57 protein-coding genes (1 of these 57 only partly in view) are annotated in these 56160 nt (G+C 71.4%); 20 read left to right on the top strand and 37 right to left on the bottom strand.

What is annotated here, in order from left to right:
* Positions 1-228: 228 nt before the first annotated feature.
* The 6 genes from OQ02_RS33095 to OQ02_RS33120 form a co-directional block, all read right to left on the bottom strand.
* On the bottom strand, positions 229-1497 hold the full coding sequence (locus tag OQ02_RS33095; RefSeq protein WP_033442597.1) for a formimidoylglutamate deiminase: 1269 nt from the start codon (positions 1495-1497) through the stop codon (positions 229-231).
* Positions 1494-2672, bottom strand: coding sequence for an allantoate amidohydrolase (locus tag OQ02_RS33100; protein ID WP_033442598.1), 1179 nt, complete (start codon positions 2670-2672; stop codon positions 1494-1496). Before OQ02_RS33100 ends, OQ02_RS33095 begins: the two co-directional genes overlap by 4 nt.
* Positions 2665-4308 carry a urocanate hydratase gene (gene hutU, locus OQ02_RS33105; protein ID WP_033442599.1) on the bottom strand — a complete coding sequence of 548 codons (1644 nt, stop codon included), beginning with the start codon at positions 4306-4308 and terminating at the stop codon, positions 2665-2667. Before hutU ends, OQ02_RS33100 begins: the two co-directional genes overlap by 8 nt.
* Positions 4308-5810, bottom strand: a complete 1503-nt coding sequence (hutH, locus tag OQ02_RS33110) for a histidine ammonia-lyase (protein ID WP_033442600.1) — start codon at positions 5808-5810, stop codon at positions 4308-4310. Before hutH ends, hutU begins: the two co-directional genes overlap by 1 nt.
* Before the next feature lie 120 nt (positions 5811-5930).
* Entirely contained in the window at positions 5931-6947 is a 1017-nt protein-coding gene (locus tag OQ02_RS33115) for a hypothetical protein (protein WP_033442601.1), read from the bottom strand.
* Positions 6944-7420: a SigE family RNA polymerase sigma factor gene (locus tag OQ02_RS33120; protein WP_033442602.1), complete on the bottom strand. Its 477-nt coding sequence runs from the start codon at positions 7418-7420 to the stop codon at positions 6944-6946. Before OQ02_RS33120 ends, OQ02_RS33115 begins: the two co-directional genes overlap by 4 nt.
* A 45-nt stretch (positions 7421-7465) precedes the next feature.
* Here OQ02_RS33120 and OQ02_RS33125 point away from each other — a divergent pair, with 45 nt between their 5' ends.
* The gene (locus tag OQ02_RS33125) at positions 7466-8239 is read left to right on the top strand and encodes an IclR family transcriptional regulator (protein ID WP_033442650.1); all 774 of its coding nucleotides are present in this window, start codon (positions 7466-7468) and stop codon (positions 8237-8239) included.
* Between the two features lie 196 nt (positions 8240-8435).
* Here the strand turns inward: OQ02_RS33125 and OQ02_RS33130 are convergent, their stop codons facing one another.
* Genes OQ02_RS33130 through OQ02_RS33145 form a run of 4 tightly spaced genes read right to left on the bottom strand, consistent with a single transcriptional unit; the run spans position 8436 to position 11764 of the window.
* The gene (locus OQ02_RS33130; RefSeq protein WP_033442603.1) at positions 8436-9320 is read right to left on the bottom strand and encodes an ABC transporter substrate-binding protein; all 885 of its coding nucleotides are present in this window, start codon (positions 9318-9320) and stop codon (positions 8436-8438) included.
* Entirely contained in the window at positions 9317-10066 is a 750-nt protein-coding gene (locus tag OQ02_RS33135) for an ABC transporter permease (protein ID WP_051773094.1), read from the bottom strand. Before OQ02_RS33135 ends, OQ02_RS33130 begins: the two co-directional genes overlap by 4 nt.
* Positions 10063-10722, bottom strand: a complete 660-nt coding sequence (locus OQ02_RS33140) for an ABC transporter permease subunit (RefSeq protein ID WP_033442604.1) — start codon at positions 10720-10722, stop codon at positions 10063-10065. Before OQ02_RS33140 ends, OQ02_RS33135 begins: the two co-directional genes overlap by 4 nt.
* A complete protein-coding gene (locus OQ02_RS33145; protein ID WP_033442605.1) occupies positions 10715-11764 on the bottom strand; it encodes an ABC transporter ATP-binding protein in 1050 nt (349 codons plus the stop codon). Before OQ02_RS33145 ends, OQ02_RS33140 begins: the two co-directional genes overlap by 8 nt.
* Positions 11765-11867: 103 nt before the next feature.
* On the opposite strand from OQ02_RS33145, the gene OQ02_RS33150 reads away from it, so the two are divergent.
* On the top strand, positions 11868-13418 hold the full coding sequence (locus OQ02_RS33150) for a bis-aminopropyl spermidine synthase family protein (RefSeq protein WP_033442606.1): 1551 nt from the start codon (positions 11868-11870) through the stop codon (positions 13416-13418).
* 150 nt (positions 13419-13568) lie between these two features.
* Positions 13569-14450 (top strand): hypothetical protein, encoded by an 882-nt coding sequence (locus OQ02_RS45170; RefSeq protein WP_051773095.1) that lies wholly within the window; start codon positions 13569-13571, stop codon positions 14448-14450.
* 1 nt (position 14451) lies between these two features.
* On the opposite strand, the gene OQ02_RS33160 is transcribed toward OQ02_RS45170, so the two are convergent.
* From OQ02_RS33160 to OQ02_RS33175, 4 genes are all read right to left on the bottom strand, one after another.
* A complete protein-coding gene (locus OQ02_RS33160) occupies positions 14452-15234 on the bottom strand; it encodes a hypothetical protein (protein ID WP_033442607.1) in 783 nt (260 codons plus the stop codon).
* Entirely contained in the window at positions 15231-15695 is a 465-nt protein-coding gene (locus tag OQ02_RS41565) for a YbaB/EbfC family nucleoid-associated protein (protein ID WP_051773096.1), read from the bottom strand. Before OQ02_RS41565 ends, OQ02_RS33160 begins: the two co-directional genes overlap by 4 nt.
* Before the next feature lie 52 nt (positions 15696-15747).
* Positions 15748-18936, bottom strand: coding sequence for a sensor domain-containing protein (locus OQ02_RS33170; protein WP_081916117.1), 3189 nt, complete (start codon positions 18934-18936; stop codon positions 15748-15750).
* Between the two features lie 235 nt (positions 18937-19171).
* Positions 19172-20362: an NAD(P)-dependent malic enzyme gene (locus OQ02_RS33175; protein WP_051773097.1), complete on the bottom strand. Its 1191-nt coding sequence runs from the start codon at positions 20360-20362 to the stop codon at positions 19172-19174.
* A 313-nt stretch (positions 20363-20675) separates the two neighbouring features.
* On the opposite strand from OQ02_RS33175, the gene OQ02_RS33180 reads away from it, so the two are divergent.
* Positions 20676-21269: a dTDP-4-dehydrorhamnose 3,5-epimerase family protein gene (locus tag OQ02_RS33180; RefSeq protein WP_033442656.1), complete on the top strand. Its 594-nt coding sequence runs from the start codon at positions 20676-20678 to the stop codon at positions 21267-21269.
* A gap of 4 nt (positions 21270-21273) precedes the next feature.
* Here the strand turns inward: OQ02_RS33180 and OQ02_RS33185 are convergent, their stop codons facing one another.
* Positions 21274-21588, bottom strand: a complete 315-nt coding sequence (locus tag OQ02_RS33185) for a S24/S26 family peptidase (RefSeq protein WP_269321656.1) — start codon at positions 21586-21588, stop codon at positions 21274-21276.
* 78 nt (positions 21589-21666) lie between these two features.
* On the opposite strand from OQ02_RS33185, the gene sodN reads away from it, so the two are divergent.
* The 4 genes from sodN to OQ02_RS33210 all read left to right on the top strand — a co-directional run bounded on the left by sodN (position 21667) and on the right by OQ02_RS33210 (position 23876).
* A complete protein-coding gene (gene sodN, locus OQ02_RS33190; RefSeq protein WP_033442608.1) occupies positions 21667-22086 on the top strand; it encodes a superoxide dismutase, Ni in 420 nt (139 codons plus the stop codon).
* Positions 22087-22225: 139 nt separating this feature from the next.
* Positions 22226-22651, top strand: a complete 426-nt coding sequence (locus tag OQ02_RS33195; protein ID WP_051773098.1) for a DUF6941 family protein — start codon at positions 22226-22228, stop codon at positions 22649-22651.
* A gap of 141 nt (positions 22652-22792) precedes the next feature.
* Complete coding sequence (locus OQ02_RS33205; protein WP_033442610.1) at positions 22793-23398, top strand: histidine phosphatase family protein; 606 nt, start codon at positions 22793-22795, stop codon at positions 23396-23398.
* Entirely contained in the window at positions 23391-23876 is a 486-nt protein-coding gene (locus tag OQ02_RS33210; protein WP_033442611.1) for a GNAT family N-acetyltransferase, read from the top strand. The genes OQ02_RS33205 and OQ02_RS33210 overlap by 8 nt, the downstream gene beginning before the upstream one ends.
* On the opposite strand, the gene OQ02_RS33215 is transcribed toward OQ02_RS33210, so the two are convergent.
* Positions 23851-24348 carry a hypothetical protein gene (locus tag OQ02_RS33215; RefSeq protein WP_156077466.1) on the bottom strand — a complete coding sequence of 166 codons (498 nt, stop codon included), beginning with the start codon at positions 24346-24348 and terminating at the stop codon, positions 23851-23853. The two genes, OQ02_RS33210 and OQ02_RS33215, sit on opposite strands and share 26 nt — an antisense overlap.
* Before the next feature lie 74 nt (positions 24349-24422).
* On the opposite strand from OQ02_RS33215, the gene OQ02_RS33220 reads away from it, so the two are divergent.
* The gene (locus tag OQ02_RS33220) at positions 24423-24884 is read left to right on the top strand and encodes a MarR family winged helix-turn-helix transcriptional regulator (protein WP_033442660.1); all 462 of its coding nucleotides are present in this window, start codon (positions 24423-24425) and stop codon (positions 24882-24884) included.
* A gap of 39 nt (positions 24885-24923) precedes the next feature.
* Here OQ02_RS33220 and OQ02_RS33225 read toward each other — a convergent pair whose 3' ends face one another.
* The 3 genes from OQ02_RS33225 to OQ02_RS33235 all read right to left on the bottom strand — a co-directional run bounded on the left by OQ02_RS33225 (position 24924) and on the right by OQ02_RS33235 (position 27287).
* Entirely contained in the window at positions 24924-25730 is an 807-nt protein-coding gene (locus tag OQ02_RS33225; protein WP_033442612.1) for an SAM-dependent methyltransferase, read from the bottom strand.
* Between the two features lie 202 nt (positions 25731-25932).
* Positions 25933-26679 carry a S1 family peptidase gene (locus OQ02_RS33230; protein WP_033442613.1) on the bottom strand — a complete coding sequence of 249 codons (747 nt, stop codon included), beginning with the start codon at positions 26677-26679 and terminating at the stop codon, positions 25933-25935.
* A 176-nt stretch (positions 26680-26855) separates the two neighbouring features.
* Complete coding sequence (locus tag OQ02_RS33235) at positions 26856-27287, bottom strand: hypothetical protein (RefSeq protein WP_081916118.1); 432 nt, start codon at positions 27285-27287, stop codon at positions 26856-26858.
* 220 nt (positions 27288-27507) lie between these two features.
* On the opposite strand from OQ02_RS33235, the gene OQ02_RS33240 reads away from it, so the two are divergent.
* Together OQ02_RS33240 and OQ02_RS33245 are read left to right on the top strand one after the other, a co-directional pair.
* Entirely contained in the window at positions 27508-28452 is a 945-nt protein-coding gene (locus tag OQ02_RS33240; RefSeq protein ID WP_033442615.1) for a diacylglycerol/lipid kinase family protein, read from the top strand.
* Between the two features lie 226 nt (positions 28453-28678).
* Positions 28679-28933 (top strand): WhiB family transcriptional regulator, encoded by a 255-nt coding sequence (locus OQ02_RS33245; RefSeq protein WP_015104912.1) that lies wholly within the window; start codon positions 28679-28681, stop codon positions 28931-28933.
* Positions 28934-29064: 131 nt separating this feature from the next.
* Here OQ02_RS33245 and OQ02_RS33250 read toward each other — a convergent pair whose 3' ends face one another.
* Both OQ02_RS33250 and OQ02_RS33255 read right to left on the bottom strand, forming a co-directional pair.
* Positions 29065-30543, bottom strand: a complete 1479-nt coding sequence (locus OQ02_RS33250; RefSeq protein WP_033442616.1) for a PAS domain-containing sensor histidine kinase — start codon at positions 30541-30543, stop codon at positions 29065-29067.
* Positions 30544-30759 carry a biotin/lipoyl-binding carrier protein gene (locus tag OQ02_RS33255; protein ID WP_156077467.1) on the bottom strand — a complete coding sequence of 72 codons (216 nt, stop codon included), beginning with the start codon at positions 30757-30759 and terminating at the stop codon, positions 30544-30546.
* Between the two features lie 108 nt (positions 30760-30867).
* On the opposite strand from OQ02_RS33255, the gene OQ02_RS47300 reads away from it, so the two are divergent.
* A complete protein-coding gene (locus OQ02_RS47300) occupies positions 30868-30942 on the top strand; it encodes a 50S ribosomal protein bL37 (protein ID WP_096498094.1) in 75 nt (24 codons plus the stop codon).
* A gap of 122 nt (positions 30943-31064) precedes the next feature.
* On the opposite strand, the gene rsrA is transcribed toward OQ02_RS47300, so the two are convergent.
* A complete protein-coding gene (rsrA, locus tag OQ02_RS33260) occupies positions 31065-31391 on the bottom strand; it encodes a mycothiol system anti-sigma-R factor (RefSeq protein ID WP_033442618.1) in 327 nt (108 codons plus the stop codon).
* Positions 31391-32014 (bottom strand): sigma-70 family RNA polymerase sigma factor, encoded by a 624-nt coding sequence (locus OQ02_RS33265; protein WP_033442619.1) that lies wholly within the window; start codon positions 32012-32014, stop codon positions 31391-31393. The genes rsrA and OQ02_RS33265 overlap by 1 nt, the downstream gene beginning before the upstream one ends.
* Before the next feature lie 226 nt (positions 32015-32240).
* On the opposite strand from OQ02_RS33265, the gene ybaK reads away from it, so the two are divergent.
* Positions 32241-32717 carry a Cys-tRNA(Pro) deacylase gene (gene ybaK / locus OQ02_RS33270; protein WP_033442620.1) on the top strand — a complete coding sequence of 159 codons (477 nt, stop codon included), beginning with the start codon at positions 32241-32243 and terminating at the stop codon, positions 32715-32717.
* A gap of 30 nt (positions 32718-32747) precedes the next feature.
* Here ybaK and OQ02_RS33275 read toward each other — a convergent pair whose 3' ends face one another.
* Both OQ02_RS33275 and OQ02_RS33280 read right to left on the bottom strand, forming a co-directional pair.
* Complete coding sequence (locus OQ02_RS33275; RefSeq protein WP_033442621.1) at positions 32748-33362, bottom strand: alpha/beta hydrolase family protein; 615 nt, start codon at positions 33360-33362, stop codon at positions 32748-32750.
* The gene (locus tag OQ02_RS33280) at positions 33359-34120 is read right to left on the bottom strand and encodes an SOS response-associated peptidase (RefSeq protein ID WP_033442622.1); all 762 of its coding nucleotides are present in this window, start codon (positions 34118-34120) and stop codon (positions 33359-33361) included. Before OQ02_RS33280 ends, OQ02_RS33275 begins: the two co-directional genes overlap by 4 nt.
* Before the next feature lie 98 nt (positions 34121-34218).
* Here OQ02_RS33280 and aroA point away from each other — a divergent pair, with 98 nt between their 5' ends.
* The 3 genes from aroA to OQ02_RS33295 all read left to right on the top strand — a co-directional run bounded on the left by aroA (position 34219) and on the right by OQ02_RS33295 (position 37024).
* The gene (aroA, locus tag OQ02_RS33285) at positions 34219-35505 is read left to right on the top strand and encodes a 3-phosphoshikimate 1-carboxyvinyltransferase (protein WP_033442623.1); all 1287 of its coding nucleotides are present in this window, start codon (positions 34219-34221) and stop codon (positions 35503-35505) included.
* A gap of 1 nt (position 35506) precedes the next feature.
* Positions 35507-36517, top strand: coding sequence for a ribosome small subunit-dependent GTPase A (gene rsgA / locus OQ02_RS33290; protein ID WP_033442624.1), 1011 nt, complete (start codon positions 35507-35509; stop codon positions 36515-36517).
* A 138-nt stretch (positions 36518-36655) separates the two neighbouring features.
* The gene (locus tag OQ02_RS33295) at positions 36656-37024 is read left to right on the top strand and encodes a VOC family protein (protein ID WP_033442625.1); all 369 of its coding nucleotides are present in this window, start codon (positions 36656-36658) and stop codon (positions 37022-37024) included.
* Positions 37025-37099: 75 nt separating this feature from the next.
* On the opposite strand, the gene OQ02_RS33300 is transcribed toward OQ02_RS33295, so the two are convergent.
* From OQ02_RS33300 to OQ02_RS33310, 3 genes are read right to left on the bottom strand one after another with little or no spacing between them, the layout of a single operon-like run.
* Positions 37100-37591: a DUF6912 family protein gene (locus OQ02_RS33300; RefSeq protein ID WP_033442626.1), complete on the bottom strand. Its 492-nt coding sequence runs from the start codon at positions 37589-37591 to the stop codon at positions 37100-37102.
* Entirely contained in the window at positions 37588-38964 is a 1377-nt protein-coding gene (locus OQ02_RS33305; RefSeq protein WP_033442627.1) for a WS/DGAT/MGAT family O-acyltransferase, read from the bottom strand. Before OQ02_RS33305 ends, OQ02_RS33300 begins: the two co-directional genes overlap by 4 nt.
* A 10-nt stretch (positions 38965-38974) precedes the next feature.
* Entirely contained in the window at positions 38975-39652 is a 678-nt protein-coding gene (locus OQ02_RS33310) for a phosphotransferase (protein WP_033442628.1), read from the bottom strand.
* A gap of 64 nt (positions 39653-39716) precedes the next feature.
* Between OQ02_RS33310 and OQ02_RS33315 the strand changes: the two genes are divergently transcribed.
* Positions 39717-40466 (top strand): TrmH family RNA methyltransferase, encoded by a 750-nt coding sequence (locus OQ02_RS33315; RefSeq protein ID WP_033442629.1) that lies wholly within the window; start codon positions 39717-39719, stop codon positions 40464-40466.
* A gap of 305 nt (positions 40467-40771) precedes the next feature.
* Here the strand turns inward: OQ02_RS33315 and OQ02_RS33320 are convergent, their stop codons facing one another.
* The gene (locus tag OQ02_RS33320; protein WP_033442630.1) at positions 40772-41185 is read right to left on the bottom strand and encodes an HAD-IA family hydrolase; all 414 of its coding nucleotides are present in this window, start codon (positions 41183-41185) and stop codon (positions 40772-40774) included.
* A gap of 54 nt (positions 41186-41239) precedes the next feature.
* On the opposite strand from OQ02_RS33320, the gene OQ02_RS33325 reads away from it, so the two are divergent.
* Positions 41240-41632 carry an Rv3235 family protein gene (locus OQ02_RS33325; RefSeq protein ID WP_033442631.1) on the top strand — a complete coding sequence of 131 codons (393 nt, stop codon included), beginning with the start codon at positions 41240-41242 and terminating at the stop codon, positions 41630-41632.
* Between the two features lie 72 nt (positions 41633-41704).
* Here the strand turns inward: OQ02_RS33325 and secA are convergent, their stop codons facing one another.
* The 7 genes from secA to OQ02_RS33360 all read right to left on the bottom strand — a co-directional run bounded on the left by secA (position 41705) and on the right by OQ02_RS33360 (position 52230).
* Positions 41705-44581 carry a preprotein translocase subunit SecA gene (gene secA / locus OQ02_RS33330; protein WP_033442632.1) on the bottom strand — a complete coding sequence of 959 codons (2877 nt, stop codon included), beginning with the start codon at positions 44579-44581 and terminating at the stop codon, positions 41705-41707.
* Positions 44582-45339: 758 nt separating this feature from the next.
* Positions 45340-46029, bottom strand: a complete 690-nt coding sequence (gene hpf, locus OQ02_RS33335; RefSeq protein ID WP_033442633.1) for a ribosome hibernation-promoting factor, HPF/YfiA family — start codon at positions 46027-46029, stop codon at positions 45340-45342.
* 432 nt (positions 46030-46461) lie between these two features.
* The gene (locus OQ02_RS33340; RefSeq protein ID WP_033442661.1) at positions 46462-47082 is read right to left on the bottom strand and encodes a ComF family protein; all 621 of its coding nucleotides are present in this window, start codon (positions 47080-47082) and stop codon (positions 46462-46464) included.
* A gap of 91 nt (positions 47083-47173) precedes the next feature.
* Positions 47174-48907, bottom strand: coding sequence for an LpqB family beta-propeller domain-containing protein (locus tag OQ02_RS33345; RefSeq protein ID WP_033442634.1), 1734 nt, complete (start codon positions 48905-48907; stop codon positions 47174-47176).
* Positions 48904-50646: an MtrAB system histidine kinase MtrB gene (gene mtrB, locus OQ02_RS33350; RefSeq protein WP_033442635.1), complete on the bottom strand. Its 1743-nt coding sequence runs from the start codon at positions 50644-50646 to the stop codon at positions 48904-48906. The genes OQ02_RS33345 and mtrB overlap by 4 nt, the downstream gene beginning before the upstream one ends.
* 79 nt (positions 50647-50725) lie before the next feature.
* Positions 50726-51403, bottom strand: a complete 678-nt coding sequence (gene mtrA / locus OQ02_RS33355; protein WP_015104936.1) for an MtrAB system response regulator MtrA — start codon at positions 51401-51403, stop codon at positions 50726-50728.
* 185 nt (positions 51404-51588) lie between these two features.
* On the bottom strand, positions 51589-52230 hold the full coding sequence (locus OQ02_RS33360; RefSeq protein ID WP_033442636.1) for a dTMP kinase: 642 nt from the start codon (positions 52228-52230) through the stop codon (positions 51589-51591).
* A gap of 140 nt (positions 52231-52370) precedes the next feature.
* Between OQ02_RS33360 and OQ02_RS33365 the strand changes: the two genes are divergently transcribed.
* Positions 52371-53330, top strand: coding sequence for a hypothetical protein (locus OQ02_RS33365; protein WP_033442637.1), 960 nt, complete (start codon positions 52371-52373; stop codon positions 53328-53330).
* A 45-nt stretch (positions 53331-53375) separates the two neighbouring features.
* Here the strand turns inward: OQ02_RS33365 and ahcY are convergent, their stop codons facing one another.
* The gene (ahcY, locus tag OQ02_RS33370) at positions 53376-54839 is read right to left on the bottom strand and encodes an adenosylhomocysteinase (RefSeq protein WP_156077468.1); all 1464 of its coding nucleotides are present in this window, start codon (positions 54837-54839) and stop codon (positions 53376-53378) included.
* Between the two features lie 140 nt (positions 54840-54979).
* Here ahcY and OQ02_RS33375 point away from each other — a divergent pair, with 140 nt between their 5' ends.
* Positions 54980-56160, top strand: the 5' portion of a protein-coding gene (locus OQ02_RS33375) for a hypothetical protein (RefSeq protein ID WP_033442639.1). 1198 nt of this gene lie beyond the right edge of the window; only the first 1181 of its 2379 coding nucleotides appear in the window; its start codon is at positions 54980-54982; its stop codon lies off the right edge, out of view.

The raw sequence follows: 56160 nt of genomic DNA on the forward strand, positions 1-56160 counted from the left end.
CTCCGCAATGGCGGCGAACACGTCGTCCTCGGTCAACAACACCGGCGAAACATCCATACCCGAACAATAGTCGAACAGACATTCGCACGTCATCACCCGGCCAGGCAAGGAAACCGCTCGGAAATGGCACGGTCCGTCACCGGGCTCCCACGGACGCGTGAATTCACCTCCAAGGCGAAGGAATCGTGCCTGTCATCCCAACGAGACCGCCGGAATCCCGTCACCTACTCAGGCGAGTACATCCGTCAGGAGGCGCGCCACGTCGCCCAACTGCTCGTGCACACCATCGCGGGCCACGACCTTTCCCCCGACCACTACCACCGCGACGTCCGACGCGGTCGCGGCGAGGATCAACTGCTCGGGCTCGGCACCGGCGGTCCGGACGGAATTCATCCGAACGGCGGTGAAGTCGGCCGGGGCTCCCACCTCGATCCGACCGGCCTCCGGCCAGCCGATCGACGCGTGGTTCGTCAGCGCCCCGACGAGTTCCGCCGGGGTGAACCGGCCACGTTCGCCCGTCCGCAACCGCTCGTTGTGCTCCAACGCCCGCGCCTCCGCCAACGGGTCGATCACCGCGTGCTGGTCACTCCCCAACGACAACGCCACCCCGGCGTCCGCCAACTCGCGCGCCGGTCCGATGCCGTCCGCCAAGTCGGCCTCCGTCGTCGGGCAGAAGCACACCCCGGACCGCGTCGCACCCAGCAGGCCTATGTCCTTCGTGGACAGGTGCGTCCCGTGGACGGCCGTCGTCCGCGGCGTCAGGGCACCGGCCTCGGCCAGCAGCTCCGTCGGCGTCACCCCGTACGCCTCCAGGCAGGCCTCGTTCTCGGCCGGCTGCTCCGACAGGTGCACGTGCAGCGGCCGGTCGGGGAACGCCCGCGCCACCAGCGACAACGCCTCGCGCGGCACGGCGCGGACCGAGTGGATCGCCGCGCCGATCCGGGTGTTCTCGTCACCGCGGAGTTCCGCGACCCGGTCGAGCCACCGGTCCGCGGTCCCGTCCGAGAACCGCTCCTGCACCCCCCGCACCGGCTGGCCGATCCCACCGGCCAGGTAGCAGGCGTCCAACAGGGTCAGCCGGATTCCCGCGTCCCGAGCGGCCTGGCGCAGGGCCTCGGCCATCTCGTTCCCACCGCTGTGCAGGTAGTGGAACTCCCCCACCGCCGTCACCCCGGCCACGGCCATCTCCGCGTACACGGCCGTGGCCAGCTCGAGGTACGAGTCGGGCGTCAGCCGTTCCGCCACCGCGTACATCCGGTCGCGCCACGTCCAGAACGTGCCGCCACCCGAATGCGTGCGCCCGCGCAACGCCCGGTGGAACGCGTGCGAGTGCGCGTTGGCGAAACCGGGGAACACCATGCCGTGCAGGCGTTCCGCGCCGAGCGGGATGGTGTCCACTGTAGACACCGATGCGATCGCACCCTTGTCCACCCGCACGAGCACCCGCGACGCGATGCCGTCCGGCAGCCACGCGCGTTCGCACCAGAAGCTCTTCATCGCGTCAGGTGCTCCAACGTCGTCGCCAACGCCACCACGCCCGCCGCGCAGTCGTCCGCCTCGGCGAACTCGTCCGGCGCGTGGCTGATCCCGGTCGGGTTGCGCACGAACAACATCGCGGTCGGCACGTGCGCGGCCAGGATGCCGGCGTCGTGACCGGCACCGGTGGGCAGATCAGGGGTGCCCTCACCGAGAGCACCCCGGATGTCGGACATGAGACCGGCGTCGAAGTGCACCGTCCCGCCCCAGCTCTCCTCCGTCACCCGCACCGAGCACCCCTCCTCCTCGGCCGCCGCCCGTGCCGCCGCCGTGATCCGGTCGACCACCTCGCGGGTGCGCGGCTCGTCGCCGGCACGGGCGTCCAGCCAGACGTCCACCGACGACGGGATGACGTTGGTGCCACCGGGGTTCGGCACCAGGCGGCCGACCGTCGCACGGGCGCCGGAAGTGGCCGCGCGCCGTGCCGCCAGCACCATCTGCGCCGCCGGCAGCATCGGGTCGCGACGGTCCTCGATCAACGTCGCACCGGCGTGGTTGCCCTCACCGGTGAACGTGTACCGCCACCGGCCGTGGGCCAGGATCGAACTCGCCAGGCCAACCGGGACGTCCAGGCCGCGCCCCTGCTCGACGTGCAGCTCCACGAACGCGCTGAGGTACGACAGCGCGCGGTCGTCCCGGCCCATCCGCAGCGGGTCGAAGCCGGAGGCGTGCGCCGCCTCGCCGAACGTGACGCCGTCGGCATCGGTCAGCTTGGCGGCGACCTCCGGTGCGATCGCGCCGGTCATCAGGCGTGATCCGAGGCAGGCGACGCCGAAGCGCCCACCCTCCTCCTCCACGAACACCACGATCGCCAACGGCCGCGACGGCGTGAAACCGCGCGCCCGCAACAAGTCCACCGCTTGCAGGGCCGACACCACGCCCAACGGCCCGTCGAACGCACCGCCACCCGGCACCGAGTCCAGGTGGCTGCCGGTGATCACCGCGTCGGGCCCCGGCTTGCCCCACCACGCCCAGATGTTGCCGTTGCGGTCGGGCCGGACGTCGATCCCCCGACGCGTCGCCTCCTCGGCGAACCAGGCGCGGAGTTCGAGCTCGACCTTGTCGAAACCGTGCCGCGAGTAGCCGCCGCGCCGGCGGTCGCGCCCGACGTCGGAGATGTCCTGGAGGTCAGTCATCGCTGCTCATCGGGATCGGGACGTGCTTCTCGGCGGCGACGTCGACGGCCCGCTGGTACCCGGCGTCGACGTGCCGGATCACGCCCATCGCGGGGTCGTTGGTCAGCACCCGCTCGATCTTCTGCGCCGCCAGCGCGGTCCCGTCCGCGACCGTCACCTGACCGGCGTGGATGGACCGGCCGATGCCGACGCCGCCGCCGTGGTGCAGGGACACCCAGGTGGCCCCGGAAGCGGTGTTGACCAGGGCGTTCAGCAGCGGCCAGTCGGCGATGGCGTCGGAGCCGTCGGCCATCGCCTCGGTCTCCCGGTACGGGGACGCCACCGAGCCGCAGTCGAGGTGGTCCCGGCCGATGACGATCGGCGCGGACAGCTCGCCCGACGCCACCATCTCGTTGAACTTGAGCCCGGCGAGGTGGCGCTCGCCGTAGCCGAGCCAGCAGATGCGGGCGGGCAGGCCCTGGAACTCGACGCGCTCACCGGCCATCTTGATCCAGCGGGCCAGCCGCTCGTTCTCCGGGAACAGCTCCAGGATCGCCCGGTCGGTCGCCGCGATGTCGGCCGGGTCGCCGGAGAGCGCCGCCCAGCGGAACGGGCCCTTGCCCTCGCAGAACAGGGGCCGGATGTAGGCGGGGACGAAGCCCGGGAAGTCGAACGCCCGGTCGTAGCCGCCGGCCTTGGCCTCACCGCGGATCGAGTTGCCGTAGTCGAACACCTCCGCGCCGCGGTCCATGAAGCCGACCATGGCCTCGACGTGGTCGGCCATCGACTCGCGGGCCCGGTCGGTGAACTCGTCCGGCTTGGCGGCGGCGTAGTCGGGCCAGTCCTCCACCGCGACGCCCTTCGGGCAGTACGCCAGCGGGTCGTGCGCGGAGGTCTGGTCGGTGACGATGTCCACCGGCACGTCGCGGCGCAGCAGCTCGGGCAGCACCTCGGCGGCGTTGCCGATCAGCCCGACGGACAGCGCCCGGCCCTCGGCCTTCGCCTTCAGCACCCGCGCGATCGCGTCGTCGACGTCGTCCGCGATCTCGTCCAGGTAGCGGGTCTCCACGCGGCGGCGGGCGCGCTGCGGGTCGATCTCGATGCAGAGCGCCACGCCCTCGTTCATGGTGACCGCAAGCGGTTGCGCGCCGCCCATGCCGCCCAGGCCCGCGGTGACGGTGAGCGTGCCGCGGAGGGTGCCGTCGAAACGCTTGTCGGCGACGGCGGCGAACGTCTCGTAGGTGCCCTGGAGGATGCCCTGGGTGCCGATGTAGATCCACGACCCGGCCGTCATCTGGCCGTACATGGTCAGGCCCTCGGCTTCGAGACGGCGGAACTCGGGCCAGTTCGCCCAGTCCGGCACGAGGTTGGAGTTCGCGATCAGCACGCGCGGCGCCCACTCGTGGGTGCGCATGACGCCGACCGGGCGGCCGGACTGGACGAGCAGGGTCTCGTCGTCCTCGAGGTTCGTGAGCTCGCGGGTGATGGCGTGGAAGCTCGGCCAGTCGCGGGCGGCCTTGCCGGTGCCGCCGTAGACGACCAGGTCGTCGGGGCGTTCGGCGACGTCCGGGTCGAGGTTGTTGTGGAACATCCGCAGGGCGGCTTCGGTCGGCCAGCTGCGGGCGGTGAGGTCGGTTCCCCGGGCAGCGCGCACCATCAGAGGACTCCCTTCCGGATCAGGTCTTCGGCGGCGGCGATCTCGGGCGCGAGGTGGCGGTCCGGGCCGGGGCCCTCGACGTGCTCGCGGAGCTTCGCGACGGCCGCCGCGGTGGCGGGGGCGGGCTTGAGCGGCTTGCGCAGGTCCAGGGCACGGCCTGCGGTCAGCAGCTCGATCGCGAGGACGCGGCGCAGGCCGTCGACGGACTGGCGCAGCTTGCGCGCGGCGGACCAGCCCATGGAGACGTGGTCCTCCTGCATGGCGCTGCTCGGGATCGAGTCGACCGAGGCGGGCACGGCCAGGCGCTTGAGCTCGCTGACGATCGCGGCCTGGGTGTACTGGGCGATCATGTGGCCGGAGTCGACGCCCGGGTCGTGCGCCAGGAACGGCGGCAGGCCGTGCGAGCGGTTCACGTCGAGCATCCGGTCCGTGCGTCGCTCGGCGATGCTCGCCACGTCGGCGGTCGGGATGGCCAGGAAGTCCAGCACGTAGGCGATCGGCGCGCCGTGGAAGTTGCCGTTCGACTCGACCCGGCCGTCGGCCAGCACCACCGGGTTGTCGATGGACGAGGCCAGTTCCCGGTCGGCCACGGTCTCGGCGTAGGCGACGGTGTCGCGGGCCGCGCCGTGCACCTGCGGCGAGCAGCGCAACGAGTAGGCGTCCTGCACCCTGGTGCAGTCCGGGCCGCGGTGGCTCTCCATGATCTCGGAGTCGCGCAGGATCTCCGCCATCCGCTGCGCGGAACGACCCTGACCGGGGTGCGGGCGCAGGGCGTGGAGGTCGGCGGCGAACACGCGGTCCGTGCCGAGGAGGGCTTCGACGCTCATCGCGGCGGTCAGGTCCGCGACGTCCAGCAGGTAGTGCAGGTCCTTGACGGCCAGGATGAGCATGCCGAGCATGCCGTCCGTGCCGTTGATCAGCGCCAGGCCCTCCTTCTCGGCCAGGCGGACGGGCTGGATGCCCGCCTTGGCGAGGGCTTCGGCGGCCGGGAGCAGGGTGCCGTCCGCGTCGTGCACGTCGCCCTCGCCGGTCAGGGCCAGGGCGGCGGCGGACAGCGGTGCCAGGTCACCGGAGCAGCCGAGCGAGCCGAACTCGTGCACGACCGGGGTGATGCCCGCGTTCAGCATCGCGGCCATCGCCTCGGCCGTCTCCAGCCGGATGCCCGTGTGACCGCTGGTGAGGGTCTTGAGGCGGAGCAGCACGAGGGCGCGGACCACCTCGCGCTCGACCATGGGGCCCGAGCCCGCCGCGTGCGAGCGGACGAGGGACTGCTGGAGGGCCGCTCGGCGGTCCGGCGGGATGTGCCGGACCGCGAGCGCGCCGAACCCCGTGGAGACGCCGTAGGTCGGCTGCTCGGCGGTGGCCAGGCGTTCGATGTGCGCACGGGCGGTGGTGACCGCCTCGCGCGACGCCTCCGTGATCTCCACGCGCGCGTCGCCTCGCGCCACGGCGTGGACGTCATCGCGGGTCAGGGGTTTCGGACCCAGCTGCACGGGTTGCATGGACCCATCTCAACCCGGCGGCCGGGTCCGCACGACCCGACGTCCGCCGATCGTGTCTGGTATCCCAGACTCGTGGTCAGGGACAGGCGGCGGCCCTGCCCGGGTGGGCTCCCAAGCCGATCACCGGACCGCCCAGGCGACGTCCGGGTCCGGGTCGACCACCACCGCCTCGGCCACGGCGATCATCTCCTCCGCGGACGCCACGCCCTGATCGAGCGCCTCCACCGTGAGGTACAGGTCCGGGCTCAACCGGACGGTCAGCGACCCGTGGGACGAGACCAGGTACTCGGCGGGCAGACCTCGGGCCGTCACGGCGCGCGGCTGCTCCTGGAAGCCGGTCTTCGACTGCCTGCGGGGAGCGGTACCCAGCGCGGCCACGTAGCCGGCGCCGTCGATCTGCCCCATGGCCTGCGCCATCCAGCCCTCGTCGGTCACCTCGACCAGGTAGGGGGCCGATCCGCCGACGGACAGCGGCGGACGCACCACGGTCGGGTCGGGCCGGACGGATATGGCGATCCGCCACAGGGTCGTGCGGACGTCGAGCGTGGCGTAAACGGACAGGACGGCGTAGACGCCCGGCGCCGGGGTGAAGGACAGCGTCCCGTTCGACTCGTTCGGGCCCGACGTGTCGTTCGAGAACAGGCCCGGCGCATCGTTGACCATCACCCGGTCGACGGCAGGCCCGGTGGCGATCCGCTGTTCGACGTCCCGCTCCTGCGCCTCCGCGTGCTTGATCACCAGCTGCACCCGGGGCGGCGGGAGCCCGGTGGACGCGGGCCGGCCCGTCCAGTCGCGTTGGACGGACACGTCATCCCCGAACCACCTCTTGGTCTCGACGAAGCCGTCGGGCAGCCACGTCGGGCTGTGCCCCAGGCCGATCGGGGTGACCGTCGTGGGTGTCGTGGCCGTCGTCAGCACGGTGGTGCTGTGGCCGCCCGGCGGTGACTCGGCCACGGGTCGCCCGATCATCGTGGTGACGATGGCGACGGCGGCGGCCGTTGCCGCCGTGACGGCCAGGAACACCGGCTTGCGGCTGCGCTTGGGACGGCGCAGGGCGGCCAGCACCGCGCCCTCCGGCGGGGCCTGGTCGGCGCGCAGTCGCAGGGCGTCCCTGATCAGGCTCTCGGTGTCGGTCACAGCTCCTCCTTCACCCGGACGTTCGTGCGCAGCGTGGCCAGTGCGCGGGAGATGTGGCTGCGGACCGTGACCCGGGAGCAGCCCAGCACCCCCGCGATCTCGGCGTCGTCGTAGCCCTCGTAGAAGCGGAGCACGACGGCCGCCTTCTGCTTGCGCGGGAGCCGGTCGATGCGCTGGAGCATCGCTTGGCGTTCGTCGTAGTCGCCGAACCGGTCCTGGTCCGGCGGGTCGACGTCCGGCAGCGGGGCGTGCGCCCGGCGGCGTCGCCAACCCAGGTACTCGTTGGTGACCATCCGCTTGACGTACGCGGCGGGCGCGTCCAGCTTCGCTATGCGTGACCAGCGCTGTTGGGCCCTGAGCAGGCACTCCTGGACGACGTCCTGCGCCAGGTGCGGGTCACCCGTCAGCACGGTGGCGTAGCGCAGCAGCGGGGTGACCTGCCCGGTGGCGAAGTCCTCGAAGCTGGTCGTCATAACCCTCCAATGCGCCGCACCCCGGTTTTGTTGAGAATGGGTTTCGTGGGAGGCAGCAGCGAGGTGCCGGCGTTGCGCCGTGGGCTCGCGGTGCTGCGCCTGCTGGCCGGCAGGCCCGGTCCGCTGTCGGCGGCGGCGGTGGCGCGTGAGCTGTCCCTGCCCAGGTCCACGACGTACCACCTGCTGGCGGAGCTGACGGCGGCCGGGTTCGCGACCCACTTCCCCGAGGAGCGACGCTACGGGCTGGGCGTGGCGGCGTTCGAGCTCGGCTCGGCGTACCTCAGGCACGACCCGCTGGAACGGCTGGCGCGTCCGGTGCTGCGGCGGTTGGTCGACTCGGTGGGGCGCACTGCCCACCTCGGCGTGCTGCACGGTGCGGAGGCGCTCTACCTCGTGCGGGAGCAGCCCCGGCAGCCGACCACGATCGTGTCGGACGTGGGCGTGCGACTGCCGGCGCACCTGACCGCTTCGGGGCGGGCCATGCTGGCGCGGTTGCCCGCGGCGCAGGTGCGGGCGTTGTTCCCGGGCGGCCCGTTCGTGGACCGGACCGGCAGGGGTCCGCGGAACCTGCCCGCGTTGCGGCGGTTGCTGTCGGTGGAACGGCGGCGCGGGTGGGCGGTGGAGGACGGGTACGTGACGGCCGGGTTCGCCTCGGTGGCGGCGCCCGTCTTCGACCACGGCGAGCGGCCGATCGCGGCGATCACGGTGACGTTCCGGCACGTCTGCGAGGTGGAGTGCGGCGAGACGTGGCCGGAGCTGGCGGTGGAGATCCGACGTGCGGCGGACGAGCTGACCGGGCGGATCGGCGGCCGGGGCTGAGCCCGGTCCGGTCGAGCGGGTGGGAACCCGCGGACGTGCCGCGGGTTCCCACCCCGGACGGTCAGCGGGACCGCGTACGTGACGGAACACCCGGTGGTGGCGGCTCGCGCCACGACCACGACGATTCTCGGAAGGTCGCGAAAACGCTCGTGGGCCGGGGGTGGTCGCCCACCCCCGGCCCACGAAATCGGGAGGATCAGAGGCTGACGGTCTTCAGGAACTCCGCCGCCACGTTCGCCACGGTCTTCTTGTCGACGTCCACCTGCTTGACCAGATCGGCCAGGTTCTCGGTGGTGAGCGCCGCGGAGACCTTGTCCAGCGCCTCCTTGCCCTTCGCGTCGACCGCGTCCGAGCGGAGCAGCGGCACGATGTTCTGGGCCGGGTACATCGTCTTCGGGTCTTCCAGCTCCACGAAGCCGTTCGCCTTGATGTCGGCGGACGTGGTGTAGAGGTTGATCACCTGGACGGTGCCGTTCTTCAACGCGTCCACGGTGATCGGGCCGCCCGCGTCGGTCGTCTTGATCTCGGTGAACGTCACCCCGTACAAATCCTTGATCTTCGCTTCCCAGCGCTGCTGCCACTCGCCGGCCGCGCCGAGCACGTACTTGCCGGACCCGAGGTCGGCGATCGACTTCACGCCACCGTCCGCAGTGGCCTTCGTGACCACCAGGACGTCCTTGTCCTCCGCGTCCGACTTCTCCAGCACCTCCAGGCCTTGCGGTGTCTTGGACTTCAACGCCGCGTAGACGGCCTCCGCCTCGGTCGTGGTGTTGGTCTTGTCGAAGTAGTTCAGCAGGTTGCCGGTGTACTCCGGCACCACGCCGAGCGACTTGTCCTGCAACGCCTTCACGACCAGTTCGCGGGCACCGATACCGGCGCGGACCGACACCTTCGCGCCGGTCGCCTTCAGCGCGCCGGCGTAGATCTCGGCCAGGATCTTGTTCTCGGTGAAGTCGGCCGAACCGACCACGACCTCACCCGACGCGGCTTCCTGACCGGTCCCGCCCAAGTCCTCTTTGGACCCGCAGGCGGAGACGACCAGGGTGGCCGCGGCGACGATGACGGCCAACGTGCGCTTCATGCCGGACTTCCTCCAGATTCGACGGGCACCGGACTCTTCCGGCGCCTCGACTGCATCCTGCTCGACCGCGTCCTCCCCGCTCGGGCGGACAGCCGCACGCCCGCGGGCACGACGAGCCTGCCCACGCCCGCGAGCACCGCGTCCAGCGCGACCGCGAGCAGCGCGATGAGGATCGCGCCGCCGACGAACTGCGCGTAGTCCAGGACCCGCACGCCGTCCAGGAGTGGACGTCCCAACGTCTCGATCCCGACGTACGCCGCCACCGACGCGGTGGCCACGACTTGCAGCATCGCGTTGCGCAGGCCGCCGATGAGCAGCGGCAGCGCGTTCGGCACCTCGACCCGCCACAACCGCTGCGTCCCGGTCATCCCCATGCCACGCGCCGCGTCCACGACACCGCGGTCGACGTCCTGGATGCCCGCGTAGGTGCCGGCCAGGATCGGCGGCACGGCGAGCACGATCAACGCGATCAGCACACCGACCGTGCCGCCGCCCGTGATCAGGTACAGGAACGTCACCAGACCCAGCGTCGGCAACGCGCGCAACGCGTTGCTGCCGCCGACCAGCACCACAGAGCCGCGCCCGGTGTGGCCGACGAACAGGCCAAGCGGCACGGCGACCAGCGCCGCGCCGAGCACCGCCCCGACGCAGAACAGCAGGTGGACGCCGACCCGCACCGGGATCGACTTGCCGCCCGACCAGTTGGCCGGGTCGACCAGCCACGCGAACGCCTCGGCGAAGATCATGGCTTACCCACCAGCACCCACGGGGTCAGTCGGTTGCGGAGCAGCACCAGCAGCAGGTCGACCACGAGCGCCAGCACCAGGGTCAGCACGATGCCGACGATGATCGGCGCGAGGTAGCGCTGCTGGAAGCCGTCGGTGAACAGCGTGCCGAGGCCGCCGGTGCCGATCAGCGCGCCGACGCTGACCAGGCTGATGTTGCTCACCGACCCGACCCGCACGCCCGCCGCGAGCACCGGCACGGCCAGCGGCAGCTCCACCGTGAGGAACCGGCGCCACGGCCGGAAGCCCATCGCGGTGGCCGCGGCGGTGACGTGCGACGGCACCGCGTCCAGCGCCTCGGCGACCGGTCGGACCAGCAGCGCGGTGGTGTAGAGGGTCAGCGCGCTGATCACGTTGACCGGGTCGAGCACCCTGGTGCCGATCAACGCGGGGATGATCGCGAACAGGGCCAGCGACGGGATCGTGTAGAGGACGTTCGACAACGCGATCAGCGTCGCGTTGACCGGGCGGAACCGGTGGCACAGCAGGCCGAGGACGATCGCCAGCACCACCGACACGACCAGCGGCACCAGCGACAGGTAGACGTGTTCGAGCAGCCTGTCCAGCAGCGCCGCCCTCGTACCGGCGTCGCTGAGGTAGGTCACCATGTCACCCACGGCGGCTCTCGATCACGTCCAGCACCTGCCGGGCCGTGACGACACCGGCCAACCGGCCCTCCGCGTCCACCGCGACCCCGAGCCCGGACGGCGAGGACAACGCCGAGTCCAGCGCGCCCCGGATCGACGCGCCCACCTCGTACAGCGAGCCGCCCGGCACGACCGAGGCGTCCGGCGCGACCCAGCCCTGCGGGCGCTTGTCCGCGTCCACCACCAGTCGCCAGTCCGGAGAGGACTCGAACGCGGAACCGTCGGCGACGGTGGCGACCTCGGCCACCTCGACACCCGACGAGTCCACAAAGGACAGACTGCGGTAGCCGCGGTCCTTGCCGACGAAGTTCGCCACGAAGTCGTCCGCGGGTCTGGTCAGCAGGACGGCCGGCGGCGCGTACTGGGCGAGGAAGCCGCCGGTGCGCATCACCGCGACCTTGTCGCCGATGCGGATGGCCTCGTCGATGTCGTGCGTCACGAAGACGATGGTCTTGTCCAGCTCCGCCTGCAGCCGCAGCAGCTCGTCCTGGAGCCCTTCGCGCACCACCGGGTCGACCGCGCTGAACGGCTCGTCCATCAGCAGCACCGGCGGGTCCGCGGCCAGCGCCCGCGCCACGCCCACGCGCTGCTGCTGGCCGCCGGACAGCTGCACCGGGTACCGGCGGCCCAGCTCGGCGGGCAGGCCGACCAGCTCCAGCAGCTCGGCGGCACGCGCACGGGCCTTGCGCCTGGTCCAGCCGGTGAGCAGCGGCACGGTGGCCACGTTGTCCAGCACGGTCCGGTGCGGGAACAGCCCCGCCTGCTGGATGACGTACCCGATGCCGCGCCGGAGCGTCGGCGGGTCGACGCCGAGCACGTCCTTGCCGTCCACGAGGATCGTGCCGGACGTCGGGTCGAGCATCCGGTTCACCATGCGCAGGGACGTGGTCTTGCCGCACCCGGACGGCCCGACGAAAACGGTGATCGTGCCGGCCTCGACCACCAGGTCCAGGCCGTTCACCGCGGTGGTCCCGTCGTCGAACCGCTTGGTCACGTCGCGGAACTCGATCACCCGTGGTCCTCCTGCCGATGGGTATCAAGCGTCGTCCGACCCTAGCCCGTTGGTCCGACCGTGGCACGGCGTTCCACACTTCGGTCAGTAGGCTGCGTCGTTTGTGGCCACTGAACCCGTACGCGCCCTCCTGACCGAACGCGGTGCGCACGCCCGCAAGCTGCGGCGCGTGCTCGACCTGCTCGCCGGCGACTGGCACACGCTGGCCGAACTCGTCCGCCTCCCCGCCGTGCCGCGGCGCAGCGTGCAGGAGCTGCTGACCGCCATCGGCGACGACCTGGAGACCAGCGGCGACCGGTTCCGGCTGGCGCCCGCGAAGGCCGCCGACTACGCGGCGTTCGGCGCCGGTGAGGACCTGGTCGACCCGGTGGACGCGCTGGTCTCCCGGAACACCGCGCAGCTGCGGTCGATCCTCGCGGACATCGCGGACGTGCCGCCACCGCTGTCCGCTCTGGACCACGTGCAGGCGACGGCGGAAACGGCGTTGAAGCGCGCGCTGTGGTTGGACGCGACGTACGACCTGGCCGGGCGGACGTTGCTGTGCCTGGGCGACCACGACCTGACGTCGCTCGCGGTGTGCGCGGTGAACCCGGACGTCGAGGTCGTCGTGGTGGACGTGGACGACCGGCTGCTGGAGTACATCTCGACGCGCGCCGAAGCACGCGGGTGGTCGGTGCGGACGGTGCACGCGGACTTCCGGTTCGGCTTGCCGCCCGCGCTGCTGGAGTCGGCGGACCTCGTGTTCAGCGACCCGCCGTACACGCCGGAGGGCATCGGGCTGTTCGCTTCGCGGGCGATCGAGTGCCTGGCGGATTTGTCACTCGGGCGGGTGCTGCTCGCTTACGGGTTCAGCGACCGGACGCCCGCGCTGGGGTTGAAGGTGCAGCAGGAGTTGCAGCGGCTCGGGTTGGTGTTCGAGGCGATCCTGCCCGCGTTCCACCGGTTCGACGGTGCGCAGGCGATCGGCAGCGCGGCCGACCTGTACGTCTGCCGCCCCACGTCCCGCCGTTCGGCATCGGCGTCCTCGAAGACCGCGATCTACACGCACGGGCCGCAGTCGCTGGAGTCGTCCGGGCCGGGATCGACGGCGTTGGCGGCGTTGGTGGACCTCGCGCCCCGACCGGAGTCGTCACCGCCGCCGAAGCCACGTGCGCCGGGGTGGTCGGACCCGATCGGCAAGGGCGCCGCGTCGTTGGCGGTGGACCTGTCGGGAGATCCGGGGCCGTGGCTGCTGCGGACCCTGCTGGCGTGCTCACCCGGTCGGATGGCGGCGCTGGTGCCCAACAACCACCCGGACGTGGCGTCGGCGGCCGGTCAGCGGGCGCTGACGTCGTTGGTGGACACCAGGTTCGCGCTGCGGTTCCTCCGGTCCACTCCGGACGGGAAGCACTGCGTGGTGGTGGCGGACCAGGTGTTGGCGGGGACGTTGGACGTCGGCGGGCTGGCCGTGCGGGAGGTGCTGATGCGGGCGCACGGGAAGTTGGGGAACGTGTGGCGGGAGGCGCTGGTGACCGTGACGCGCGGTGCGTTGACCAAGCGGGAGGCGCGGGAGCGGATCGGGGACGGCGAGGACCTGGAGTCGAGGCTGATCGACCTGCCCCGGCACCGGATCACCGCCCTGCTGCCCGCGATCCGAGCGTCCGCGGCCCAGTAGTTCGGACGTCCCAGCAGTTCGGTGTCCAGCAGTTAGGTGTCCCAGCAGTTCGGAGTCCCAGCAGTGGGGAAGGCCGCCGGGAATCGGGCGAAATCCCGGCGTCCGGGCTGCCGACGGCGGTAACTTGCGGTCGAACCTGGAGGCACGCGCATGAACCAACCCCACGGCGGCTGGCCGCAGCAGCCACAGCCCGGTCAGCCCCAGCCCGGCCCGCCACAGCCGGGCCCGCCGCAACCCGGTCAGCCGCAGCCGGCCCAGCAGCCCTACCCCGGCCAGCCGCACGCCGGCCAGCCCAACCCGGGTCAGCAACATCCAGGTCAGCCCAACCCCGGCCAACCCAACCCAGGTCAGCAGTACCCAGGTCAGCCCAACCCGGGCCAGCCCAACCCCAGTCAGCAGTACCCGGGCCAGCAGCAGTTCCCGGGTCAGCCGCCCTACCCCGGTCAGCCGCACCAGGGTCAGCCCTACCCCGGCCAGGCCCCCTACCCCGGCCAACCGCCGTTCCCCGGCCAACCGCCGTTCCCGGGCCACCAGGGTCCGCCGAACAAGGCACTGCCCGTCATCGCCGCGCTGCTGTACCTGCTGCTGGGGATCTTCGCCCTGGTCGTCGCGGTGCTGATCATCTCCGGCGGCGGGAGGGTGCCGCACTTCATGGCGGCCGGCGCGCTGGGTCTCCCGTTCTCCGGCATGTTCCTCGGCAGCTTCGACGCCGCGCTCACGATCTCGATCGTCCAGGCGTCGCTGACGGTCATCCTCGCGGTGCTGCTCGCGTGCCGTGTGCCGGGCGTGCGGTGGGTGCTGGTCGTGATGTCGCTGCTGGCCGCCGTGCACTACGGGCACGTGGTCGCCGAGATCCTGTCGTTCCTCCCGATCTCCCTCGCGGTGACCCCGGCGATCGCGACGCTGCTGTGGCTGGCCGCCGGCCTGATCTCCGCACTCCCCGCGGTGGGCCGTGCGATGCGGGGAGCGCAGCCGAAGATGCCACCGCGCCAGGCGTACGGCCCGCCACCGGTCCAGGGCCAGTGGGGCTGAGTCACAGCGACCCGGCCAACGCCCCCAACCGATCCAAGATCCGGGTCAACGCCTGCAGCAGCCGCATGACCTGACCGGTGATCCGTTCCAGCACCGCCGCCGCACGCCCCACGGCCCAGCCGGTGAACGCGGCCACCGACGCACCGCCGCTCGCCTCCGCCACGGCCAGCGCGACGGCGGCGTTGCGGACCACCTCCGACACGAACATCCCGATCAGGTCCCGCACCATCCCGCGCACGGCGGCCGTGATCGTCCCGGCGGTCGACAGCTGCTCGGCGACCGCGGCGCACCGACGGCTCGCGGCACGCGTGTCGTCAGCGGTCGCCCCTCCGGCTTCCTCGCGGGCGACGCGGTCGAGGTCGACGGCCGCCCGGCGCCACCGGCCCACCGCGTCTTTGATCCGATCGCCGTCACCCGCCAACCAGTCGAGCGGCGCGGCCAGGAACCGGACGTGCTCGACCAACCACCCGATCCCCGCCAACGACGTCAACGGGTCGAGCGCCAGGCCCAGCGTGTCCAGCCACGCGGACGCCAGTGCCAGGTCGGGGTCCGGCGCCCAGGGCTCGTCGGCCTCCCGCGCCGTCCCGTCCGCCGGTGGTGGCACGCCCGCCGACGCGGGACGGCGGATGTCCTCGGCAACGCGGGCGGTCAGGTCGGACGAGCCCTCGGCGAAGAACCGGGCCAACAACCCGAAGGCGTCCGGCTCGACACCGCACAACCCGTCGACGATCAACCCCCGCCGCTCGTCCGCCGTCGCACGCGGCCTCGCCTCGATCCCGCTCACAGCTGCGACGGCCCGCCGGCTTCCACCGGGCACCACAGGCTGCGCGGCAGCTCGTGCCCCGACTCCGGACCCGGCCCGTCCACCGACTGCACCGGGGCGGCCGGGGGTTCCGCGGGCTCGAGAGGTTCCGCGGGTTCGAACCCGGTGATGAACTCCATCGCCGCGGTACCGCCGAACTCCGGTTCCACCACCGCCGCCACCTGCCGCGCCACCTCGGCCCGCGCCCGCCGCACGGTCGCCATCACGACCTCGCCCAGCGCCGCGTCGGACGCGCCTTCGGCCGGCAACGAGAACGAGATGTCCCGCAACGCCCCGTTGGGCGCGACCGTCGCGGTCACCCACCCGTCGGGCGAGCGCACCGTGGCCTCCGCGGCACGGATGCCGTCCTGCACCTCCTGCGCCCTCCTGGCCAGGTCACGCGCCTTGGCCTCAAGGTCGGCGATCATGCGCGCCGGGTCCACCCGATCGTCTCCCCTACTCCAAGACCTTCACCCGATCGTGGAGTATTGCGGATCACCCGGCACGGGGGATGTGCAAGGGGCCGAGAGCCAGCACCGCGCGGAACTCCTTCGGCGGCACCGGACGGGAGAACAGCCACCCCTGGTACGCGTCCACGCCGACACCGCGCAGCACGTGGAACTGCGTCGCGGTCTCCACGCCCTCCGCCACGCACTTGCGCCCCATGGCCCGCGCCATGTCGACCACCGCCTTCGCCACCGCGAAGTCCGACGAGTCGTTGCCCACCCCGGAGACGAACCGGCGGTCCACCTTGATGATCTGCGCCGGCAGGTCCTTGAGCCGGGCCAGCGACGAGTAGCCGGTGCCGAAGTCGTCCACCGCGAACCGGATGCCCCGCGACGCCAGCTCGTCCATCGTGGCGCGCACCCGTGACGGCAGGTCCACCAGCGCGGTCTCCACCAGCTCCAGCACCACCCGGTCCCACGGGATGCCCGCCTCGGCGATCGTGTTGGCCACGATGTCGACGAACTCCGGGTCGCCCGGCACGAGACCGGCGAGGTTCACCGCGACCGACACCGGGTGCCCACCGGGCTCCGGCCAGGTCGAGGCCTCCTTCAACGCGGTCCGCAGCACCCACCGGTCCAGCTCGCGCAGCAGGTCGCCCTGCTCGGCCACGGGCAGGAAGACGTCCGGCGGCAGCAGGCCGCGGTCCGGGTGCGGCCAGCGCACCAGCGCCTCCGCGGTCTGCACCACGCCGTCCACGCCGACGACCGGCTGGAAGTGCAGCGTGAGCCCGTCGTGCGCCAACGCGTCCCGCAGCTGCCCCTCCAGGTGCACCTGCCGGTCGGCCGACGCGATCAGCGCCGCGCTCGCCAGCGACACCCGGCCCGCGCCGGCCCGCTTCGCCTCGAACATCGCGGCGTCGGCGAACCGCAGCAGGTCGTTCCCGGTGGCGCGGGACCCGTTCGGCACGGCCGCGCCGATCGACGCCGACACCCGGACCAGCTGCCCGTGCACCGGCACCGCCGTGCGCAGCAGCCCGGCGACCCTGGTCGCCAGCGCGTCCACGCCGCCGACCCGGTCGATGTTCTCGCAGATGATCACGTACTCGTCACCGGACAGGCGGGCCGCCGTGCAGCTCTCCGGCAGGCCGCCTTCGAGCCGCCGCGCCAACGCCACCAGCAGCTCGTCGCCCGCGTCGTGACCCAGCGAGTCGTTGACCCGCTTGAAGTTGTCGATGTCGCAGAACAGCACCGCGACCTTGGCCCGCTCCGGCGACTCCAGCAGGTCGGCCAGCATCTCCTTGACCAGCGCCCGGTTCGGCAGGCCGGTCAGCTCGTCGTGGGTGGCCTGGTGGCGCAGCGCCTCGGCGGTGCGGCGGCGCTCGGTGATGTCCTGGAACACGATCAGCCAGAACCGGCGGCCGTCGTCCTGCACGGACAGCGCGATGTGCAGCTCGCAGTACACCTGCACGCCGTCGCGGCGGACCAGTATCCGCTGCGGGATCTTGTGCGTGCGCTCGGCGTCCGGCGCGGACATGCTGTCGATCGACGGCAGCGGGTTGCCGCTGTCGTCCGGGTGGGTGAGCGCGCCCGCGGTCATGCCGCGCAGCTGCTCCAGGTCCATGCCGAGCAGGTCGCACAGGGCGTCGTTGGCGTCGACCAGCCGCTCGCCCTCGTCGAACAGGCCGATGCCGACCGGCGTCAACGACACCAGGTCCGTGAACCGCTGGCTGGACCGCTTCATCCGGGTCTCGGCGGCGCGCTGCTCGGTGATGTCCTGCGCGGTGCCGACCGCGAGCGGGCGGCCGTCCGGGCCCTTGACCACGACGCCGTAGGAGCGGAACACGCGCGTCTTGCCGTCACGGCGCACGATCCGGTGCTCCAGCTGGATCGGCACCTCCTCGGTGGCCAGCTGCTGCCACAGGTCGTCCACCCAGCCGCGGTCGTCGGGGTGCACGAGGTCGAGGTAGGTCTGGTAGCGGGTCTTCTCGTCGCGCGGCACGCCGAACAGGTCGGTCAGCATGTCCGACCACACCACGTCGCCGGTCTGGAGGTTCCACTCCCAGACGCCGAGCTGGGCGGCCTTCTGCGCGTCGGCGAGCCGGCGGCGGTCGTCGCGGAGCTGGCGTTCCAGCGCGCGGGCCTCGGTGACGTCCTGGATCGTGCCGTGCAGCCGGCCGATCTTGCCGCCCTCGAACCCGGCCCGCGCCCGGCACACGTAGACGCGATCGCCGGTCTCGCTGCGCACCTCGGCCTCGAACGTGTGGTCGTCCGCGCCGTCCTTGGCGTCCAGCAGCTTGCGCCGCAGGTCCTGCAGCAGTGGCCGGTCGTCCGGGTGCACGCCGCACAGCAGGTCGTCGTCCGGGACGACACCCATCTGGGCGTACATCTCCAGCAGCACCTCGCTGCGGTGCACCGCACCGGTCCCGATCTCGTAGCTCCAGCTGCCCATGCGCGCGATGCGCTGCGCCTCCAGCAGCCGGGCGCGCTCGGTCTCCAGCGCCCGGTCGGCCTGCCACTGGTCGGTGATGTCGCGGATGTAGCCGGTGATGAACTGGGTCCGGCCGTCGGACCTGAGCTTCGCCTCGGCCACGCCGCGGATCCAGCGCAGCCGCCCGTCCGGGCGGGTGATGCGGTAGACGATGTCGATCGGGTTGCCGTCGAGTTCGCGGTTCGCCCAGTAGCTGGCGACCATCTCGTAGTCGTCGGGGTGCACCACGTCCAGCACGGCCTGCGCGCCGGGGACCACCTCGCCGGGACGCACGCCCATCATCTCGTAGTGCGACTCGGACCACACCGTGACGCCGGTGTCCGGGTCGTACTCCCACGAGCCGATCTGGGCGACGTTCTGCACGGTGCGCAACCTGCGTTGTTCGTCACGCAGGTCCTCGGCCGCCTGCGCCAGGTCCGACACGTCCACCAGCAGCACGGCGTGCAGCCCGGTGCCGGGCACCTGGGTGCGCACCACGCGGACCGGGAGCAGCGAGCCGTCGGCCTGGTGCAGGCGCAGGTCGTCGTCGGTGCCGAGCAGCAGCTCGCCGAGGGAACGACCGACGAGGTCGTCGGCCGCCCGTGCCTTCGTCAGCGCCACCGCAGCGGCGCTCGCCCGCATGACGACGCCCTTGGGGTCGCACAGAAGCGAGGGAGCCTCGGGCAGTGCGATGCCGTCCAGCTCCACCTCGCCGTTCTGCGGACGCGCAGACTCGATCACCACCGGAGCGCGTCCAACCCGCTTGGGCACGGTCTCACCTTCCCGTGTCTACGGCAGGGATGACCGGCCCGACCGCACCCGATAGCGGACCCCAGGTGGGGTGCCCCTCTCCACGGGCAATATGCACCCGAGGAGAGGGACGTTATCGCTTCGGAGCGTCATCGCCCACCCCTCAACGGGCTAACGAAACAACACGTTCGCGGTTTCGTTGCCTGCCGACGGAGGCGGGCGGATGCGGCCGGAGCTCTCCCAACTCCGACTGGAGTCAGGCTACTCCGTCCTGACGGGCTGCCAAGGCCACCGCAGCCGCCACTTCCGGCCCGACCCGCGGGTCAAGGGCGCTCGGCACGATCCGGTCGACGGCCAGGTCGTCCGCGGCGACCGCGGCGATGGCCTCCGCGGCGGCCAGCTTCATGCCCTCGGTGATCTTCTTCGCGCCCACGTCCAGCGCACCCCGGAAGATGCCCGGGAACGCCAGCACGTTGTTGATCTGGTTCGGGAAGTCGCTCCGGCCGGTGGCGACCACGGCGGCGTGCCTGCCGGCGACCTCCGGGTGCACCTCGGGGTCCGGGTTGGACAGCGCGAACACGATCGAATCCCGAGCCATGCTCGCGATCAGCTCTTCGGGCACCTCCGACGAGGAGACGCCGACGAAGACGTCCGCGCCGCGCAGCGCCTCGGTGATGCCGCCGCGCAGGCCGCTGCCGTTGGTGACCTCGGCCAGCTGCGCCTTCACCGGGTTCAGCCCGTCCCGGCCCACGTGCACGATGCCGCGCGAGTCGAGCACGGTGACTTCGCCGATGCCCGCGGCCAGCAGGATCTTCGCGCAGGCCACACCCGCCGCGCCCGCACCGGAGACGACCACGCGCTGGTTCGCCATGTCCTTGCCCAGCACGGCGTTCGCACCGCGCAGCGCCGCCAGCACGACGACCGCCGTGCCGTGCTGGTCGTCGTGCATGACCGGCACGTCCAGGGCCTCGATGAGCCGGGCCTCCAGCTCGAAGCAGCGCGGCGCGGCGACGTCCTCCAGGTTGACCGCGCCGAACGACGGGCGCAGCCGGACCAGCGTCTCCACGATCTCGTCCACGTCCGTGGTGTTCAGCACCAGCGGGATGGAGTCGAGGCCGCCGAACGTCTTGAACAGCGCCGCCTTGCCCTCCATCACCGGCAGCGACGCGCTCGGGCCGATGTCGCCGAGGCCGAGCACGGCGGTGCCGTCGCTGACCACCGCGACCAGCCGGTGCGCCCACGTGTACTTGGCGGCGAGACCCGGGTCCTCCGCGATGGCGCGGCTGACCCTCGCCACACCGGGGGTGTAGGCGATGGCCAGGGCGCGCGGGTCGGCCAGCGAGGCGGTCGCGCCGATGGCGAGCTTGCCGCCCTCGTGCGCGCGGAAGATCTCTTCGTCGGTCAATTCGGTGGACGTCTGCGTCGAATTCACCGGTTTGTGATCCATCCGGAGTGGGTCGTTCAATGCGGTCACGGAAGTCCCTCCTGCGGTGCGCGATACCTGCGGCGCACCGGGACCGGCGTTGTCACGCGGGTCGACGGGGCCTGAAGCGGACTCGTCCACGCGGTCTGCGGGACGGTCCTGGGAGTGGTGTGCGGGCCACTATGGCAGCGACGGGGACGGCTGTCTGCGGCGGGGATCACAGTTTTTCCGCAGGTCAGAGGCAGTTTCGCAGAACGTACGTCCGGTTTTCTGGACCGACCGGTCAGTTTCCGCAGGCAGGATCGGTCCAGAGCCGGCGCGTTCTAGGGTGTTCGCCATGCAGGTACGCGAGCTGAAAATTTCCGGCGCATTCGAGTTCATCCCTTCGGTGTTCCCCGACGACCGCGGTCTGTTCGTCGCACCGTTCCAGGAAACCGCGTTCCTGGAAGCCGTCGGTCATCCGCTCCGGGTCGCGCAGACCAACCACAGCGAGTCCCGCCGGGGTGTGGTGCGCGGCGTGCACTTCGCCGACACGCCACCCGGACAGGCGAAGTACGTGCACTGCCCGCGGGGGCGGCTGCTGGACGTCGTGGTGGACCTGCGCGTGGGGTCGCCGACGTTCGGCGAGTGGGACGCGGTCGAGCTGTCGTCGGACCGGTTCAACTCGATGTACCTGGCCGAGGGGCTGGGCCACGCGCTGATGGCGTTGGAGGACGGCACCATCACGGCGTACATGTGCTCGGAGGGGTTCAACCCGAAGGCCGAGCGGGCCGTGCACCCGCTGTCGCTGGGCCTGCCGTGGCCGGCCGACGTGACGCCGCTGCTGTCGCCCAAGGACACCGCCGCGCCGACGTTGGAGGAGGCGCGCGACGCCGGGCTGCTGCCGTCGTACGACGACTGCGTGGCCTGGTACGAGAAGCTGCGGCACTAGAGCCCTAGCGAAGGCGGCGCGGGCGTGGCCAGAGGCGGAACCGGACCACGCCCACCACTTCGGCGGGGCCCAGCGTGCGGGAGTCGGTGGAGGCGAACGGGTTGTCGCCCTCCACGTGCCAGCCCTCGCCATCACGCCGGACGGCGCGCTTGACCGACAGCTGAGCGGGGCGCGCCGGCCACCTGACCAGCACAAGATCGTTCGGACGTGGCGCGGTCCCGTAGCGGACGAGGACGACGTCCCCGGTCCGGAGCGTCGGGACCATGGACGGTCCGACCACCCGAACCAGCGGCAACGGGTTGCCTTCCGGCCGTGCCAACGATCACCTCCACCTGCTCGCGCCGAGGCCCCGGAGTAGGGTTCGTCACGTCGGAGCATCCACTGTCAGGGAGGAAAGATGCGACTTCTGTCGCGCATCCGTTCACTCCGCCGCCCGCTCCTGGAGGCCACCGCGCACTGCGACCTCCCGTGCGGTGTTTACGACCCGGCCCAGGCCCGGATCGAGGCCGAGTCCGTCAAGGCGATTCAGGAGAAGTACCAGGCGAACGAGGACCCGGAGTTCCGCGAGCGCGCCGTGCTGATCAAGGAACAGCGCAGCGAGCTCGTCAAGCACCACCTGTGGGTGCTGTGGACCGACTACTTCAAGCCGCCGCACTTCGAGAAGTACCCGGAGCTGCACGACCTGTTCAACAAGGCCACCAAGGCCGCGGGCGCGTCGGGCACGAAGGGTTCCATGGACCCGGCGAAGGGCCAGGAGCTGCTCGACCTGATCGCCCAGATCGACAAGATCTTCTGGGAGACCAAGGCGGCAGCCTGACCGCCAGTTCTACCCGGCGCTGACCAGCGGAAGGACCTTCGGCTGGTCAGCGCCGTTTTTCTGATGGCGATGAGAGGCGTGACCAGGACATGGCAGCTACCGGTGACCACTCGACCGTCCGCACGGGCAGCGCTACCTGATGGCCTCGCCGGTCGAAGCACAGGTGCTCCTCTGCGACGCGGCGGTGAGCGACCCCTCGGGGAAGCTCCACATGCTCGGCGCGGGCTGGAGCACCATCCGGACACCGCTGTCCCCGCACGCCGTGGCGGTCCTGTTCCGCATCCCGTGGGACCGGGCCAACCAGAAGATCGACTTCTCGCTGAAGCTGCTCGACTCCGACGGGCACCCGATCCACCTGCCCACCCCGAACGGTCCGCAGGAGCTGGGCGAGGAAGGCCAGATCGAGGTCGGCCGACCGCCCGGCGTCACGCCCGGCAGTCCCCTCGGCGGCGCCCTCGCCCTGTCGATCCCCCCGCTGCCGCTGCCGCCCGGCCGGTACGAGTGGCGGCTCCGCATCGCCCAGACCGACATCGGCACGTCGTTCGAGGTCCTGGGCGAAGCCTGACCGGGGCCTCGCTCGGCTCCGTGACGACCGCCGGCTTCCCGTCCGGGCACACCGACGTGCCGCCGGCGAACCGCTCGCCCCGTCCGCCGCGATCGGTGCCCCGCCCCGTGCCCGGACGGCGGCCTCCGTAAGCTCGGGCTCGTGACCTCACACGTCTACCTGCTCCGGCACGGCCAAACCGAGTGGTCCGAGAGCGGGCGGCACACCGGGTTTACCGACGTCCCGCTGACCGAGGCAGGCGTGCAGCAGGCACGACGCGCCGGTGCCGTGCTGGCCCGGCTGCGCGGGACCGACCTGCCACCCGCGCTGGTGCTGACGAGCCCCCGCCAGCGCGCCTGGCGGACGGCCGAGCTGGCCGGTCTGCACGACGTCGAGCAGACCGAAGAGCTGGCCGAGTGGAACTACGGCGACTACGAGGGCCTGACCACGCCGCAGATCCGGGAGACCGACCCGGGCTGGACGGTCTGGACGCACGCCGTGCCGAACGGCGAGACGCACGACGAGGTGCACGCGCGCGCGGCCAAGGTGCTGGACCGCGCCCGGCACGCGTTGCAGAGCGGTGACGTGGTGCTGGTCGGGCACGGGCACTTCAGCCGCGTGCTGATCGCCACCTGGCTGAACCTGCCGCCGAGCGAGGGTGTCCACTTCGGACTCGACCCGGCGGGCACCACGGTGCTCGGCGACGAGCGCGGCGACCCGCAGGTGCGCCGGTTGAACGTGCCGGCCTGGGAAGTCGACGTTGACTGATCCTCGAGTCCGCCGCGTCCGGGAGGAGGACGTGCCCGCCGTCGTGGGGCTGGTCGAGGAACTGGCCGAGTACGAGCGGGCGCGGCACGAGTGCCACCTGACCGCGGAGCAGCTGCACGACGCGCTGTTCCGCCCGTCACCCGCCCTGTTCGGCCACGTGGCCGAAGTGGACGGCCGGGTGGTCGGCGCGGCGCTGTGGTTCCTCAACTTCTCCACGTGGCGCGGTACGCACGGCATCTACCTCGAAGACCTCTACGTCCAGCCTGCGCAGCGCGGCAGCGGACTCGGCCGGGCGCTCCTGCAGGCCTTGGCCGAGGAGTGCACCGCCCGCGGCTACGCGCGGCTGGAGTGGGGGGTGCTCGACTGGAACGCGCCGGCGATCGGCTTCTACAAGTCGCTCGGCGCGGTCCCGATGGACGAGTGGACCGTCTTCCGCCTCACCGACGACTCCCTCACCCGACTGGGGCGGGACGACTGACGGCGGTCTGCCGGATCAGGCCGATCCACCACACGAACGTGAACGCGATCACGGTCGGGTTCTTCACGAACAGCAGCACGGCCAGGTAGGTCTGCCGCGCCGCGTCCGGCAGCAGGCCGCCGACGCCCTGCTCGGCACCGAGGTCGAAGACCAGGAACGCCACCGCCAGGAACACGGCCTGCCACACCAGGCTGGGCCAGTGGCGCGCCGTGAACGCGGTGAAGTTCTTCCACCGCAGCCGTTCACCACGGGTCGCCAGCCGCCAGATCGCCACGACGAGCAGCACCCGTGCCACCACCACGACGACCTCCGACGCGAGCGCCACGCCGCCCGGCACCTCGTCGCCCCAGTTCACCACCACGAGCCGCTGCACGGACGCGACCAGCGACAGCCCGACGATCAACCGCCAGTGCTCCGCGTAGAACCGACCGGCCCAGCGCGGCACTTCCAGCGCCAGCCTCAGCTCCGACATCCCCACCCACTCCCTCTGCCACCAAACATTTTAGTTCAGTGTACTGAAATATCGGGCGCGGTAAAGTGACCGTCATGGACGGCCGGGACTTCGGACGTGAGCTGAGCACCGCGGTGGTCGCGTTCCACGAGGCCGTGGGCGCGCACCTCGGCGTGACGGCGGTCGACCAGCGCGCGCTCGCGCTCATCGGCAGCAAAGGGCCGATGTCGGCGGGCGAGCTGGCGAAGGAGATCAACCTGACGCCCGGCGCGATCACCGGCGTGGCCGACCGGCTGGAACGCGCGGGCCTGGTGCGACGGGAGCCCGACCCCGGCGACCGCAGGCGGGTCGTGATCAGCGCGGTCCCGGGCGCGTTCGGACCGGTGTTCGCGGGTCTGGCGGCGGCGATGGACGACGTGGTCGCGCGCTACGGCCCGCAGGAGCGGCAGGTCATCGCGGACTGGGTGACGCGGACGATCGACGTGCTGAAGGAGCAGACCCGGTTGCTCAGCGCCGCCGGAAAGCCCGCGGCGGGCAAGCCCGCCGGACGACCGTGATCCGTCGCACCACCGCGAGCCGATGGGCAGGCGGGAGGTTCAGCGGTTCGACCGCTTGACGCCGACGGCGCCGTAGGAGACGGCCTCCGCGCCGGTCGCCGGCTCGGCCTCGCCCCGCCACCGCGTCGCCAGCACCAGCCCCGGCTCCACCAGGTCGAACCCGGAGACCAGCGCCTCGACCTCCGCCTTCGACCGGGCCACGATCGGCGTGCTCGTCTCGGCGACCACGCCGACCAGCCCCTCCACCAGGTCCGGCTGCTCGTCGGCGGTGAGGTGGCTGACCACGAGGTGGCTGCCGTCGGCGATCGCGTCGCGGTAGCGGGCGACCAGTTCGACCGGGTGCTCGTCGTCCCGGATGCACGGCAGGATCGCGACCATCAGCAGGGCGACCGGGCGGGACAGGTCGAGCATGCCGCGCACCTCGGGGGTGGCCAGCACCGCGTCCACGTCCCTGATGTCGGCCTCGGCGATGGCGGCGCCGGCGTTGTCGCGCAGCATGGTGCGGCTGTGCGCGACGGTCGCGGGCTCGTTGTCCACGTACACCACGCGGCACGTCGGGTCGGCCTGCTGGGCGACCTCGTGCACGTTGCCGGCGGTCGGGATGCCGGAGCCGAGGTCGAGGAACTGGCGGATGCCCCGCGCCACGCACAGGCGCACGGCCCGGCGCATGAACGCGCGGGTGTGCTGGACGATCGCGGCCGTCGGGACCTTCTCCATGGTCTTCTCGGCGAACTCGCGGTCGACCGCGAAGTTGTGCGCCCCGCCCAGGTAGTAGTCGTACAGCCGGGCCACGTTGGGGCGTTCGACATCACCGTTGGTCGACACCCACCTCGGGGGGTTCTGCACTGCGCACCTCACCCTGCCTGCACCCGGAGCGGCGCGAACGCCTGCCAGACGGTATCTGGCTACTCCGTTCGTGTCCATCCGCCAAGTGTGAACACGCAGGGTGATTGTGACTGGTGAGTGGCCCGGATTCAAACCGCGTGGTGCCCCGGCCGAGGGGGCGACGCAGGGGAGAGGTTCGAGCCCCCACGGCCGGGGAGTCGGGTCACACGCCGGCGTAGGACGCGATCCAGCTGCGGTAGCGGGTGACGGCGGTGTAGTTCGAGCGGGACGAGCGGTCGCTCGTGGAGGCCACGCCCACCTGGTAGCGGCGGCCGTCGACCGGGCTGGTGGCGAACATCGGGCCGCCCGAGTCGCCGCCGGCCGCGATGCCGTCGATCCGGGACACCGAGATGGCGATGCCGCCCCGGTAGTCGCTCCCGTTGACGGAGGTCACCCTGGTGTTGGCGTACTTCAGGTAGCGCGACTGGCAGTTGATCTCGGGCTGGTTGGTGCAGGTGGCGCCCCAGCCGTAGAGCTGCACGGTCTGGTTGACGGCCACGGCGGTGGTCGTGCCGAGCGGCGCGTAGGTGCCCGCGACGGACCGGTCGAGCCGCGCCAGCGCCAGGTCGGCGGACGGGTGCTGGATGATCTGGACGGCCGTCGCCATCGTGCCGCCGGTGGTCTGGTCCAGGCTGCCGATGCGGAACGTGTAGGTGCCCGAGCTCGCCACGCAGTGCTGGGCGGTCAGGACCCAGGTCGGGGCGATGATCGTGGCCGAGCAGTTCTGCTGGCCGTTGCGGAACAGCCGGGCCGCCCACGGGGCGTTGGTCGCCGTGCCGCCGCCGATGATGTACGGCTGGACGTCGGACTCGGTGGCGGAGGCCGTCGGTGCCAGCGCGGTCAGCGCGAGCGCCGACAGCACTGCGGTAGTGGCTCCGACCAATGCGGACAGGGCGCGATGGAGTCGCATGGAGTTGTCACCTCAACGAACGCAGGGATGGTGAATTCACCACCCACAGCGTCACCTGTTGGAGTGAAGCTGGCCACCCTCCGTTAGTCGGCGATCACCCAGCCGATAGTCGGCGACCGAATGCGTTATCGGCGGGCGGTATGACCCCCGCGGTATGGCCCTGCCGGTACGCCCGGTCAGTCGTCGTCTTCGTCCACGCCCAGCGCCCAGCGGCGCACGGGGTTGGTGAACAGCAGCACGAGCGTGATCACCACGTAGACGCCCAGCAGCGAGCCCCAGAGCTGCCGGTCGGACGGCCCGTACATGTACCAGGCGACACCCAGCAGGAGGAGCTGCACGACGACCGAGGGCGTCCGCCCCCAGTGCTTGCCGAGCACCAGCCCGCCGCCGGCCGCGAGCACGCCGGCCGACAGCACCGCGAAGTAGGCGGCCTCGCCGAGCACCTCGCCGGACTTCTCCGCGCTGAACGACCGCACCACCAGCGCGACCGCGAAAGCCACCCCGACGAGACCCTGCAACGCGGTGAGCGCGCCGGCTGCCCGGACCGCTGGTGGGACCTTGCCCTGGGTCGACACGCTGGCCCTTTCCTCACGGTGCGTACTCGTCACGCATCGTAGGCCACCCGGTTGGCGTGTCCCGTTCGGCCGTCGCAGGGGCGAAGATCACAGGAGTCTTCGGCGAGCCGGCGGTCGGGTCGGGGTGCACTTGTCGAGACGTCCGGCAATGCGGTCAGCGGAAAGGAGATGTGGACCACTTTAGTGCGGTGGAGCCCTCCTAACGGGTGACACGTGACCAGCCCAAGGTCACGCGCTGTCTTACCCTGCACTGGTGCGCGCACTTCTGGTGGTCAACCCGCAGGCGACGGCGACCACGCCTGCCGGTCGAGACGTGCTGGCGCACGCCCTGGCCAGCGATGTGAAGCTCGACATCGTCGAGACGGATTACCGCGGACACGCGGCGGATGCCGCCGCGCGTGCGGTCGTCGAGGACTACGACCTGGTCGTGGCCCACGGCGGCGACGGAACCGTCAACGAGGTCGTCAACGGAGTGCTGCGCGAGGGTGCGCGGCCCGGCCTGCCGATGCTGGGCGTGGTGCCCGGCGGGTCGGCGAACGTCTTCGCGGGCGCGCTCGGCCTGCCGCGCGACCCGGTCGAGGCCACCTACCGCCTGCTCCAGGCCATCGAGCACGGCACCAGCCGCAAGGTCAGCCTCGGGCACGTGACGGCGACCGGCGCCGGGGAGGACCACGCCCGCTGGTTCACCTTCAACGCGGGCGTCGGCTGGGACGCGGACGTGGTCGCGGCCGTCGAGGAGCAGCGGGCCAAGGGCCGCCAGGCCTCACCCGCCCTCTACGCGCAAACCGCGCTGACCAGCTACTTCAGCCAGCGCCGGCGGCGTTCCACGCTCACCGTGAAGATCCCGGACGAGCCCGCCTTCGAGGACGTGCGGCTGGCGTTCGTCTCGAACACCGACCCGTGGACGTACCTCCGGGACAAGGCGATCCGGCTCAACCCGAGCACCTCGTTCGACGGCGGTCTGGGCCTGTTCGCGTTGCACGGAGTCGGATTGCCGACAGTTCTTCGCTATGTGACGCATCTTCTGGCGACGGATGGGAACCCCAAAGGCGGAAACCTGCTCCGGAGGGACGACGTCGAGTACGTCCGGGTGACGAGCCCGGAACCAGTCAACCTCCAGGTGGACGGCGACCTCCTGGGCACCTGCACGGAAGTGGAGTTCACAGGTGTGACGGGCGCGCTCACGGTGGCTGTGTGACCGTGGTGTGACCGCCCCGGTACCGATCCGCGATGTTGTGACCTGCTGTGACTCCACTGGGTACACCACCACGTGAACCCAGTCGATCTTTCGGGTGAGTTCACTCACCGGGTTGGTGCTAAACCCTTGACATCCCGGCCGTTCGTGAAAGCATTCACAAGCACCCCAAAACCGACCGCTGACGAGTGGCGCGCTTTCGCGCGCGCCTAGCTGAGGAGTAGTTCCAATGGACTGGCGCCACCGCGCGATCTGCCGCGACGAGGACCCCGAGCTGTTCTTCCCCGTGGGGAACAGTGGTCCCGCGCTCCTCCAGATCGCCGAGGCGAAGACCGTCTGCCGCCGTTGCCCCGTCGTCTCCGACTGCCTCGCGTGGGCACTGGAGAGCGGCCAGGACGCCGGCGTGTGGGGCGGGATGAGCGAAGACGAGCGGCGCGCCCTCAAGCGTCGCAACGCTCGCACCCGGGCTCGCAGCAACGCCTGAGTGCCACACAGAGCACAGACGAAAGGCCCGACACCGTGCCAGGTGTCGGGCCTTTCGCTTTGTTGCACACCCTCCCGCATGACGCACGTGACACCGCTGAGACAGGTCGTCACGTGTGCACGGGTAGCAGTCTAACGCCGGGCTCTGAGCGGTACGCGCAGGACCGCCTCTGTACCGCCCCGGGGCCTCCGCCGCAAGCTCAAAGAGCCCCTGAGTTCGGATTCCACCAGGGTGCGCACGATCTGGAGGCCGAGCCGGTCGGTGCGCTCCAGCGAGAAGCCCTGGGGCAGGCCGCGACCGTCGTCCGAGATCACCACGTCCAGCCACTTCGCCGAGCGCTCGGCGTGGACCACCACTTCGCCGCGCTGACCCGCCGCGTACGCGTGCTCGAACGCGTTCTGCACGAGTTCGGTCAGCACCATCACCAGCGGGGTGGCGAGCTCGGCCGGCACGATGCCGAACTTCCCCTCGCGGCGCACCACGACCTGCGACTCGGTGGCGGCGACGTCGGACATCATCGGGATGACCTTGTCCACCACGTCGTCCAGGTCCACCCGCTCGTCCACCGACATGGACAGCGTCTCGTGCACCAGCGCGATCGACGTGACCCGGCGCACCGACTCGGCCAGCGCCTCGCGCGCCTCCTCGCTGCTGGTCCGACGGCTCTGCAAGCGGAGCAGCGCGGCCACGGTCTGGAGGTTGTTCTTCACCCGGTGGTGGATCTCGCGGATCGTCGCGTCCTTGGACATCAGCGCCCGGTCCCGCCGGCGGACCTCCGTGACGTCCCGGCACAGCACCAGGGCGCCGGCCGCACTGCCGCGCGGGCGCAGCGGCAGCGCCCTGAACAGCACCGCCGCGCCGCGGCGCGATTCGGCCTCGATGCGCATGCTCGGCTGGCCGTCGAGGGCCGACCGGATGCGCTGGGCGACCTCGGTGGCGTCGAACGGGTCGCCGATCAGCGACCTCGTCAACGGCGCCAGGTGCACGCCGACCAGGTCGGACGCGTGGCCCATGCGGTGGTAGGCGCTCAGCGCGTTGGGACTCGCGAACACCACCGCGCCGGACGCGTCGAGCCTGATCAGGCCGTCGCCGACGCGCGGGCTGGTGTGCACGTCCGGGGACGGCTCGGTGGTCGGGAACGTGCCGTCGGAGATCATCTGGCACAGGTCGGCGGCGCTGCCGAGGTACGAGATCTCCAACGGGCTCGGCACCCGCGGCACGGCCAGGTTGGTGTTGCGGCTGAGCACCGCGATGACCTCGTCGTGCCGCTTGACCGGGATCGCCTCACGGCGGACCGGCACGCCCAGGTGCCAGCGCGGGTCCTCCTCGCGGCAGATCCGCGACTCGGTGATGGCCCGCCGCAGCTGGGGGTGCTCCTCGACGTCGACCATGCTGCCGACGACGTCCTCGGGGTGCGCCGTCGGCGCGGTCGTCGGCCTGGCCTGGGCGACGCACAGGAACGTGGCGTCGTCCAGCGGCACCCACATCAGGAAGTCGGCGAAGCTGAGGTCCGACAGCAGCTGCCACTCCGCGACCACCAGTTGCAGGTGGTCGACGGCGGCGCCGGAGAGCTTGGTGTGCTCGGCCAGCAGGTCGGTGAGGGTGGACAGCTACTCCACCACCGCGATGAGGTCGCCCTCCTGCACCACGTCACCGGGGGAGACGGCGATGCGAGTGATCCGGCCCGCGCCCTCGGGGAGGACCGGGATCTCCATCTTCATGCTCTCCAGCAACACGAGGATGGTCTCGTGCGTGACCTCATCGCCTTCCTTGACGGCGATCTGGGCCACGTTCGCGACGATCTCGGCACGGATTTCCTCGGCCATGGTCCTCCTTCGTTCGGGACTCATCCAACCACGATTCAGACCCCGTGCCGTGCCCAGGTGACCGCGTGACACACTGTCCGAAGGTAGTTCGAGCACTAGGAGAACCCCATGTCGAAGCGTGCCCGCAAGCGCCGCGACCGCAAGAAGGGTGGCGCCAACCACGGGAAGCGCCCCAACGCCTGATCAACTTCACGGCGTGCGAAGGCCCCGGAGCACCCGCTCCGGGGCCTTCGACCTTCCCGGGTCTTTCTGGGGTTCGCATTAGGGGTACCCCCGCGAAAGGACCGCCGTCAGCTGCTCGACCGTCAGCTGCTCGACGGCTCGGACGCCGTGGTGGTGGTCGTCGTCGTGACCTCCACCTCGACCTCGACCGTCGTCTGCTCCGTGGTCTGGTAGAGCCTGGCCCGCAGCCGCCGCCGCAGCTCCTCGGGCGCGTGCTCGCCGCCGCACTTGCGGGCCAGCAGCGCCTTCAGGTGCTCCTCGATGCCGTACTGCTCCAGGCAGGGGTGGCACTCCTCCAGGTGGTGCTGGAGCAGCGACTTCCGCCGCTCGTCGCACTCGTGGTCGAGGAAGAGGTACACCTCGGCCAGCACCTCGGAGCAGTCCGTTTCGTGTGGTTTGCCGCAGCTCATCAGCCCGCCACCTCCTGCCGACCGCTGCGCAGGAACCCGCGCTCCCGCGCGGTGTCCGCCAGCTGGTCGCGAAGCTGCCGGCGGCCCCGGTGCAACCGGGACATCACGGTGCCGATGGGGGTGCCCATGATGTCTGCGATCTCCTTGTACGCGAAGCCCTCCACGTCCGCGAGGTAGACCGCGATCCGGAACTCCTCGGGTAGGCGCTGCAAGGCTTCCTTGATGTCTGAGTCCGGCAGCAGGTCCATCGCCTCGACCTCGGCCGACCGCAGCCCGGTCGACGTGTGGCTCTCCGCCTGCGCCAGCTGCCAGTCCGTGATCTCGTCCGTCGGCTGCTGGATCGGCTGGCGCTGCTTCTTGCGGTAGCCGTTGATGTAGGTGTTGGTGAGGATGCGGTAGAGCCAGGCCTTCAGGTTCGTGCCGGCCGAGAAGGACGCGAAAGCCGCGTACGCCTTCAGGTAGGTCTCCTGGACCAGATCCTCCGCGTCGGCCGGGTTGCGGGTCATCCGCAGGGCGGCCGAGTACAACTGGTCGAGCATCGGCATCGCGTCGCGCTCGAACCTCGCAGCGCGCTCAGCCGTCGTCTCGTCCGTCGGCGTGGCCTGCGTTCGCGTGGCTGGCACCGCGCTCCCTTCCCACCCGCTGGTCGGCGCGGTGGACTGAACTGGCTGGGACGCAGTCGAGGATACGCGGCGGTCGCCCGGCCGGCAGGGAGCCGACCCACGCGGCGGACGTGCCTTGACCGGCCTGCCGACCTGCTGATCCATCACCTCGGTAGCCACGTCGGCACCAACGCGACGAACGCGCCGCTCATTCCCCGCCCGTCGTCCTGCACTATCGTGCGCGATCATGGCCGGACGTGGGACGCCCGCCACCGCGTTGCTGGAGAAGCAGAAGGTGGCGCACGAGCTGCACGCGTACGAGCACGACCCCCGCCACGAGTCGTACGGGCTGGAGGCCGCGGAAGCGCTCGGGATCGCACCCGAACGGGTGTTCAAGACCCTGGTGGCGGAAGTGGACGGCAAGCTCGCGGTCGGGGTGGTGCCGGTCACGGGGCAGCTGGACCTGAAGGCGTTGGCCGTCGCCCTCTGCGGGAAGAAGGCGAAGATGGCCGACGTCGCGGCGGCCGAGCGCGCCACCGGGTACGTGGCGGGCGGCATCTCGCCGCTGGGGCAGAAGAAGCGGCTGCCGCTGGTGCTGGACGCGTCGGCGGAGGGCTTCGAGACCATCCACTGCTCGGCCGGGCGGCGCGGGCTCGAGGTCGAGATCGCACCGGAAGACCTGGTCAGGCTCACGCAGGCAGTGGTGGCGCCGATCTCGGCCTGAGTCGCACCCGGCCCGGACCCCTGCCTTGGTTCACACTTCGAGCGGGCGCAGCACGCGGTCCAGCCACTCGCCGACCGCGCGGCCCACCCCGTCCAGGTCGGCCTTGAGGTTGTGGTCGCCGGGCAGCAGCACGACTTCGCGGTGGTGCGCCGGGACGGGGCGGCCGAACGGGTCGTTCTCGCCCTGCACGACCAGGACGGGCACCTCGACGCCGTCCAGCTCGGGCATCCGGGACTTCTCCGGCTTGCCCGGCGGGTGCACCGGGAACGCCAGGCACAGCACCGCCACCGACTGGCCCTCCGACGACGTCCGGCACGCCACCCGCGCGCCCGACGACCGGCCGCCGAACACCATCGGCAGGCCGTCGAACCAGCGTGAACCCAGGTCTTCCGCGATCGCCAGCCACGCCGCGTCGAGCTGGTTGGCGGGCGCGGGCGCACGACGGCCGGCCACCCGGTACGGCTGCTCCACCAGCGCCACGTGCACGCCGACGGCCACCGCCGCCCTCGTCGCCGCCACCAGGTCGGGCGCGGCGATCCCGCCGCCCGCGCCGTGACCGAGCAGCAGCGCGGCCCGGCCTTCGGCGGCGCAGTGCATCTCGGCCCGAGCCGGGCCGTGCGGGGTGTCGACCACCCGCTTCGTCATGACAGCTCGAACAACGTGGGCTCCGGCTGCTCGGACTCGCCCAGGCGGACCGCGGTCATCAGCGACGGGTCGTTGTTCCGGACGCTGTTGACCTTCATCGACACCGGCCGCAGCTCCAGCGCGTCGACCAGGTCCAGGTCGGGCGCGAGCAGGTCCTTCGGGTCGGTGTTGTCCGGGTCGAGCCAGGCCGCCCAGCGGTCCTTCGGCAGCACCAGCGGCATCCGGTGGTGCACGGACGTCATCTCGCCGATCGCGTCGGTGGTGAGCACGGCGCAGGTGATGATCGGCTTGCGCTCGTCGCCCTCCTGCTGCCACCACACCGACCAGATGCCCGCCATGGCCAGGCTGGAGCCGTCACCGGGGTTGATGAAGTACGGCTGCTTGCGGCCCTCCCCCGGCTGCCACTCGTACCAGCCGGCGGCCGGGACGATGCACCGGCGCTTGGCCGCCGAGTCGCGGTAGGCGGGCTTCTCCAGCACGCTCTCCGACCGCGCGTTGATCATCTTCGCGCCGCCGGAGAGGTCCTTGGCCCAGTGCGGGACGAGGCCCCAGCGCATCACGCGGACGCTGCGCTCCGTGGTGTCCGGGTCGGGGTTGCCCTCGTCGTCACGCGGGTGGCGTTCCACGACGGCCGGCACCGACTTGGTCGGCGCCACGTTGAAGTCCGGGCCGGGCACGACGCCCTCGGTGGCGTCCACCGCGTCGAACTCCGCCGCGAGCAGCGCCGGGTTCTTGGTGGAGGCGTACCTGCCGCACAAAACCTGATCACCTCTGACGATCTAGTCCGGGCCGCCATCGTCGCACGTCGGAAGGCCCGGTGCGACCCGTCGACCACCCGATGCGGAATCATCGGGCCATGACTCAGCAGTGGTCCGCTCCCACCGCCCACGGCCCCGTCCACGCGACGGTACCCGTGCCCGGTTCAAAGTCGATCACCAACCGGGCGCTCGTGCTGGCCGCGCTGGCCGACGCCGCGTCCACCGTGCACGCCCCGCTGCGCAGCCGGGACACCACCCTGATGGCCGCCGGGCTCCGGTCCCTCGGCATCGGGCTCACCGACGGCCCGAACGGGTCGTGGCTGGTCACACCCGGTGCGATGCGCGGTCCGGCGCAGGTCGACTGCGGGCTGGCGGGCACCGTCATGCGCTTCCTGCCGCCCGCCGCGGCGCTGGCCGTCGGCGACGTCACGTTCGACGGCGACCCGCACGCGCGGACCCGGCCGATGACCACGATCCTGGACGCGCTGCGGGCGTTGGGCGCGGACGTGGAAGGCAGTTCGCTGCCGTTCACGCTGCACGGCAAGGGCGGCGTGGCCGGCGGTGAGGTCGCCATCGACGCGTCGGCGTCGTCCCAGTTCGTGTCCGGGCTGCTGCTGTCGGGCGCGCGCTACGAGAACGGCGTGACGATCCGCCACAGCTCCGGTGGGAAGCCGGTGCCCTCGTTGCCGCACATCGAGATGACGGTGGCGATGCTGCGCGAGGCGGGTGTCGTCGTCGACGACTCGACGCCGAACGTGTGGCGGGTGGAGCCGGGACCGATCGCGGGCCGCGACTGGCACGTGGAGCCGGACCTGTCCAACGCCATGCCGTTCCTGGCGGCGGCGGCCGTGACCGGCGGCGAGGTGACCATCCCCGGCTGGCCCGCGCGGACCACCCAGCCCGGCGGCGCCGCACGCGAGCTCTTCGAGCGCATGGGTTGCGCGGTGGCGCTCACCGACGCCGGTCTCACGTTGTCCGGTCCGGAGAAGCTGGTCGGCGTGGACGTGGACCTCAGGGACGAGAGCGAGCTGACGCCGACCGTGGCGGCCCTGGCGGCGCTCGCCGTCGGCCAGACCCGGATCCGCGGCGTCGCGCACATCCGCCACCACGAGACGGACCGGATCGCCGCGCTCGTCGCCGAGGTCAACCGGGTGGGCGGGCAGGCCGAGGAGACCGAGGACGGCCTGGTCATCACGCCCCGGCCGTTGCGCGGTGAGGTGTGGCGGGCGTACGCCGACCACCGCATGGCGACCGCGGGCGCGATCATCGGACTGGTGGTGGAGGGCGTGTCGGTGGACGACATCGGGTCGACGACCAAGACGATCCCGGACTTCCCCGGGATGTGGGCGACGATGCTGGGGACGCCGATGCACGGGACGCGCTGACGTGGCACGCGGCGACTGGCGGCGGCTGGACGAGTCCGACGTGCGGGTGCGGCCGGGCAAGGGGACCAGGCCGCGCAGCAAGCGCCGGCCCGAGCACGCGGACGCGGTGCCCGCCATGGTCGTCGGGGTGGACCGCGGCCGGTGGACGTGCGCGATGGACGGTGACCCGGGACGGTTGGTCGTCGCCATGCGGGCGCGGGAGCTGGGCCGCACGCCGGTCGTGGTGGGCGACGACGTCGGCCTGGTCGGTGACACGTCCGGCCAGCCGGACACGCTGGCCCGGATCGTGCGGGTGGACGACCGCCGGAGCGTGCTGCGGCGGACGGCGGACGACACCGACCCGTTCGAGCGGGTGGTCGTCGCCAACGCGGGGCAGCTGGTGATCGTGTCGGCGCTGGCGGACCCGCAGCCGCGCCGCGGTTTCATCGACCGCTGCCTGGTCGCCGCGTACGCGGGTGGGCTGGAACCGTTGCTGTGCCTGACGAAGTCGGACCTGGCCCCGCCGGACGACCTGCTCGCCGCGTACGCCGAGCTGTCCCTGCCGGTCGTGGTGACGCGGTCCGACGAGGACCCCGAGGAGCTGCGCTCCCGGCTGGTGAACCGGGTGTCGGCGTTGATCGGGCACTCGGGGGTGGGCAAGTCCACGCTGGTGAACAAGCTGGTGCCGGACGCCCACCGGGCCGTCGGCGTGGTCAGCGGTGTGGGCAAGGGCCGGCACACGTCCACCCAGACCGTGGCGCTGCCGCTGCCCGAGGGTGGCTGGGCGGTGGACACCCCGGGCATCCGCTCGTTCGGGCTCGCGCACATCACGCCGGACGACATCGTCGGCTCGTTCCCGGACATGAGGGCGATGGCCGAGGAGTGCCCGTCCGGCTGCGGCCACCAGGGCCCGCCCGACGACCCGGACTGCATGCTCGACGAACTCGTCCGCACCGGCGAGGCCTCCCCCGGCCGCCTCGACTCCCTGCGCCGCCTCCTGTCCTCCCGCAGCAAGCTGGAGGAATACGACTAACCCGAGAGTCCTACGTTCAGAACGCGTGAGTCCTACGTTCAGAACGCGTGAGTCCTACGTTCGCGTACCCCGAATTCAACGCTCGGAACGCGCGTCGGCGGCTCACGCGGGCGGCACGCGGTAGTACGGTGCGCAGCCGTGGCGAAGGTGACGGGTATCGGCGGTGTCTTCCTGCGAGCGCGCAACCCCGAGCGCTTGACCGAGTGGTACCGCCGGCACCTCGGCGTGCCGATGAGCGACGGCGGCGCGATCACGTTCCACCCGGCGGACGCGGAGACGGTGTCGTTCGCGCTGTTCGCCGACAACACCGACTACTTCGGCGAGCCGGGCCAGCGCGCGATGATCAACCTGCGGGTGGACGACCTGCCCGCGCTGTTAGCGCAACTGCGCGGGCAGGGCGTCGAAGTGCTGCCGCAGACGGAGGACTCCGAGTTCGGCCGGTTCGGGTGGTGCGTCGACCCCGAGGGCAACCGCATCGAGCTCTGGCAGCCGGCGCCCGGCATGTGACACCCCGTATGGGACACCCGGCATGGGACACCCGGTATGTAACGACGACTGCGCTCGAAGTCCGCGAACGGTCGGCTACATCAGCTCCAGCAGGAACGGCAGCTCCTGCGCCGCGTACCAGGCCAGCTCGTGGTCCTCGGCACCGCCCAACGCGAACTCCGCGTCCGGGTCGCCCAGGTCCGCCGCGTCGATCACGTCCGCGGCCGCGCGCACGTCGTCCTCGGCCTCCGACGTGTCCAGGTGGATCGCGGCCACCAGCTTCATCGGCACCGGCCCGGACAGCTTCACCACCGAGAAGTCCAGGTCCGGCCGCAACTTCGCGTCCGGCACGTCCACCGACACCACCGCCCGCCGCGGCACCGCCTTCTCGTCGCCCGCGATCAGCCGCAGCGAACCGCGAGCCGCGTCGAGCATCGCCGAGTACTCCAGCTCTTCCGTGTCACCGGTCGCGTAGGACTCGCGCAACGCGGGCGTCAGGGCGAACCCCGTCCCGCCCACCGGCACGAACTCGCCCGTGTCCACCAAGTCGCGCAACATCGCGACGGTCGCCGGGAGGTAAACCCTCATGTGGACACCGTTCCCATCAGTTCCTCCACCGACTCCTCGACCATCGCCGCCAACACGTCCACGTCGGACATGGCGTCGCGGTCCGCGTTCAGGCCGAAGTACACGCCACCGTCATAAGACGTCACGCCGATCGACAACGCCTGGTTTTTCGCCAACGGCACAACCGGGAACATCTCGATCATCTTCGCCCCCGCCGCGTACAGCGGCACCTGCGGCCCCGGCACGTTCGTCACCACGACGTTGAACAACCGCCGCGAGAACGACGACGCCGCCCGCGCGCCCAACGCGTGCAACGTCGGCGGCGCGAAGCCCGAGAACCGCACCAACGTCTGGGCCGCCACCGACTGCCCCGACTCCTGGTGGGCGCGCGTCGCGTGCGACACGTGGTGCAGCCGCACGACCGGGTTCGGCTCCCCCACCGGCAGGTCGACCAGGTACGCCGACACCTGCGCCTCGTCGTTGCGCACGGACATCGGCGCCATGGCCCGGATCGTGGTCCCCGCCGTCACGACCTCGCCGCGCGACAGCAACCAGTTCCGCAACGCGCCCGACAACGCCGCCAGCACGCCGTCGTTCACCGTGCCGCCGTGCACGCGCCGGATCTCCCGGAACTCGTCCAACCGGGTGCGCGCCACCGCGAACCGCCGCTGCGGCGAGATCCGCACGTTCAACGGGCTGCCGGGTGCGGGCGTGGCGGCGGTGCGCACCGCGGACGCCAAGCCGCCGAACACCCCGGCGACCTTCCGCACCGTCGCCACCGTGTCCATCGTCGCCGACCGGACGTTCTCCACGATCTCACCGGGCCGCTGCACCGCCTCGGCCACCGCGTCCACCACCAGCTGCAACCCGCTCGGCTCCGGCGACGGCATCCACAGCGCCTCCACCGGCGGCCGGGGCGTCGCGGACACGTCCAGGATCACCTGCCCGATCTCCGGCGCCCCGATCCCCGACACCATCGCCTGGTGCGTCTTGGTGATCACCGCGGTCCGGTTCCGGGCCAGGCCCTCGACCAGGTAGATCTCCCACAACGGCCGGGTGTGGTCGAGCGGCCGGGACATCAGCCGCGCGACCAGGTCGTGCAACTGCTGGTCGCTGCCCGGTTTCGGCAACGCCGACCGCCGCACGTGGTACGTCACGTCGAAGTCCGGGTCGTCCACCCACACCGGCCGGGCCAGCCGTCCGGGCACGTGCACGACCTTCTGCCGGTACCGGGGCACCAGCGACAGCCGCTGCTCGATCAGGTCGACCAGCCGGTCGTAGTCGAACCGGGTGCGCGGCCGGCGGAACACCGCCACCCCACCGACGTGCATCGGCGTCGTGGAGTCCTCCAGGTACAGGAACGAGGCGTCGAGCGCGGACAGGCGGTCGGGCATGCGGTCCAGGCTAGTCGGTGCAGGCGCGCACGAGCCTGCGCACGGCGCTGACCTCGGCTTCGTCGCGCTTGTGCCGGGCGAGCCTGATCTCCGCCGCCGCGGCCATGGCCCGACGCGCCTCGACCCGCACCGACACGTCCACGCCCGACAGGAACCCGCGCACGAGCCGGGACCGGGCGAGCCGCTTGACCGGTCGCAACGGCGCCACCGCCATCGCCAGCCAGCTCATCGCGACGTCGATCTTCCGGTCGCCCCGGCGCGCGCTGGCCCAGTCGACCACCACCGCGCCCTCGGGGCCCATCACCACGTTGCCGGGATGCAGGTCGAGGTGCAGCAGGCCGCCGTTCGGGCTCTGCCCGTCCAGGAAGTCGGGCGCGGGCACGGCGTCCAGCTTGCGGTGCAGTTCGGCCAGCTCGCGGCCCAGCGCACGGGCGCGCCACGGCTTGGCGTCCAGCTCCTGCGACATGCGCGGACCGGGGACGTACTCCATCACCAGGTCCGTCTCCGAGGCGTCCGCCACCCTCGGCACCGGTATGCCGTGGCGGCGCAGGTACCGCATCAGCTCGGCCTCGGGCCCGAGGTCGCGGCCCGCGCGGCTGCGCTTGACCAGCAGACCGTCGGGACGCAGGTAGACGTCCGCCTCCCGGCCACTGGCCAGCAGACGATGCGCCTCGTCGCGCGTTGTCATGTGACGATCATCATGATTGACAGCGCGAAAGCAAGCCCCAAACGGGTAGTGGACACTTGCCGACGTGGATGTGTCACCCAAGGACAGGTTCGTCACCGTGTACGGCCGCAAGCCCGTGCTGGAAGCGCTCGACGACCCGCGGCTCGAAGTCGACAAGGTCATGCTGGCCGACACGGCGCGCGGTCCGGCCGCCCGCGAGATCCTGGACGCGGCGAACCGCCGGGGTGTCCAGGTCCAGCGGGCGACGGCTCAGCGGGTCAAGGTGCTGGCGGGGAACGGGAAGCAGGACCAGGGCGTGCTGGCCGACGTGGTCGCGCCCCGGATGCGCCCCCTCGAACTGGGGCTGCGCGAGAACCCGCGGAACGTGCTGGTGCTGGACGGCATCACCACGCCCGCGAACGTCGGCATGATCCTGCGGACCGCGACGGCCGCCGGGATGGACGGCATCGTGGTGCCCCGCCGGGGGGTGGCGTCGATCGACCCGCTGGTGGTGAAGGCGTCGGCGGGAGTGGCGTTCCGGGCGCCGGTGCTGCGGTGCGCGACCGCGGCCGAGGCTGCCGCCGCGCTGCGCGCCTCCGGTTACCCGATCTTCGCGCTCGACGCCGGCGCCCGGCACTCGGTGTACTCGGCGGACCTGCCGGCCCGGGCGGCGTTCGTGCTGGGCAGCGAGTCGGCGGGCATCTCGGACGACGTGCGACCGCACGTGACGGGGTGGCTGTCCATCCCGATGGCGGCGGGGGTCGAGTCGCTGAACGTGGCCAGCGCGGCGGCCGTGCTGTGCTTCGAGGTCGTGCGCCGGCGGACCACCCACTGAGCACCGCGTCCGGTGGGGCGCAGCGCGGGCACCGGAGGGCCGCTCCGATACCCGCGCTGCTCAACCGGCTGACCAGTGGCTCACCACAGCCACCCGAACGCGGTACCCGTCGACACGGGCCCGTCCCGGTCAGCCCTCAATGCCCCACACCCACGCCGCTCGTGACGCGTCGGATGCGGAACCGCGGCTCGTGCCCACCAATTGCCATTTCGGCAGTGACCGGTGAACGCCTAGAACGTACGGGGGAATCGGAGCGACCGGCAATTCACCGCCCGGGTGGATCTTCGGTCGCCGTTGGTGACCAATTAACTCTGAAGAGGGACCTGGAGCAGTGTTTCCAGTTCCTCAAGGGTGGATTGCACGGACTGGTGGTGCACACCGACCATTCCGGCTGCCGCGGCGCCCCGCACGTTGACCCGCAGGTCGTCCACGAAAACGCATTCGTGCGGCGGGAGGCCGAGGCGCGCGGCGGCGAGGAGGTAGATGCGCCGGTCGGGCTTGGCGATGCCGACGTCGCCGGAGGTGATCACCACGTCGAACAGGGAGGACCACTCGGCCGGTGGCCGCCACAAACCGTCGGCGTTGGACAGCACGGCGGTGAGAACGCCCTGGTGGCGGGCCTGGCGGGTGGCCGTGAGCAGGGGCGGTTCGAGCGCGGTGTGGTCGTCGCCCGGGTCGGTCAGCACGCCGCCGAAGTCCAGCACCAGTCCCCGCACCATGCCTCCATCAGGTGATCTCGGTACGAAACCCCGGCTGTTCGCCCTCGGTTCAGCATGCCACCTCAGCTGCGCACGCTGTCGTCGACCGGGCCCGCGAAGCACCGGCACCCGACCGCCGAGCCCTCACCGCCGTTCAGCGGGCCCCTGGCCGCCGCCCCGGCGCTTGACCCGCGACGCTTCCTGTTCCCGCTGATAGAAGCCCTGAACGGCCGTCGACCACCGGGGCAGCTGTCGGCCACCTTCGCCCCGGACGCGCTGACCACGCTGACCGGTGTCACCGCCCGGACGCACGCCCGCCTGGGCCGCTACCGCCTGTGCCACGTTTCGGCGGATGCGGCGGAACTGGCCGGAACGCTGCACATGCCGACGAAAGTCCGCGCCTTCGCCGCCAGGGTGGAACGCAGGAACTCGCGCTGGCACTGCACCGAATTCCACCTGCTCCCCTGATTCGCCACCGGACAAAAAGAAGCGGGGTGCCGGCTTTCACCGACACCCCGCTTCTTCGCCTGTATCGCGGTGTTACTCGCGCGGGCCCTTGCGCTGGCCCTTGGCCTGGGCGCGGGCAGCGGCGCGGCGTTCCTTGCGGGTGCCGGACTGGCCGCCACCGGCCTGCTGGGCGGCGTTGCCACTGGTCTCGGCGTCACCGGACTCCGACGGGCCCGAGTAGGTCAGGCCCTGCCGGCCGTGACCGTCCAGACCCTTCCCGCGCAGCGCCGGCGGGATGGCGTTGCCGCTCTGGAGCTGCGCCAGAGCCGGGCCGGCCGGTGCCTGGTTGGCCTCGGCCTGCTGCTGTTGCTGCGCGGCTGCTGCGGCGGCTGCCCGAGCGCGGGCACGGCTGCCTACCAGCGGGCCACCGTCGGCGATCGACACCTGGACCGGCGGCTCGGCGGCGGGCTGGGGTTCGGCGGCCTCGACCTGGAGGTTGAACAGGAAGCCGACCGTCTCCTCCTTCAACGCCTCCAGCATGGCGTTGAACATGTCGAACCCCTCCCGCTGGTACTCGATCAGCGGGTCGCGCTGGGCCATCGCCCGCAGGCCGATGCCCTCCTTGAGGTAGTCCATCTCGTACAGGTGCTCGCGCCACTTGCGGTCCAGGACGGACAGCAGCACGCGGCGCTCCAGCTCGCGCATGGCACCCGGCCCGACGCGGCCGTCGATGTCGGCCTCGCGCGCCTCGTACGCGGCCAGGGCGTCGGCCTCCAGCTTCGCCCTCAGCGACTCGCGGGTGACGTCGTCCTCTTCTTCGAGCAGCTTCTTCGGGTCGAGCGTGACCGGGTACAGCGTCTTGAGCGCCGTCCACAGCTGGTCGAGGTCCCAGTCCTCGGCGTAACCGTCGGACGTCGCGCCGTCGACGTAGGCGCCGACCACGCTGGTGATCATGTGCTCGACCTGTTCGCGCAGGTCCTCGCCGTCGAGCACGCGGTGGCGCTCGGCGTAGATCACCTTGCGCTGCTCGTTCATCACCTCGTCGTACTTGAGGACGTTCTTGCGGATCTCGAAGTTCTGCTGCTCGACCTGCGTCTGCGCGCTGCGGATGGCCCGGGTGACCATCTTGTGCTCGATCGGCACGTCGTCCGGCACCTTCAGCCGGGTCATCACCGTCTCGACCATGGCCGCGTTGAAGCGGCGCATCAGCTCGTCCTTCAGCGACAGGTAGAACCGCGACTCGCCCGGGTCGCCCTGACGGCCGGAACGACCGCGCAGCTGGTTGTCGATCCGCCGCGACTCGTGCCGCTCGGTGCCCAGCACGTACAGGCCGCCGGCCGCGCGGACCTCCTCGGCCTCGACCTTGACCTCGGCGCTGATCTCCTCGATCAGCTTCGCCCAGGCGGCCTCGTACTCCTCCGGGCTCTCCACCGGGTCCAGGCCGCGCTCGCGCAGTTCGTGGTCGGCGAGGATGTCCGGGTTGCCGCCCAGCACGATGTCCGTGCCGCGACCGGCCATGTTGGTGGCCACCGTGACGGCGCCCTTGCGGCCGGCCTTCGCGATGATCAGCGCCTCGCGGTCGTGGTGCTTGGCGTTGAGGACCTCGTGCGGGATGCCCTTGCGCACGAGCAGCTTCGACAGGTACTCCGAGCGCTCGACGCTCGTCGTGCCGACCAGCACCGGCTGGCCCTTCTCGTGCCGCTCGGCGATGTCCTCGGCGACCGCCTCGAACTTCGCCTCCTCGGTCTTGTAGACCAGGTCGGCCTCGTCCTTGCGCTGCATCGGGCGGTTCGTCGGGATCGGCACCACGCCGAGCTTGTAGGTCTGGTGGAACTCGGCAGCCTCGGTCTCGGCGGTACCGGTCATGCCGCCGAGCTTCTGGTAGAGCCGGAAGTAGTTCTGGAGCGTGATCGTGGCGAGGGTCTGGTTCTCCGCCTTGATCTCGACGCCTTCCTTGGCCTCGATCGCCTGGTGCATGCCCTCGTTGTAGCGGCGTCCCGCCAGCACGCGGCCGGTGAACTCGTCGACGATCATGACGTCACCGCTGCGGACGATGTAGTCCTTGTCCTTGGTGAACAGTTCCTTCGCCTTGATCGCGTTCTGGAAGTAGCCCACCAGAGGCGTGTTGGTCGAGTCGTACAGGTTGTCGATGCCGAGCTGGTCCTCGACGAACTGCACGCCCGCCTCGGTGACGCCGATCGTGCGCTTGCGCTCGTCCACCTCGTAGTGGGTGTCCTTGCGCATCCGTGTGGCCAGCCGGGCGAACTCGACGTACCAGCGCGACGACTGGTCGGCCGGGCCGGAGATGATCAGCGGCGTGCGGGCCTCGTCGATGAGGATCGAGTCGACCTCGTCGACCAGTCCGAAGAAGTGGCCGCGCTGGACCATCTCGTCCCGGCTCCACGCCATGTTGTCGCGGAGGTAGTCGAAGCCGAACTCGTTGTTCGTGCCGTACGTGATGTCGGCGTTGTAGGCGACGCGGCGCTGCTCGGGCGTCATCTCCGCCAGGATCGCGCCGACGGTGAGGCCGAGGAACCGGTGGATGCGGCCCATCCAGTCGGCGTCACGTTTGGCCAGGTAGTCGTTCGTCGTGACGACGTGCACACCCTCACCCGCGATGGCGTTCAGGTAGGCGGGCAGCACGGAGGTCAGCGTCTTGCCCTCACCGGTGCGCATCTCGGCGATCTGACCGAGGTGCAGCGCGGCGCCGCCCATCAGCTGGACGTCGAACGGCCGCTGGCCGAGGGTGCGCTTGGCGCCCTCGCGGACGACCGCGAAGGCCTCCGGCAGCAGGTCGTCGAGGGTCCAGCCGTCGGCGTAGCGCTGACGGAACTCCTCCGTCTTCGCGCGCAGCTCCGCATCGGAGAGGTCGACGACGTCGTCTTCGAGGTTGTTGATGTGCGCTGCGATGTTGCGCAGGCGCTTGAGCATCTTGCCCTCGCCAGCGCGGAGCAGTCGGGACAGCACCATCCGGGTCGACCTCATTACCTCATCGCGACGCGCCCGGGGGACGGGCGCCTTCCACAGGGCTCACCACGGCCATGGCGAGCCTTCACCACCTGCCATCGTAGGCAAGTCGTGAAGGTGTGTGCACAGACACAGGTAGGAAGGGGTGCGGAACCCCCTGTAACGGCCCCCGCGACACCCCGACGACCGCCCCTGGCCCCCACGCTGGTGAAGGCACCAGGACCGCCCCAACCACCCTCCCACCACGGCGGCGAGGCGGTTGGGCGGCCGGGTGTGCCCGTGTGCGGCGTGTGCGGCCTGGTGGGTGGGGGCCTGGTGGGTGGGGCTGGAGGTGGTCGCCGCCGCACCGCCGCACCGCCGCACCGGCGCACCGGCGGGCACACCCAGGCACACTCGGCCACCCCGCCCCGGCCTGGTCCGCAGCACCGCCGCCGCGCACCGCCGCCCTGCACCGGCACCGTCACCGCCCCGCCCCGCCACCGCCCCGGTCCGCCCCGGCCCGGCCCCGGTCCGCCCCTGCCCCGGCCCCTGCCTCGGCCCCCGAGGCAACCACCACGCGAGGTCGCGTCGATCGTTCGCGGCGCGTTTTCCGGCGATCATGCTCTTCGATCGTCGGAAAACGGGTCGCGAGCGGTCGACTTCCAGGCGACCGAGCCGCCGCCTGCGGAGCAGCGGCAATCAGACACAGAGCAGCGGCAATCAGACACAACCCCCGGCGCGAGGGGCGCCGGGGGCTGCGAGGTCAAGTGAGGGGACCGTGGTCAGGCGAGCCTGATCACGCCGTAGTCGAATCCCTTTCGGCGGTAGACGACGCTCGGACGTCCGCTGTCCGCGTCGGAGAACAGGTAGAAGTCGTGGCCGACCAGTTCCATCTCGTAGAGAGCCTGGTCGACGGTCATCGGCTTGGCAGTGTGCTCTTTCTCGCGCACGATCTGGCCGGGCAGGCTGTCCTCGATGCCGTCGTCCCAGCGCTGCGAGGGCACTTCCGCCATGCCCTCGTCCGCGGGTTCCGACTCGTCCGCCTCCAGCACGGCAGTCCGGCCGAACCACGTGCCCTGCGTCTGGGCGTCGTGGTCGGGGCCGAGGGGCAGAGTGTCGGCGAGTCCGCTGGTCGCCTCGGCGACCGACGTCGGGCCGCGCCGCCCGTGGTGCACGCGCCTGCGGTCATGCGAGCGCCGCAACCGGTTCTCGAGCTTCGTCACCGCGGAGTCCAGGGCGGCGTAGAAGTCGCCCGCACACGCTTCGGCGCGAATCACCGGGCCCCGTCCCTTGCCGGTGATTTCCACACGCTGGCAGTTCTTGGACTGCCGGCGGTTCGGCTCGTGGAAGAGCTCCACGTCAAAGCGGATGACCTTGCGGTCGTAACGCTCAAGCCGCGTCAGCTTGTCGGCGACGTGAACCCGATAGTGATCGGGCACCTCGACATTGCGGCCCTTAACGACGATGTCCATACACGACCTCCCTCGCTTTGCTGCGAGCAATGGCTTTGGATCGCTTGGGCGCCGGGTTCGCGATCATGGTCGCGGACGTTGTCGCTGAGGGTGGTCCCTCAGCGCCCCACCGGCGCCAGGGTCATGGGCTGTTCGCCTCCTCCCCGCGTGCCGGGAACGCTGATAGCGGTGGACGTTAGCCCGGTATTCGCCGCCGCGACACCCCCCGGGGCGGGGGAACTCCAAGAATTTCCGGCCGTGACACAGAGCGACGAGAAACCGGTACCAGCCCAGCGTGACGAGCGCACGCTGAGACGCCCCGCTGACGACCGCTCACCCGAACGGCCCAGCTCGGCGCGGTCACCTGTCGCTGGAGCGACTACGGCGAACGGCCTTGGTGGGGACGTCATATCCGGCCAACGGGCGAACGCGCCGGGAGGTTCCCGGCATCTTTCACCCGTGTGGGTGGCCCCGGCGGGCTGTTGTCAGCGTGAGCACGGCGGTTACCCGGTATCCGCCGGTTTTCAACATCGAAACGCAAGCGGATGCGGTCGATCCTGTCGTGACCACGTCGTCCAGCAGGACAAGCTTCGCCCCGGGCGGCGGTAGGCCACCGCGAACGAGCCGGACGCGGCCCGCCAGATTCGCCTGCCGGGACGCCGCGTCGAGCTTCACCGAATCACGAACGCCTTTCATGAATGCGAGTGCCGGCGCCACGGAAAAGCCGGACGCACGTGCCATTCTCAGCACGTGGGAACCGCCGCGGGCACGGGCGGCGGACGCGCGGGAGGGCGCCGGCACGAGCCACGGGTCCGGCCCCACGCCGGGCAGCCGGGGAAGGGCGGCGGCGATCAGCGCGCCGAACACGGCCGCGAGCTCCCGCCGCCCGCGCTCCTTGAACGCGAGCACCAGCTCGCGCGCCGCACCCGCGTACGCCGCCAACGCGTACACGGGCGGCCCGGCACCCGGCACGCGTATCGGATGCCCGAACAGGGCCAGGCAGCGAGCGCACAGCCGCACGCCCCAGGTGCCGCAGCCGGGACAGCGGGGCGGGAACAGCAGGTTGATCAGCATGGTCCCGACGATGCCGGCGACCCCCGACAATCCAGGGCCGTTCCGGGAGCTGTGCGGCGTTCACGATCGGGTGAAGCTCGATCCGCCGGCCTCAGCCCGGGTAGAACGCCCGGGTGCCCGGCTGCACCTTGGTCGCGGACGCACGCCACACGTCGCCCACGTCGCTCGCGCTCCACAGGCCGCTCTGGTCCACCGCCAGCACGTTCCGACCGGGCGCGGCCGTCACCGAGTTCACCGGAACGGTCAGGTTCGACGTGCTGTACCGCTCGATCCGCACCCCGTCGATGTTGACCTTGGCGATCGGCCACGCGGGCAGTGACGTGCTCACCACGACGACGTCCTGCGCCAGCCAGTCCAGCGACAGCGCACCGGCGCCGAGCTCGGCCGACCGGATGTTACGCGGCGACCGCAGCGAGACCGCGGAGTCCTGCCCCCGCACGACCGCCGCCACCACGAGCTTCCCGCCCACGACGGCCGCCACCCGCGTGCCGTCACGCGACAGCCGCAGCTCGGTGATGCCGCCGCCCAGCACGGTCAGCTCGGACGCGTTGACCGCGTTCGCCGCCCACCCGGTCTCGGTCCTGATCACGCGCACCACGTTGACCCCGTCCACGACGGTCCACACCTCGGTGCTCGGCTCGCCCTGCCGCCCGCTGAGCAGCCACGTCGGCCTGGTCATCGTGGCCGCGGGCAGTTCCACCACGCCCAACGGCCCGGACAGCGCGCCGACCCGCAGCCGCACGGAGTTCTCCGCGATCCGGCTCACCACGGCCAGCTCGCTGCCGTCCATCGACTGCGCGGCGCTGACCACCTGGTACTCGCCCGCACCGGCCGGACCCGGCAGCGGCTCGCCGTTCATCTGCTGCACCCGCCCGTTGCCCACCAGCAGCCCGTTCAGATCGGCCTTCGGCATGGTCAGCGCCTCACCGGTCTGCACGTCCGCGGGCCGCCACTCGGGCTGGTCGGCGTTGATCGGCTGGCCTTCGACCAGCACCCTGATCCGGCTGCTCGTCACCCCGGCCAGGGACTTCACGAACTGCGCCACGATCTGCTTGCCGGTCTGCACCGTGATGTCGCCGACTTTCGTCAGGTCCACCTCCAGCGCGCCGTCGTCCGCTTCGGACGTCTTCCGGCGCTGGCCGGCGCCGTTCGGGATGGCCGTCGTCAACGCGCCGCGCATCCCCACCGCAGGCCCCTTGAGCAGCAGGTCCGTCACGCGGGTCGGGATCTCCGTCGACGGCGCGGCGACGACCCACCGCGGGTCGGGCACGAGCACGCCGAAGTCCGGGCTGTGGAAGAACAGCGTCACCCGGCGGTAGTTCTGCTGGAACCCGCCCAACGGCACGTAGACGCCGTCCGGCGGCTTAGAGATGCGCCACTGGTTCTCGCTGTTGCGCTCGATCCCGATCGGCGTGTCCAGACCTCCGACGAGCTGGATGAACGAGTTGTCCTCCAGCTGGAGCCGGCCGACGTTCCGCCCCTGGAGCAGCACCATGCGCTGCTTGTCGTCCGCCGTCATGCTCGGCGTCGGCACGGTGTTGAAGGTCGTCTCGATGATCGTCGGCATGACCTTGGTGTTCCAGGACTTCTTCGCGTCCTCCGTCAGGTACGCCTTGGCCGCCTCGTAGTCGTCCTCCGGGTTGGCCGAGGCGTTGACGAACTCGCGGACCAGCGTCAACGGCTCGATGTCGTCGACCGGCTTGGGCGCGGCGGCCTCACTGGCGTTGCCCGGCGACGGGTTGACCGGGATCGGCGACGTCTCGGTCGGGATGGCCGCGCAGCCCGAGGCGACGCCCACGGCCAGGAGCAGTGCGAGGAGCCTCACCGGACCTCCTCGCGTTCGCCGGTGACCGGTTGCGCGGGCTGCCACGTGATCTCCTCCTCGGTCAGCTCGACGACCTCGTCCGCCGGGTCCGCGCCCTCTTCCTCCGACTCGATCACGGGCGGCAGGTCGGGCGGTTCCAGCGGGAGCGGGCTGGACTTCAGCTCGTGGCCGTGGCTGCACGGCAGGGTCAGCCGGAACACGGCGCCGTGGCCGCGTTCGCCCCACGCCTCCAGCCAGCCGCCGTGCAGCCGGGCGTCCTCCAGGCTGATCGACAGGCCGAGGCCGGTGCCGCCGGTGCGGCGGTTGCGGGACGGGTCGGCGCGCCAGAACCGGTTGAACACCAGGTCGGCCTCACCGGGGCGCAGGCCGACGCCGTGGTCCCGGACGGTCACCGCGATCGCCTCGCCGTCGCCGCGGAGCTTCAGCTCGACCGGCAGGCCCTCGCCGTGGTCGATGGCGTTGGCCAGCAGGTTCCGCAGAATCCGCTCGACCCGGCGGGCGTCCAGCTCGGCGGTGACCTCCTCGTCGGGCAGGTCCAACACGATCGTCGTGCCGCTGCTGTTGGCGATGGCGCGCACCGCGTCGTGCGCGCGACGGGCCAGCACGCGGATGTCGACCAGGTCGGCGGCCAGCTCCTCGACGCCCGCGTCGAGCCGGCTGATCTCCAGCAGGTCGCCGAGCAGCGATTCGAACCGGTCCAGCTCGTCCACCAGCAGCTCCGTGGAGCGGGCCAGGCCTCCGGGGAACTGCTCGCGGGACGCGTGCAGCACGTCGGCGGCCATCCGGACGGTCGTCAACGGCGTGCGCAGCTCGTGCGAGACATCGGAGGTGAAGCGCCGCTGGAGCTGGCCGAACTCCTCCAGCTGGTGGATCTGCCGCTGGATGCTCGCGGCCATCTCGTTGTACGACTCGGCGAGCCGCGCCACGTCGTCCTCGCCGACCACGGGCATCCGCTGGTCGAGGTTGCCGTCGGCGAACCGCTCGGCGATCTCGGCGGCCTGCCGGACCGGCCGCACGACCTGCCGGGTGACGAGGTTCGCGATGAGGGCGAGGAGCAGGAGGAGCACCAGGCCGCCGATGACGAGGGTGCTCTGCACGACGTCCGCGGTGGCCTGCTCGCTGGTCAGCGGGAACAGCAGGTAGAGGTGCATGGCGCGGGCGGAGCTGTTCACCGGCTTGCCCACGACGAGGAGGGTGGTCGGGCCGGTCTCGCGGGCGACGGTGGTGATCTGGTAGCCGGCGCTGCCCCGTTCGAGCATCTTGACCAGGCCCTCGGGCACGTCGCGGTACTCGCCGACGGCGACGGGGAGGCCGTCCGAGCCGACCCCGGCCGGGTCGGGGTCGTAGAGCACCGGTTCGAACGCGCCCGCGCCGGAGCTGGTCGGGTCCAGGTCGACACCGGAAGTGTTGATCTTGTTGAGGGCGGCGGTGAACCGGGTCTTCACGCTGTCCGGACCGGGGTTGAGGCCCGCCAGGTCCGGCTGGATCGCCGCCGCGCTCGCCTCGGCCTGCCGGAGCGCCGCCTCGATCTTGGTCTCGAGCAGCTGGCCGGTGATCTGCACCTGGAGGACCATGCCCAGCACGAACACCACGGCGGACGAGAGCGCGAGCGTGCTCACCACCACGCGCAGCTGCAACGACCGCCGCCACAGCTCACCGAACGAGATCGCCTGACGGCGCGCGCGATCGACCACGCGGCGCACTTCGCGCGCGACGGGGTCGAACCAGCGCGGTGTCATCTGACCGCTGCTCCGCGAACGATCGACGCGACCTCGCGTGGTGGTCCCGTTGGGCGTCGTGGAGTGCCGACGCCGACGATCATGGAGGTCCGGCCTTGTACCCGACGCCGCGGACGGTCAGCACCACCTCGGGGTGCTCGGGGTCGCGCTCGACCTTGGAGCGCAGCCGCTGCACGTGGACGTTCACCAGCCGGGTGTCCGCCGCGTGCCGGTAGCCCCACACCTGCTCCAGCAGCACCTCGCGGGTGAACACCTGGCGCGGCTTGCGGGCCAGCGCCACGAGCAGGTCGAACTCCAGCGGCGTGAGCTGGATCGGCTTGCCCTCGCGCAGCACCTCGTGGCCGGGCACGTCGATGGTCAGGTCGCCGATCTGCAACACCTCGGCCGGCTCGGCCTCGGTGCGCCGCAGGCGGGCGCGGATGCGCGCCACCAGCTCCTTCGGCTTGAACGGCTTGACCACGTAGTCGTCCGCGCCGGACTCCAGGCCCAGCACGACGTCCACCGTGTCGCTCTTGGCGGTCAACATCACGATCGGGACGCCCGACTCCGACCGGATCGCCTTGCAGACGTCGATGCCGTTCATGCCGGGCAGCATCAGGTCGAGCAGGACCAGGTCCGGCTTGAGCTCGCGCAGCGCGGGCAGCGCGCGTGCGCCGTCGGCCACCACAGCGGTGTCGAAGCCCTCGCCCCGCAGCACGATGGTCAGCATCTCCGCCAGGGCGGGGTCGTCGTCCACGACGAGCACGCGTGCCTTCATACCCAACATCGTCCCACTAGCGGTCGGGAGTCCACGCACCGCCCAGCGGTCATCGCTGCTGGTCGCCGGCCGGGTCCACTCCGTAGCCAGTCTCTGTCGCCGATCCACCAGCCCACCTCGTCTCGCTGAACGGGAATCGTCAGCGACTCATCGGCGTACTGGTGACGTTTTGTTACGTTCTCACACTAACGGGTGAACCACCGGTCGAGGATCGACTCGATGCGCAAGTCGGCGGTCCCGTCCAGCACCTCCCACGGCGAGAGCCACCCCGAGGCGGCCAGCTCGTCGTACACGGCGGCGCACCGCGCTTGGAGACCTCCGTCGGACTCGTACAGGTCCCGTCCACGGGCCTCTTCCGCCTCGCGGTGCGCGGCCCGGTCCGCAGCGACGCTCGCCGGCACGCGCAGCAGCAGGTGCAGGTCGGGGATCGGCAAGCCGAAGCGCTCCACCTCCAGCGCCCTCAGCCAGGCCACGAACTCGCCGTCGGCGGGTTGGTGCAGGCGGGCCGCGCCGTAGGCGGCGTTGGACGCGACATAACGGTCGAGCAGCACGACGTCGTACTGGGCGAGGTCGGCGCGGATCTTGTCGGCCGCGCCGCGCCGGTCGAGGGCGTAGAGGACCGACATGCCGTACACGGAGTCGGTCAGGTCGCCGAGCCTGCCGTGCAGCGCGTCCCGCACCAGGTCGGCGTGCACGTCCTCGTCGTAGCGGGGGAACGCGCCGGTGGCGATCTTCGCGCCGCGCGCGTCGAGCGCGTCGGTCAAGGCCTTGGCCAGGGTGCGCTTACCGGCGCCGTCCAAGCCTTCGATCACGACGAGTTTTCCCACGCGACCACCCTAAGGGGCGCTACCCGGCCACGATCGGCGGCATCATGTCCCCCACTTGGGTGACGGTTGATCCTTTCCGTCACCAGATTGAGTGACTACGGTGAACCCCATTTCCGGTTGCGCGAAAGGGTGGTGCCGCGGTGACCGCGGATTCCGGGCACGCCAGACCGGTGGACGAGCCGGGCGCCCATCCGCCCCCGAGCCTGCCCGGCGGCCTCGCCGAAACGCTGCGCTACGGACCGTTCCACCGGGCACTGCACGACGCCATCGCGCACCGCGGCCTGTCCCTGGCCCGGCTCCGGGCGCACCTGGAGCAGCAGGGCGTGCAGGTCGGGCAGTCCACGCTCAGCTACTGGCAACGCGGCCTGCGTCACCCGGAAGTGCCACGGGCCATCGCGACCGTGCGCGCCCTGGAGACCGTGCTGCGACTTCCGTCCGAGTCCCTGGTGGCGCTCGTCGGCAACCGGCCGCAACCACGCCTCGCCAGGCCGTCCGGCTGGGTGTCACCCGTACCGGTGCTGACGGAGTTCGAGGCCGTGACCGACGTCGGCGCGAACACCGACATCGAGGTCGTGTCCGTGCACGACACGGTGCTGGTCGGGCCGGAGCGGGAGCGGCGGTCGATCACCACGCGGATCGTCGTGCGGGCGGCCAAGGCCGGGCCGGACCGGTTCCTCGCCGTGCACCAGGGCGACGAGGGCTGCCTGATCGACAACGCGCTCGTGCGACCCGGCGAGGGCTGCCGGCTGGGACGTCTGCGCAGGCAGCCGGCCACCCGCGGGCTGGCGTTCGAGCTGCTGTTCGACCGCAGGCTCGCCGAGGGCGAGGAGCACGTGTTCAGCTTCACCGTGGTGGACGACACCGGTGGGCCGACGCACGGCCACCGCCGGACGTTCCGCGAGCCGTGCCGCAACTACCTGCTGCAACTGGCGTTCAACCGCCGCGCCCTGCCCGCCCGATGCACCAAGCAGTTCCGGGTGGACGCCGAGGCGCTGCCGGTGGACCTGGAGGAGCTGGTCTGCGGGCTGGGCGGCTTCGCCAGCGCCTACTTCGAGGACGTCGGACCCGGTATCGCGGGCATCAGCGTCGAGTGGACGTGAAGGAACGGCCGGCGCGCGAGGCACCGGCCGTTCCGCCTGGCAGGCTCAGTACCTGTAGTGATCGGGCTTGTACGGGCCCTCGACGTCCACGTCGATGTACTCCGCCTGGTCCTTGTTCAGCTTGGTGAGGCTGCCGCCCAGCGCCTCAAGGTGGATCCGGGCGACCTTCTCGTCCAGCACCTTCGGCAGGCGGTACACCTCCTTGTCGTACTCCTCGTGCTTGGTGAACAACTCGACCTGCGCGATCACCTGGTTCGAGAACGAGTTGGACATCACGAAGCTCGGGTGACCGGTCGCGTTGCCCAGGTTGAGCAGCCGGCCCTCGGACAGCACCAGGATCGCGTGGCCGTCCGGGAACACCCACTCGTCGACCTGCGGCTTGATGTTGACCCGCCGGACGCCGGGGTACCGGGCCAGGCCGGCCATGTCGATCTCGTTGTCGAAGTGGCCGATGTTGCCCAGGATCGCCTGGTGCTTCATGGCCTCCATGTGCTCGACGCGCACGACGTCCTTGTTGCCGGTCGTCGTGATCACGATGTCGGCGCGGCCGATCACCTCTTCGAGGGTCCGCACCTCGTAGCCGTCCATCGCGGCCTGCAACCCGCAGATCGGGTCGATCTCGGTCACCACGATCCGGGCGCCCTGGCCGCGCAGCGACTCGGCCGCGCCCTTGCCGACGTCACCGTAACCGCAGATCACGGCCACCTTGCCGCCCATCAGCACGTCGGTGCCGCGGTTGATGCCGTCGATCAGCGAGTGCCGGATGCCGTACCGGTTGTCGAACTTCGACTTGGTCACCGCGTCGTTCACGTTGATCGCGGGGAACAGCAGCTCACCGGCGGCGGCCAGCTGGTACAGCCGCATGACGCCGGTCGTGGTCTCCTCGGTCACGCCGCGGATGCCCTCGGCGATCCGGGTCCACTTGCCGCTGTCCGCCGCGAGCGACTTGCGCAGCGTGTCGAGGATGAGCACCCACTCCTCGGGGTCGTCCGCCTCGGGCTGCGGCACGACACCGGCCTTCTCGTACTGCACGCCCTTGTGGACCAGCAGCGTCGCGTCGCCGCCGTCGTCCAGGATCATGTTCGGGCCGCCGCCGTCGGGCCAGGTCAGCATGGACTCGGCGGTCCACCAGTACTCCTCCAGCGTCTCGCCCTTCCAGGCGAAGCACGGGATGCCCTTGGGCTCCTCCTCGGTGCCGTGCGGGCCGACGACGACCGCCGCGGCGGCGTGGTCCTGGGTGGAGAAGATGTTGCACGACGCCCAGCGGACCTCGGCGCCCAGCGACACCAGCGTCTCGATCAGCACGGCGGTCTGCACGGTCATGTGCAGGGAGCCGGAGATCCGCGCGCCCCTGAGGGGGTAGACGTCCGCGTACTCGCGGCGCAGCGCCATCAGCCCCGGCATCTCGTGCTCGGCGAGCCGGATCTCCTTGCGGCCGAACTCCGCGAGGGACAGGTCCGCCACCGCGAAGTCGAGGCCATTACGGGTCTGGAGCCTGTCGGCGATCATGCGCATTCCTCACATCTCGGGTTCGCCCGACCATACCTCCCGGTCACCGCCCGCCACGCCGGGCCGCCGAGGTGGCCTCGCAACCGGGGGTCGATAGACCAGTATGGCAAGGCTGAAGTGATGTTCACGGGAGGGTTTACGTGCTGATTCCCGGCCCCGACACACGGGTGGTCGAGCTGCGGGTGCACGGTGTCCAGGGCACCACTCCGCAGTCCCTTGTGGACGCGGTGGCGGCGGTGGACGTGGCGGGCGACGGGCTCGGCCGCGTCGTGCGCCCCGCCGACCGCCTGCGCAGACCCGCGCCCGGCCCGGTGTTGCAGGCCGCGGGACGCCCGGTGACGCGGGTCGTCGAGGGCTACGTGTGGGGCCGGATGACGTCCGGCGGCTGGGCCAAGGCGACGTGGGCGCTGCTGTTCCCGTTCTCGCTGGCCAACGTGGCGCACTGGATGCTGCCGCCCACGCCACGCGGGTCCGTGCCGGCGCACCTGCTGGGCGTCGGGCTGCGTGCGCTGCTGCGGTTGGCGGCGCTGCTGCTGACCGTGCTGCTGGTCGCGCAGCTGGAAGTGATCAGCCTGGACCTGGTGGCCGCGCAGTGCCTCGCGCCGGGTGCGGCGTGCCTGTGGGGTCCGTCGTGGCTGAGCACGACGCCGTGGGTGCGGGCCGTGGTGGGACTGGCGCCCATCGCGCTGGCCGTGCTGGTGCTGCACCGGATGTCGAGCGTCGACTGGCGGATCGAGCGCAAGGAGGTGCCCGCCGCCGAGGGCAACCGGTCCGGGCTGCCCGGCGCGCACGTGGCCACCGACCCGGACACGCCCGCGTTGCGGGTGCTGCACGTCGTGGCGGGGTTGGGCACGGCCGTGGTGATCGCGCTGGGCGGGCCGCTGGGTCCGCTGCTCGCGCCCGGCTGGCACGGCGCCGCGATCACGACGTGCTGGGTGGTCGGCATCACGCTCGTCGGCGTGTCGGCGCTGGGCGCGATGCTGCTGGACGACCCGACCGGCGGCGCGCCGCACCGGGGCGGGCGGTGGCTGCGGGCCGCGCTGGGACGTGGGCCGCGACGGGTGTTGCAGGCGGTGTCGTGGCTGTCGTTGCTGGTCGCGACCGGGTTGCTGGTCCAGCTGCCGGTGCGGTTGCCCGGTGCGGACCTGGCCGTGCAGATGGTGGCCGCGCTGGTCGCGGCGGTGTGCGTGCTGATCGGGTTGCTGCTGGTGCCGGCCGCGTTGCTGGCCCGGCGCACGTGGTCGGCGCAGCCGCGCGACCTGCGGCCGTGGGCCGGTGGCTGGATGGCCGCGCCCGTGGTGGCGGTGGCCGCGCTGCTCGG

Origin of the sequence: Saccharothrix sp. NRRL B-16314 (genome assembly GCF_000716595.1) — a bacterium.
Lineage (GTDB): Bacteria > Actinomycetota > Actinomycetes > Mycobacteriales > Pseudonocardiaceae > Actinosynnema.

Bases quoted from the DNA above. Each gene is read 5' to 3' on its own strand.
- OQ02_RS33215 (WP_156077466.1), bottom strand. From the start codon at position 24,348: ATGTCGGAGCTGAGGCTGGCGCTGGAAGTGCCGCGCTGGGCCGGTCGG.
- hutU (WP_033442599.1), bottom strand. From the start codon at position 4,308: ATGGTGCGCGCTGCCCGGGGAACCGACCTCACCGCCCGCAGCTGGCCG.
- mtrB (WP_033442635.1), bottom strand. From the start codon at position 50,646: ATGACACCGCGCTGGTTCGACCCCGTCGCGCGCGAAGTGCGCCGCGTG.
- OQ02_RS33310 (WP_033442628.1), bottom strand. From the start codon at position 39,652: ATGACAACGCGCGACGAGGCGCATCGTCTGCTGGCCAGTGGCCGGGAG.
- OQ02_RS33255 (WP_156077467.1), bottom strand. From the start codon at position 30,759: ATGGCCGAGGAAATCCGTGCCGAGATCGTCGCGAACGTGGCCCAGATC.
- OQ02_RS45170 (WP_051773095.1), top strand. From the start codon at position 13,569: ATGAACCAACCCCACGGCGGCTGGCCGCAGCAGCCACAGCCCGGTCAG.
- ahcY (WP_156077468.1), bottom strand. From the start codon at position 54,839: ATGATCGCCGACAGGCTCCAGACCCGTAATGGCCTCGACTTCGCGGTG.
- OQ02_RS33230 (WP_033442613.1), bottom strand. From the start codon at position 26,679: ATGCGACTCCATCGCGCCCTGTCCGCATTGGTCGGAGCCACTACCGCA.
- OQ02_RS33100 (WP_033442598.1), bottom strand. From the start codon at position 2,672: ATGACTGACCTCCAGGACATCTCCGACGTCGGGCGCGACCGCCGGCGC.
- OQ02_RS33220 (WP_033442660.1), top strand. From the start codon at position 24,423: ATGGACGGCCGGGACTTCGGACGTGAGCTGAGCACCGCGGTGGTCGCG.
- OQ02_RS33130 (WP_033442603.1), bottom strand. From the start codon at position 9,320: ATGAAGCGCACGTTGGCCGTCATCGTCGCCGCGGCCACCCTGGTCGTC.
- OQ02_RS33120 (WP_033442602.1), bottom strand. From the start codon at position 7,420: ATGACGACCAGCTTCGAGGACTTCGCCACCGGGCAGGTCACCCCGCTG.
- OQ02_RS33305 (WP_033442627.1), bottom strand. From the start codon at position 38,964: ATGCCCGACCGCCTGTCCGCGCTCGACGCCTCGTTCCTGTACCTGGAG.
- hutH (WP_033442600.1), bottom strand. From the start codon at position 5,810: ATGCAACCCGTGCAGCTGGGTCCGAAACCCCTGACCCGCGATGACGTC.
- ybaK (WP_033442620.1), top strand. From the start codon at position 32,241: ATGGCCGGACGTGGGACGCCCGCCACCGCGTTGCTGGAGAAGCAGAAG.
- OQ02_RS33175 (WP_051773097.1), bottom strand. From the start codon at position 20,362: ATGGATCACAAACCGGTGAATTCGACGCAGACGTCCACCGAATTGACC.
- OQ02_RS33325 (WP_033442631.1), top strand. From the start codon at position 41,240: ATGCCACCTCAGCTGCGCACGCTGTCGTCGACCGGGCCCGCGAAGCAC.
- mtrA (WP_015104936.1), bottom strand. From the start codon at position 51,403: ATGAAGGCACGCGTGCTCGTCGTGGACGACGACCCCGCCCTGGCGGAG.
- sodN (WP_033442608.1), top strand. From the start codon at position 21,667: ATGCGACTTCTGTCGCGCATCCGTTCACTCCGCCGCCCGCTCCTGGAG.
- OQ02_RS33180 (WP_033442656.1), top strand. From the start codon at position 20,676: ATGCAGGTACGCGAGCTGAAAATTTCCGGCGCATTCGAGTTCATCCCT.
- OQ02_RS33300 (WP_033442626.1), bottom strand. From the start codon at position 37,591: ATGAGGGTTTACCTCCCGGCGACCGTCGCGATGTTGCGCGACTTGGTG.
- aroA (WP_033442623.1), top strand. From the start codon at position 34,219: ATGACTCAGCAGTGGTCCGCTCCCACCGCCCACGGCCCCGTCCACGCG.
- rsrA (WP_033442618.1), bottom strand. From the start codon at position 31,391: ATGAGCTGCGGCAAACCACACGAAACGGACTGCTCCGAGGTGCTGGCC.
- OQ02_RS33275 (WP_033442621.1), bottom strand. From the start codon at position 33,362: ATGACGAAGCGGGTGGTCGACACCCCGCACGGCCCGGCTCGGGCCGAG.
- OQ02_RS33195 (WP_051773098.1), top strand. From the start codon at position 22,226: ATGGCCTCGCCGGTCGAAGCACAGGTGCTCCTCTGCGACGCGGCGGTG.
- secA (WP_033442632.1), bottom strand. From the start codon at position 44,581: ATGGTGCTGTCCCGACTGCTCCGCGCTGGCGAGGGCAAGATGCTCAAG.
- hpf (WP_033442633.1), bottom strand. From the start codon at position 46,029: ATGGACATCGTCGTTAAGGGCCGCAATGTCGAGGTGCCCGATCACTAT.
- OQ02_RS33135 (WP_051773094.1), bottom strand. From the start codon at position 10,066: ATGATCTTCGCCGAGGCGTTCGCGTGGCTGGTCGACCCGGCCAACTGG.
- OQ02_RS33095 (WP_033442597.1), bottom strand. From the start codon at position 1,497: ATGAAGAGCTTCTGGTGCGAACGCGCGTGGCTGCCGGACGGCATCGCG.
- OQ02_RS33245 (WP_015104912.1), top strand. From the start codon at position 28,679: ATGGACTGGCGCCACCGCGCGATCTGCCGCGACGAGGACCCCGAGCTG.
- OQ02_RS33340 (WP_033442661.1), bottom strand. From the start codon at position 47,082: ATGCTGATCAACCTGCTGTTCCCGCCCCGCTGTCCCGGCTGCGGCACC.
- OQ02_RS33320 (WP_033442630.1), bottom strand. From the start codon at position 41,185: ATGGTGCGGGGACTGGTGCTGGACTTCGGCGGCGTGCTGACCGACCCG.